Source organism: Chromohalobacter beijerinckii (assembly GCF_023061185.1).
GTDB lineage: Bacteria > Pseudomonadota > Gammaproteobacteria > Pseudomonadales > Halomonadaceae > Chromohalobacter > Chromohalobacter beijerinckii.
Genome location: NZ_JAKGAK010000023.1, coordinates 1 through 47,915, shown reverse-complemented (window position 1 = coordinate 47,915; position 47,915 = coordinate 1). Strand labels below are relative to the sequence as shown.

Below are 47,915 nucleotides of genomic sequence, written 5' to 3'. Positions count from 1 at the left end.
TATTTTGTGTGACATACCACTTCCAAATTTTAATGGTAGATTACGGGCCCGGGCACGCTACCGCCCCTACCCTGCAAGCCGTGATGTCCTTGCCATCCCATGCGGTAGTCCCAGCGTGATGTCGTTGTCGTTCTTTTACATGACCGTCTAAGTGGCCTTGGTGGATAAGAGTATGCAAGAGTGTTAATAGATGCAAAACGGCGGTCCGGTCGTAGAGGTGGGGGCTGGTATTAACGCATGGAGGGGAAAGACCCTCTCCGCCGGGGCGCGCCGTGCGTGGCGGTGACGGAGAGGGTGGGGAGGGGCGGTTTACGAGGTGGCGATGCCGGCCCCGGCGGCGCGCGCGGCGTGCAGCTTGCGGTAGCTTTCGATCAGGCGCTGGTGGCGGTCGATGCCTTCCAGCCCCATGCTGGTGGGCGTCAGCCCGGGGAAGCGTGTCTCGTCGTTCACCGCGCCGATCACCTGGCGCATGGTCTCTTCGCCGAACATCCGCGTGAGATTGCGGTGGTAGTCGTTGAAGTCGAGGTCGTCGTCCAGGGCGATCTCCAGCACCGCTTGCATGGCTTGATGGAACAGGCCGCGCTGCACGGTGTTGTCGTTGAACTGCAGGAACATCTGGACGTGCTCCAGCGCGGCTTCGTACTCGCCCAGAGCGATCTCAATCAGCAGCTTGAGCTCGAGGATGGTCAGCTCGCTCCACACGGTGTTGTCGTCGAACTCGATGCCGATCAGCGTGCCGACCTTGATGTGATCGTCGAGCTGGCTTTCTTCCAGACGTTCGAGCAGGTCGGCAAGGCGCTCATCCTCTAGTGTGTGCAGATTGAGAATGTCCGCGCGGTAGTCCAGCGCCATGTTGGTGTTGTCCCACACCAGGTCCTCGACCGGGTATACCTCGGAATACCCCGGCACCAGGATGCGGCACACCGGCGCGCCCAGGTCCTCGTGTTCCATCACGTAGGCTTCCAGGCCCTGATCGGCGAGCAGCCCGTAGAGGCGCTCGGCTTCTTCCGCGGTGGTGCCGGCGAAGTCCCATTCGTGGAAGTCGAGATCCGCGCGGTCGCTGAAGAAGCGCCAGGAGATCACCCCGGAGGAGTCGATGAAGTGCTCGACGAAGTTGTTGGGCTCGGAAACGGCCAGCGAGCTGAAGGTCGGCTGCGGCAGGTCGTTCAGGCCCTCGAAGCTGCGCCCCTGGAGCAGCTCGGTGAGGCTGCGCTCCAGCGCGACCTGGAAGCTCGGATGCGCGCCGAAGGAGGCGAACACCCCACCGGTGCGCGGGTTCATCAGGGTCACGCACATCACCGGGTAGCGGCCGCCGAGCGAGGCGTCCTTGACCAGCACCGGGAAGCCCTGGGCCTCGAGTGCAGCGATGCCTTCCTGAATGCCGGGGTACTTGGCCAGCACCTCTTCCGGCACGTCCGGCAGGACGATCTCTTGCTCGATGATTTCCTTCTTCACCGCGCGCTCGAAGATCTCGGAAAGGCACTGCACCTCGGCCTCGGCGAGCGTGTTGCCGGCGCTCATGCCGTTGCTGAGGTAGAGGTTCTCGATCAGGTTGGAGGGGAAGTACACCGTCTCGCCATCGGAGCGGCGCTTGAACGGCAACGCGACGATGCCACGATCCGTGCGCCCGGAGTTGGTGTCGATCAGGTGCGAGCCGCGCAGCTCGCCGTCCGGATCGAAGATCGCCCGACAATGTGCGTCGAGCAGCCCGGCGGGCAGGGCGTCGTCGTCTTCCAGCGGGAACCAGCGCTCGCTGGGATAGTGAACGAAGGCACTATCGGCGATCTCCTCGCCGAAGAACTGGTCGTTATAGAAGAAGTTGCAGGAGAGGCGCTCGATGAACTCACCCAGCGCCGAGCACAGCGCCGCTTCCTTGGTGGCGCCCTTGCCGTTGGTGAAGCACATCGGCGAGGCCGCGTCGCGCAGATGCAGCGACCAGACGTTGGGCACGATGTTGCGCCATGAGGCGATCTCGATCTTCATGCCCAGGTCCTCGAGGATCTGGGTCATATTGGCGATGGTGCGCTCCAGCGGCAGGTCCTTGCCCTCGATCCAGGTCTCGTCGCCTGCGTCGTCGTCCTTGGCATTCGTCCCCATCAACAGCGCCTGGGCGTCTTCGTCGATGTTCTCGACCGTCTCGATCTGGAACTCGGGCGCGTTCTGGATCACGCGCTTGACGCTGCAGCGCTCCGCCGCGCGCAGGATGCCAGTGCGGTCCTTTTCGGAAAGGTCCTCCGGCAGCTCTACCTGGATCTTGAATATCTGGTTGTAGCGGTTCTCCGGGTCGACGATGTTGTTCTGCGACAGCCGGATGTTCTCGGTGGGGATGTCCCGCGCGTTGCAGTACAAGCGTACGAAATAGGCCGCACACAACGCCGAGGAGGCCAGGAAGTAGTCGAACGGACTCGGCGCCGAGCCGTCGCCCTTGTAGCGAATGGGCTGGTCGGTCTCGACGGTGAAGTCGTCGAACTTGGCCGCCAGCCGCAGGTTTTCGAGAAAGTTGACCTTGATTTCCATGTACACGAACCGGGTTGGTGTCGGGTGCGCCCAGGGGGCGAATTGCCGGCCATTATCCGGGTTTCAAGCGGGTGTGTCTTGGGGGTGTCGTCGGAGAGCGGGAGAAAGGCAGGGGCACCGAAAGCGGGACCGTCCGGCGCCCGACAATGGCAGGGTCTCAATTAATAATTCTTTTCAATCGAGCAAGCGCTCGAGAACCTCTTCATGGACTCGGGCGTCCGCCTTCTGGAACAACACGAAGCGAATATGCTTGACCGAGGATAACTGGGGCAGCATTTCAAGTACCGTCTTGAACGCTACCTGCGTCGCGGCTTCCAGCGGATACCCGAAGGCACCGGTCGAGATTGCCGGGAAGGCGATGGAGCCAAGCTCGTTTTGCTCGGCCAGTTCGAGCGCATTGCGATAACAAGACGCCAGCAGCGGCTCGGCGGGCTCGTCCACGCCGTACACCGGACCCAGGCAATGCACCACCGAGCGGTTGGGCAAATTATGAGCGCCGGTGATCACCGCTTGCCCCGGCTGAATGGGTGCCAGCGGCTGGCATTCCCGCTCCAGCTCCGGCCCAGCGCCCCGATGAATCGCACCCGCCACGCCGCCGCCAATCCGCAGCTCCGCATTGGCCGCATTCACGATGGCGTCCATATCCGGCTGGCGCGCAATGTCACCTTGCACGCACTCGAGCGTGACGCCCTGAAGATGTCGTGTCGTCATGAACTCACCTCCATGGATAGCTAATCCGTTGTTTAGGTGAGGGGCTCGCTATCCTCTTCCAACCCCAACCGCTGGTGCCATTCGGCAAGGCTTTCTTGCGGATACACGGCAAAGCATTGATCGTTTTCCCGGGCGTCGACCTCGACCCAGTTAGCTTTGCTGTCGAGCATCAAGTGGACGCGCTCGGGCGGAATGGGCAGGGGCGTGTCGATGGCGGAAGCAAACGGGTGCACCAGACTCGGTCATTGAGGATCGAAGACCCACAGCGAGCTGGCGCAGTGTCGGCAGAAGCGGCGTTCGCCGGTGCTGGTTTCGCCATCGATGACAGCGCGGTAGACGTTGATATGCTCACGCCCCTGCACGTCGGGCGTCTCGGCGCGACCACTCAAGTTGATAGCGTAGCCACCACCTCCAGCGGTCTTGCGGCAGATGGAGCAATAACAGCGCTGATAGGGATAGGGGTCAGGGAATCGACACTGAAACGCACCGCGCCGCAATGGCAGGAACCGTCGAGTCGCATGCAGAGAACTCCCAAAGCGAATGTCACATATCAGTCTAGAAGCACAAAGCCTGGGTGCACATGGCGGATCTGGCTTCGCAGGTGCTGTAATGACCGAGCGGAGGAGCCCGCCTTCGATATCCGGCGCCTACGTTAGTCGTGAACGGTGAGGAGATAGTATCTATCTATAAACGTCTTCGAGCACGTTTCCAGAACTTCGCCAGTTCCGGGGCACGATGCCCTCGACGATCACGGCCACCCTGGCGGCCGTGATCGAAAGGCGAAACGCCCGCGCTACTCGAAAGGCACTTCCTTGGCAGTCGCCATCAGCGCATCGACATCCTCACTGAGCAAGAAGCCTTCCTGAACTAGTTTCCACGCTGCCTGGCGATAGGCCTCGAGATAGGCCTCACGCGTCCCGTAGAGTCGTTTCAGCTTCTCGGTGCCGAACGGCTCGATTTCTGGGCATCCTTCCGACAGCGTAGCACGGCCCTCACCAAAAGAGGCCACTGGCACTTCCACCATGGGCAGGCGTAGACCACCTTGCGCGGTGTTGTTCTGATCGAAGGCGACCTGCCCCTCTGAGGTCAACTCGATGGGATCAGCCGAGGGTGGAGCCTTTCCATCTTCCACCCAATCGACCAAGTGTTCGTAGAGCGCTTTCTCGGCCATATAGAGCGGCACTTCCGGATTGGCTGGACTACAACTCCATGCGCTCCACTCTGCATCAGGCGAGAGAAGCCCAGCCTTGCGGAGGTCGTCATGATCAGCGTCGCCGTACAGATACTGGAAGCGCCAGCCATGATTGGCACCGGCAAGCTCCCAAGTCACGCTCCGGTCGTCGGCCGTATTGGCGTCAGGCTTCCGTTGACCACCCCGCACCGGAAAGAAGTCCCATTGCGAGTTGATCATGGCCAAGGGTGTACTGCGACCCGGAATCAGGTTTTGCGGATCGTCGGCTGGCAGCTGCGTCGCGCACTGCCGAATCGGCACTCCTGTCGGCGTAGTGGCCGCTTCGGTCAGGAAGCCGTCATATATCGGCACGCTCCCGCCATTTTGTTCTATCGTGGCATCAGGCTGGAAGAACTTGTAGTAAGTGATCGCATAGTTGCCGCTCTGAGACTCGCCGGTAAAGAATACCCGTTCGGCGGGAGCACCCAGCGGGTTCTTCGGATCGCCGCTTTTGAGCAGACCGCCAATTTGAGTAAACATGTCCCATGCCACGCCACTTTCCGTCTCCGAGGAAAGCCCCTTGTAGGCGAGCTCATCCTGCGGCAATTCACAGTTTCGATCACTTTCGAGATTCGCACTCGGCATGGCCATTCGGCCATAGCGATCGGCATCGAAGGCCACTAGACCGGGAATGACGTTCGGCTTGCCAGTGATCCCCACATAGACATCACCATTAGCCGTCACACGCTCCCAAAGGGCCGCCCACATGGCGGTCCAATCGTAATCAGCCGACATGTTGATGACCTCCATCACCACGCGGCCGCTGAAGTTCTCCATGTTCTCGGGCCGGCGGACGACCATGCGAGTGGTGTAAGTGCTCTTACCGACCGGGACGGCTTCATAGTCACCATTGGGCTCCCAGTCATAAACCTGAGCCTGCCCCGATACCAGAAACTCTTCTTCGGTGTAATTGAATGATGGCAGGTCGATGGGCTCGACCTGATGAGCAGCGCCATTGAAGGGGTACGATTCCTCAGTGATGGGTAGTGGTTCTACCTCTCGCGGAAACTGCTCCAACGGCTGGGCAAAGACTGCCCCACTGCTAAGGAGGGCCATCAAACTTGGCAAGACGATTCTGCGGTCGAATTTCATGTGTAACTCTGCACCTTTTTTCTTGGATCAACTCAGTGTACATGACATCCCCTCCATTTCATGGCGCTCAATGCGAAGGCGCCGGGATCGATCCCGAGGAGGTCACACGTACCATTCGCCCTTGTTGGAACTGCCGCCATCGGCCAGCGCCGCCGCCGTCTCGGTCAACTGACTGCTCACCTTTGCAGGCCGATCAGATCGTGCCTAGCGGCACACGGCGGGCAGCTCGCCGCGTTCGCCGGCAGCTTGGCGAATCATGATGCGCTTGAGGGGCATGAGCTTGTCTGTACTGGAGAGCCCGACGTTACGTATCAATCGTAATGCGGGGTGTTGGGTGCCGAACAGCAGGCGGAAGCCGTCCATTAGCGCCAACATGGCGGCGTTGTCGCCACGCCGACGACGGGCGTAACGCGCCAGCGTGCGGGCGTCGCCGAGCGCTACGCCACGCTGCCGTGCGTGGATGATTTCTTCCGCCAGCACCGCCGCATCCAGAAAGCCGAGGTTGACGCCCTGGCCGGCCAGCGGGTGAATGCTGTGTGCGGCGTCGCCGATCAGAGCCAGGCCCGGTGCGGTGTATTCGCGAGCATGGCGCTGGGTCAGCGGGAAGTGGTGCACCTCGTCGAGCACGTCGATCTCGCCTAGCCGGCCTTCCATGGCGGCGTTCAGGGCCTCGGCGAATGCCGTCGGGTCCAGCGCCAGCAGCCGCTCGGCATGCTCGGGGCGTGTCGACCAGACGATCGAGCAGTGGCGGTCATCTTCCTCGACGCGTAGCGGCAGGAAGGCCAGTGGCCCGTCGGGCAGGAAAACCTGACGCGCCACACCGCCATGGCCATGCTCGCAGCGCAGCGTGGTGACCAGCGCCACATGACCAGTCTCGCGCTCGCTGACGTCGATACCTGCCAGGCGGCGCAGCGGTGAGCGGGCACCGTCGGCGGCAACCACCAGCGGCGCCGTCCAGCGGTCGCCGTCGTCGAGGGTCAAGGTCTGCGCTTCGCCCTCACGCTCGATCCCCGAGACCCGCGCGCCGTACCGCTGGGTCACGCTCGGCAGGGCGGCGAGGCGTGCTTCGAGCCCCGCCAGGACGACGTCATTCTCGACGATATGGCCCAGCTCGCTCAGGCCGATATCCGCCGCCTCGAAGGCGATTTCACCGCTGCCTTCACCGTCCCAGACGCGCATACTCTGATAGGGCGACACGCGACGCTCGGCCATCCACGGCCAGGCCCCCAGATGCGTCAGCAAGCGCTGAGATACCGGCGTCAGGGCGCTGACCCGAGGAGCGGGCAGGCCGCGACCGACATCGTCGCTGGCCAGCGGCGCAGGGCGGGCGTCGAGTACCGTCACCGAGATGCCGGCCTCGCCGAGTAGCGCCGCCAGCGCGGCACCGACCATGCCGCCGCCGACGACGATCACCTCGTCGTGTGTCGTCTCATCTATGCTGATTTCCTCGTCGGCCTTCATCGCTCCAGCCCCATGGCGCGGCGCGCCAGGGTGCGTCGCAGCGGACTCACGATATTGAGCCCCACCAGCCCTGCGGCACGCAGGTGGGAAAACGCGGCATGCTCGATGCCGAACAGGCGAATCAAGCCATCGCTGAAGCGGATGACGTTACGCCGGTCGGCGGCGCGGCGGGCCTCGAAGTCGCCCAGCAGGCTCGCGCCACCGATGGCCTGGCCGCGCGCCAGTCCGACTTCCAACGCCGTGACCAAATCCATGACACCCCGCAAGGCAAGATTGAAACCCTGCCCGGCGACCGGGTGCAGCGAGTGGGCGGCGTTGCCCATGATCGCCAGATGCGGGCGCACCGGTTCGTTGGCGGTGACCAGCGACAGCGGATAGGCGTCACGATGCCCGATGCGCCGAAAGCGCCCCAGGCGGTCGCCGAAGGCCTCTTGCAGGCGTCTCAGGCACTCATCGTCGCTCCAGCCTAGCGTTTCCTCGCGTGGCACCTTGGCGTGGGTCCAGACCAGTGCCATGCGGCGCCCGGCCAAAGGTAGCAGCGCCATCGGGCCCTGGCTCGAGAAACGCTCATAGGCCACGCCGGCGTGGTCACGACCGATTTCGACGTTGGCGATCAAGGCATGCTGTTCATAGGACTGCGCTTGGCTATCAATGCCCAGGCGTTCCTTGAGTCCCGAGCGGCCGCCATCGGCAAGTACCGTCAAGCCGGCCTCGAGGCAGGCGCCGTCGCTGAGGGTCAGACGGTGGCCGTCGGCGATGGGCGTGATGTCGTCGACGCGCGCCGGGCAGTGCCAGGTCAGCGGTAACGATTCGAGGCCGGCATGCAGAACGCGCCCCATCCAGGCGTTGGGAATCACGTAACCCAGGGCGTCGAGATGAAACTCGTCGGCCGTCAGCCGCGTCGCCCCGAAACGCCCGCGTTCGCTGACGTGGATCTGGCGAATCGGTGTAGCGCGCTCGGCCATCGACGCCCACACCCCGAGCCGCTCGAAATGCCGGCGCGAGCCTTGCGCAATGGCACTGGCGCGGGCATCGAAACTGGGCTGATACGTCGTAGGCTGCGTCGCGTTCAACGGCGCGGCCTCGATCACCGCCACGCGCAGCCCGTGACGCTCGATCAGCGGCGCCAGCGCACATGCCAAGCTGGCGCCGACCAAGCCGCCTCCCACGATGGCGATATCGACCCGGTTGCGGGGCATCGCAAACTCTCCCTGTCGGCTTCGAAGGTCCTGTCATCAGCGATGGCAAGACACGCTGTTTTGTACCACGTTAAGTGCATGGACGGCAGTCGTGCGGGAGCTTACCCATAGGGGCTTTCCTACCACGGCAAGCCGACTTTACGTATTCATAACGTAATTACGTAAACAAATCCCATGCGCTCAAAAAGTGATCACCGATCATGCATGAGTGCTTCGATTTCCGCCACTTTCTTGGGCACGTCCGCCGTCAACACTTCATGCCCCGTAGCGGTCACCGCGACATCGTCCTCGATGCGAATACCGATGCCGCGGTAGGCCTCGGGAATGTCCTCGGCGTCGGGAATATAGAGACCGGGCTCGACGGTCAGTACCATGCCCGATGCCAGCACACGCGGCTCGCCGTCCAGCCGATAGGTACCGACGTCATGCACGTCGAGCCCCAGCCAGTGCGAGGTGGCGTGCAGGAAGAAACGCCGGTATCCGTGATCGTCGATACGTGTCTCGAGCAGGCCTTCGAGCAGTCCCAGGCGAATGAGGCCAGCGGTCAGGTCGTGCACGACGCCATCGTGAATCGCGCTCAAAGTCGTACCTGGTTCGACAGCAGCCACCGCGCGGCATTGCGCCTCGAGGACGACCTCGTAGAGCTCACGCTGCGCTGGCGTGAAACGGCCGTTGATCGGAAAGGTCCGCGTAATGTCGCCGGCATAAAGTTCGAACTCGCCACCAGCGTCGATCAACACCAGGTCGCCGTCGCGAAGCGCGGCACTGTTCTCAATATAGTGCAGCACACAGGCGTTTTTGCCGCCCCCAACAATCGTTGCATATGCCGGTGCGCGAGCGCCGTGCCAGACGAACTCGTGTTCGAGCTCTGCCTGTAGCTGGTACTCAAAAAGGCCCGGACACACGTTTTGCATCGCCCGGCGATGTGCCTGCGCCGAGATACGCGCGGCGTGGCGCATGAGGTCGAGCTCCGCCTCGCTCTTGAGCAAGCGTCGTTCGTGTATCACGGGCGCTACATCGGCGAAGGCACGCGGCGTGCGCACTCCCCGCCGGGCCTGGGGCGATAGTTCGGCGCGCAGAGATTCAACCAGGGCCAGCATCTCGCCATTATCGAGGGGCAGGTACAGCGTTTCACGGCCCTCGAGCAGCTCGGGTAGCAGGGCATCTCGGATGTCGTTCTCGTAGGCTTCATCGACGCCGTAATCCGTCACGGCGGCCTCGGCACCAATGCGTATCCCAGTCCAGACTTCCTGGGAAGGATCCTTATCTTGGCAGAACAGTACGGCTTCTCCGGCATCGCGACCGGGCAACAGCACCAGCAGAGCATCCGGCTCGGGAAAACCGCTCAAGTAATGAAAGTCGCTGTCCTGGCGAAAGGCGTATTCGCTGTCGCGGTTGCGCGTCACTAGCGAGGCCGCCGGGATCAATACGGCACTATGCGCGGGCAAGGCCGCCATCAACGCCTGGCGGCGGGCACGATATTCAGCGGAAGTAATCGCCGCCGGACGCGGCAGGGCAGTGCGAGGCATGGGCACTCCTCGGATGGCGGGAGGATGGAGAGGGGAATGGCCGGGCACACGCCCGACCAAAAAGGTTCATCAGTGTGTCTGTGACGGCGGCGTGGTGGCGTCGTCACCCTCGGGATTCTCGACGTGCTCGACCTGGGGCTGGCCGGGGTGCTGCTCGGTGTAGAGCAGCATGGCGGCCATGCGGGCATGCTCGGTCAAGGCGAAGAGGTCGTTTTCGTTCTCGGCGTTGTCCTCGAGCTCGATTTCCAGGTTGACGAGCGAACCAAGGTCTTCGAGCACTTCGCGCAAGGCCGACGACCAGTCGTCACTCTGACCGCCGGCCTCGACGATGGCTTCCAGGAAGCCCTGAGTCCACTCCTGGAGGCCGTGCGCGCGTTCGGCGAGGGAGAACAGGTCATCGGGCAGCAGCGGCTCGAAGTTGAGCTCCGGCGCGGCCAGGGCGTCCAACGCCTGCCGCCGCCAGGCGAGCAGGACTTCGCCATCTTCGCGGCTATTGGGTTGGTCGACGCCCAGGGTCGCGCAGACTTCCTCGAGCCAGGTATCGGCGCTGATGTCGGCCAACGCCAGGCGTGCACACAAGCGGCCGTCGAGAAACGCCGGAGACTGCATGCTGCCGTGGGCGAGAAAGGTGTCGGCGACACGTGAAAAATCGAGTTGTTCGTCGATTAGGGACATGATGCGGTCCTGTGCTGCAGGCCACCGGGCCGCGTTGACCGCGACCGGGCGGCTCTTTATAGTGATCAATGGCTTACATGGCGGCGAACGTAGGCTCGCGACGGGCAGGATGCCATGGTCGTCGAGGCCGTTCCCTCCACCGCGCATGACGCGGAAACTTGGTTCCATCTTACCGCATCGGGCCCGACCTTGGCCCGCTCTGGAGCGATCCATGAACGACGCCTCGCGGCAGACGACCGAGATCACGTTGCTGGGACGCCCCTACGTGATCGCTTGCCCGCCCGACCAGGAAGACGAGCTAAAGCGCGCGGCGCGCTATCTGGACCGCGCCATGAACGGCATCCATTCCCAGGGCAAGGTGCAAGGCGCCGAGAAGATCGCCATCATGGCGGCGCTGAACATCACGCATGAACTCCTCGAAGCGCTCGATACCCAGCGCGAGAGCGAGTCCAGCTTGTCACGCCTTAGCGAACGCCTGGAACGCGCCTTGACCGATGCGCCCGCCGCCGACGACAAATCCTCGAGCTAACGTTCAGGCCTGGTTCGACAAACGCTTAGGTTCGCTACGACTAGAAGCCATACAGGAAAAGGTTCTATACAAGAACCGGGGCTACACGAGAAAAGGCTCTAGACGGAAAGGGCCTGACGCTTTGGCCGCGCCCCGGTCTCTGCTAGGATAGAGGCGTTCCCTGAAGTGTTCGCCAGTCGTTATAGTCCCTCGAGCCTATGCGCATTACCAGGGGGCCAATTGCTAGACGGGTCTGTGTGCATGTCCGTGCGACGGAAAGCCTGATGACTCGTCTGCGGCCACCCACCTTGAACCTTTAGGTTCAGGGCCAGAACGACAGCGGCACTTTGGGGAACCTCACCGAACATGACGCACGATCCCCCTCTCGAACTATCCGATCGACGCCGCCTACGCCGCGAATTGCGCCGGCGTCGACGCCGACTTTCCGCGTCCCAGCGCCGTCAGGCCGCCTATGCACTATGCCGCCGCCTGCGCCAGTTGCCAGAGGTCAAACGCGCGCGCCGCGTTGCGCTCTATCTGCCCAACGACGGCGAGATCGACCCGACACCGCTGATCGCATGGTTCCGACGCCGCGGCGTCCGGCTATATCTCCCGGTGTTGCGCCCGCTGTCCGACAATCGCCTATGGTTCGTGCATTACCACGCGAAGACGCCCATGCGTACCAATCGCTTTTCCATCTCGGAGCCGAGCACGCGCCATGGCGCGCATCGCGCACGGCGCCTGCCCGCCTGGGCGCTGGATCTGGTACTCATGCCGCTGGTCGGGTTCGATACCCAAGGCAATCGACTGGGTATGGGCGGCGGCTTCTACGACCGCACCTTCGCCTTTCGTCGCCTGCGCCGCCCGCACCCGTGCCTGATCGGCCTTGCCCACGACTGTCAGTACGTCGAGCAACTGCCCATCGCGGACTGGGACGTGCCCCTCGACGCCATCGTCAGCGACGCCCGCACCGTACGCCCGTAACGCAAGCGGCCGACGATGGAGAACCATCGTCGGCCGCTCGGCGGGCTATGCAAGCACTCGGACGTTCAGAGGGGTTTACAAAAGGACTGCGCTCGACAATCCGGCGTTAAAATCGGCCTCAAAATACTCATTTACCCCACGTAAACTCCGTGTTTTCACCCGATTTTGCCTTGTCTTGACTTCGCTCGCCTGTTTTGTACACACCCTCTTCAAGACGACCGACGGATACGTCCAGATACCGGGGCGTACATCAAGTGCCCATCAATGTCTGTGCGTAACCCGTCGCCACGACACCCAAGCCAAACAACATTACTAAAGCCATGACTAGATCAGGCTTGCGTTTCATTTCCTGCTCCGTAAAGGACTGTTTTTTATAGCACCCCAAATAACGCTTACGACTATAGGCCCAGCTATCGGGGTTGACAACGGGCCTCGGGCACAAGAATGAAACGTTTGGTTAACGAACGATGTTTTTATTTGACACTCGTGATATTACTGTCATGAGAACCTATGGGAATACAGATTCTCATAACCAGAGCCTATGAAGGCGCCATGGCATGGCGCCGGACGGTTCACGCCATGAACAGGCGATAAGCGGGATTGTCGGATTCTTTCCAGTAGCGATAACCGATCCGCTCGAAGTGTTCCTCGACATGTGCACGGTCGCCGTTGGGAATCTGCATGCCCACCAGGACCCGGCCATACGCCGCACCGTGATTGCGATAGTGAAACAGCGAGATGTTCCAATCGGCGGGCAAATGGGTCAGGAAGTTCATCAACGCACCGGGGCGCTCGGGAAACTCGAAGCGATAGACTTCCTCGCTGAAGTGTTCCTTGGGACGTCCGCCGCCGAGATGGCGAATGTGCAGTTTGGCCAGCTCGTTATCGGTGAGATCCTCCACCGGGTAATCGGCCTCGCGCAGCTTGTCGATCACCGCCTGGCGATCATCGCCGCCCGGCTTGACCTGCACCCCGACGAAGATATGCGCCTGCTCGGGATCGGCGTAGCGATAGTTGAACTCGGTGACCATGCGCTTGCCGATGGTCTTGCAGAACTTCTTGAAGCTGCCGGGGCGCTCGGGGATCGTCACCGCGAGGATCGCCTCGCGCTGTTCGCCCAGCTCAGTGCGCTCGGCGATGTGCTGCAAGCGGTCGAAATTGGTATTGGCGCCCGAGTTGATGCACAGCAGCGTCTGGCCATCGACGCGCTCTTGCTGGATATACTTCTTGAGCCCGGCCAGTGACAACGCGCCGGAGGTCTCGGCAACAGCGCGCGTGTCCTCGAAGATATCCTTGACTGCCGCGCATATCTCGTCGGTAGTGACCGTGACCACACCGTCGATCCAGTGGCGCAGGATCTCGAACGGTGCCTCGCCAATCTGCGCCACGGCGACGCCCTCGGCGAACACGCCGACCTGGTCGAGGGTAACGCGCTCGTTGGCTTCCATGGCCGCCTTGAGGCAGGCCGAGTCTTCCGCCTCGACCCCGTAAACCTTGATTTCGGGGCGCAGGTACTTGATATAGGCCACCACGCCGGCGAGCAGGCCGCCACCGCCGACGGGGACGAAGATCGCATCCAACTGCCCGCTATGCTGACGCAGGATTTCCATGCCCACCGTTCCCTGGCCGGCGATCACATCGTTGTCGTCGAACGGTGGAATGTAGGTATAGCCATGCGCGTCGATCAGTTCGCGTGCATGCGCCAATGCCTCGCCGAAGGCATCGCCCTTGAGCACGACCTTGGCCCCTCGGGCGCGTACCGCCTGAACCTTGATCTCCGGTGTGATGCGCGGCATGACGATGATCGCCTTGACGCCCATCTGCTTGGCGGCCATGGCCAGGCCCTGGGCATGGTTGCCGGCGGAGGCAGCGATCACGCCCTTGGCCTTTTGCTCTTCGCTGAGCTGGGCCATCTTGTTGTAGGCGCCGCGAATCTTGAAGGAGTAGACCGGCTGCAGGTCCTCACGCTTGATCAAAATCGTGTTGTTGAGACGGCGGGAAAGGAGGGGAGCAGGGGATATCGGTGTTTCCCGGGCCGCTTCGTATACGCGTGCCTGGAGGATTTTCTTGACGGTCTCTTCTAGCATTCTGGTGTGTCCTGCGAAATCGCGCGTCTCATTGTGAAACCGGCGCCATGGGGCGGCCAACCGGTAGCAAACTTCCATTGTTAGCAGAGGGCGCGGTATAGCGTCCAGTCCCGCGCGTGCCGTCATGTCTCTTATGCGGCGCGGATAAGCTCTATAATGGGCACGGATTTCGCCGATACTCTTTTACAAGAGCGTTTATACGAATTTACAAGAGCGTTTCTACGAACGCTGATATGAACGTTTACACAGACGTCTTACGACGCGATACGAACGCCCATACGGACGCACCATGACCCAAGACGAACTCAAGCGCGCGGTGGCTGCCGCCGCCATCGAGGATATCAAGCCCTTGCTCGGCCGCGACACCATCATCGGCGTGGGCACCGGCTCCACCGCCAATTTCTTCGTCGACCTGCTGGCCGAGCACAAGCACGACTTCCAAGGCGCAGTGGCAAGCTCGGACGCCACGGCCGAACGTCTGCGAGGCCACGGCATCGATGTCTTCGAACTCAACCACGTGGGCACGGTGCCGGTTTATGTCGACGGCGCCGACGAGATCGATGCGCACTTCAATATGATCAAGGGCGGCGGCGCGGCGCTGACGCGCGAGAAGATCGTCGCGGCCTGCGCCGAGCGTTTCGTGTGCATCGCCGACGCCTCCAAGCACGTCGACGTACTCGGCGGCTTCCCGCTGCCCATCGAGGTGATTCCCATGGCGCGCTCCTATGTGGCGCGGGAGATGGTCAAGCTGGGCATCACACCGGTCTACCGCGACGGTGTGGTCACCGACAACGGCAACCAGATCCTCGACGGATACGAATGCCTGTTCGAGGACCCCAAGGCCATGGAGCAGCGCCTCAACAATATCGTCGGCGTAGTCACCAACGGGCTCTTCGCCCAGCGCGGCGCCGATGTGCTGCTGTTGGGAACGAATGAGGGTGTCGAGCGCTATACGCCCTGAGCGTGTACATCCGCCGGCAGACGCGCCGCGATACCTTCCAGCGTCTTTTCCAAGGCGCCGCGATTGGCGGCCAACACCGCTTCGCCGGCGGCGCCTAGCCGGCGGCGCTGCTCGGGGTCGTCGGCGAGGGTCGCCAGGGCGTCGCCCAAGGCCTCGGCAGCGTCGATCTCGCACAGTGCCTGGGCCTCGCGCAGGGTCTCGGCGATGTCCTGAAAGTTTTCCAGATGCGGCCCGGTGAGTACCGGCACGCCGAGCGCGGCGGGCTCGAGCAGGTTGTGCCCCCCGATGGGCACCAGGCTGCCACCCACGAAGGCGGCGTCCGCCGCGGCGTAAAAGCGCATCAGCTCGCCCATGGTGTCGCCCAGCAGGACGCTCGTCTCGGCGCTGGGCGTTTCACCTTGCGAACGCCGTGCGAGGCACTCGCCGCGTGCCTCGCAGAGTTCGGCCACCGCCGAGAAGCGCTGCGGATGGCGCGGCACCAACACCAGCAAGGCTTGGGGATGCGTGCGTCGCAGGCGGGCATGCGCGGCCAGTACTTGCTCGTCTTCGCCCTCATGGGTCGAGCCTGCCACCCATACGAACCGCGCCCCCCACTGGGTATGTAATCGCTCACCCTCATCGCGCAATTCGGCATTGATGGGTAGATCGAACTTGATCGAGCCGACGACGTCGCCACGCTCACCGGCCAATCCCAGTGCCGTGAAGCGTTCGAGATCCGCCGATGACTTGGCCGCCAGCCAACTCACCGCGCCCAGTGCGCCACGCAGCAATGGCGCCACCTTGCGATAGCCCTTGAAAGCCTTATCCGAGAGCCGAGCGTTGGCGACCACCACGGGCACGTGCTGCCGTTCGCACGCTGCCAGCAGGTTGGGCCACAGCTCGGTCTCGACGATGATCGCCAGACGCGGTCGCAAGCGCTTCACGAAACGCCGCGCCGCGCCCGGGAAGTCCAGCGGCAGGAAGTAATGCGTCAGCGCATAGCGCTCGACGGGAAACAGCGCCCGTACGCGCTCGGCACCGGTCGCGGTCATGGTGGTGACCACCAGACGGTGGTCGGCATGACGCCGCGCCAGAGCCTCGATCAAGGGCCGTGCCGCCAGCACCTCGCCGACCGAAGCGGCATGCAGCCAGATCGTCGGCGTGCCGTCCGTCGCGTCGGCGATTAGCCCCAACCGTTCCGCACGCTTGTTAGTGAGCGCATGCTCACGCCATACCCGCCACCAGATCAGCGGTGAGAGCAGATACAACAGCGCGCTGTAAAGGCCGCGCGCGAGACGGGGCGTGAGCATCGCGCCTTAGCCTTCCCGGTCGAGAATGGTGCCGATCATGGCGGTGGTGGAGACGCCATCCTCGAAGTTGAGCACCCGAACCTCGCCGCCATCGGCGATGACCGCCTCGCCGCCGGCGATGTCTTCGGGGCGATAGTCGCCGCCCTTGACCAGCACATCGGGCAGTACCTCGGCGATCAGGCGTGCCGGGGTTTCCTCGGCGAAAGGCACCACCCAATCTACCGCGCTCAAGCCCGCCAGCACCTGCATGCGGCGCTCGAGGGCGTTGATCGGCCGCTTGGGGCCCTTGAGGCGCGCCACGGAGGCGTCATCGTTGACGGCCACGATCAGCCGGTCGCCCAGGCGTTTGGCCTGCTCGAGATACGCCACGTGGCCGGCATGCAGGATGTCGAAGCAGCCGTTGGTCATCACCACGCGCTCGCCACGCAGCTTGGCCGCACGCACAGCGTCGACCAATGCGCTTTCTTCGATGGGGCCGAATTCGGCTAGCTTGTCGCCATGCAGCGCCGTGTAAAGCTCGGCGATGGACAGCGTCGCGGTACCCGGCTTGGCCACCACCAGCCCCGCCGCCAGGTTGGCAAGCATGATCGCTTCGGGATAGCCGTGCCCCGCCGCCAACGCCAATCCGAGTACGCCGATGACGGTATCCCCGGCGCCGGTGACATCGAAGACCTCGCGCGCATGCGTCGGCAGATGCAGCGGCGCGTGGCCCTCGCGGATCAACGTCATGCCCTTCTCGCTGCGCGTGACCAGCAGCGCCTCGAGCTGCAAGTCGGCGCGTAGCTGCTCGCCCTTCTCGGCGAGCGTGGCATCGTCGGGGCATGGCCCCACCACCGCTTCGAACTCGCCCAGGTTGGGGGTGATGATGCTCGCCCCGCGGTACTTATCGAAAGCATGCCCCTTGGGGTCGACCAGCACGCGCTTACCTGCCTGACGCGCGATGGCGATCAACGCTTCGACGCGGTTGAGGCTGCCCTTGCCGTAGTCGGAGAGAATCACGACGTCGGCGTCGGGCAGCGCCGCCTCAACGCGCTCGGTCAGGCCCTGGGTGTCGATCTCCCACAGCGATTCCTCGAAGTCGAGACGCAGCAACTGCTGGTTGCGGCTCATCACACGTAGCTTGGTGATCGTTGGAATCTCGGGGCTATGATGAAAGTGAGTACTTACATCAGAAGCTTCAAGACTCGCCTTGAGCAAGGCGGCATTGTCATCCTCACCGACCACGCCCGCCAGCGCGGCGTGCGCGCCCAACGCGGCGATATTGAGCGCCACGTTGGCGGCGCCGCCGGGGCGGTCTTCCGATTCACCGACCTTGACCACCGGCACCGGCGCTTCCGGTGAGATACGTGAGGTGCCGCCATGCCAATAACGGTCGAGCATGACGTCGCCCACCACCAGCAGGCGGGCCTGTTCGAGAACGGTCAGATCAAGTTTCATGGTCGGGCTCCGAGCGGGGCGAAGCGGACGGCGTGGCATCCAGCAAGGCATCGAATTGGGCGATGACGTCGTCGGCACGGATCAGACTCATGGCGTCGGGGTGCCGCACGCGCGTGCCCCACGGGATGGCCTCCGGTGACTTGTGCAGATAACGACGCACGGCATCGGGATAACGGTCGACCACGAAACGCCGCCAGCAATAGGGCGCCGCGCGATCGGGATTGGTGGTGGCGAAAAGCCCCAGCGTAGGCGTGCGCAGGGCGTTGGCCATGTGCACCGGCCCGGAGTCGGGGGCGATCACCATGCGCGCGCGGTCGAGCATCGCCAGCAGCCCCTTGAGCGAAGTGCCGCCGATGGCATCGATGACCGCCCCTTCCGCGCACAGGGCGCGAATGCGCGCGCCCATTTCCTGCTCCTGGGCGCTGTTGCCCCCGGTCATCACCGTGCGCAGGCCGTGCTCTTCCCAGGCATGCGCGATCACTGCCGCATAGCCCTCGGCAGACCAGTTGCGGAAATTGCGCAGGCGCGGATTGGCGCAGGGGCTGATCACCACGTAAGGCGCCTCGCCGGTGACACGAGCGGCTTCCTGGTAGGCGCTGTCGGGGATCGCGAGGTCCCAGCGCAGTGGCTCGGCATCGACGCGTTCTTCGCCGCCCAGCAGGCGTGCGAAGTCGAGAAACGATTCAAGCACATGCGCGTGAGCATGCGGCGCCAGCTGACGGTGAGTGAACCAGTGCTGCCAATCCTTGGCCCGCGCCTTGTCGTACCCGATACGCAGGTCCGCTTTGAGGCCCAGAGAAAGCACACTGGCGCGCAGCGCCTGTTGCATGTGGAGCAGCACATCGAAGCGCGTGTCGCCCAACTGACGCCAGATCTCGCGCATGCCGGCCCAACCCGAGGCCTTGTCATAGACGATGAACTCGACCCCTGATAGACCGGCCAGTAGACTGTGCTCCCCCTTGCCGATGATCCAGGTGATGCGAGCATCGGGCCATAGGCGCTGCAGCACGCGAATGGTTGGGACGAGGTTGCAGACATCGCCCAGCGCGGACAGTCGTAGTACACAAATATGCGCGGGACGGACGGGCAGAGGATGCTTCATGCGGTTGGCAACATTCCAAACAGGACAGGCATTCATTCTATATGATGCCGACATTCTATGTGACGCCGGCCAAGAGCCACAAATCGACCCGCGCTGGCTAAGCCCGGACTTCTGGCGCGAGCGCGACGCCGTACTCGGCGAAGCACCGGGGCGTGGGGCGAGTCTTTTCCTCGCCTACGGCGAGGAGCGCTGGGCGCTGCGGCCCTACCGACGCGGTGGCCTGATCGCCCGGCTCAGCGACGCGCGCTATGTGTGGACCGGGCTCGAGCGCACCCGCGCCTTTCGCGAGATGCGCCTGACCGCCGAACTCAAGCAGCGTGGCCTACCCGTGCCCGCGCCGGTGGCCGCTGGCGTGTGGCGACACGGCCCCAGCTACACCGCCACGCTGATCACGCGGCTGATTCCCGATGTCACGGCTTTGGCCGAACGACTGCCGACGGCGACGCCCACCCTTCTGAAGCGGGTCGGCCATACCGTGCGCCGTTTTCACGACGCCGGGCTCGACCATGTCGACCTCAACGCCCGCAACCTGCTCGTCGACGCCGATGACTGCGTCTGGCTGATCGACTTCGACCGCTGCCGGTTGCGCGCCCCGGGGCGTTGGCAAGAGAGCAACCTGGCGCGCCTCAAGCGCTCGCTCGTTCGTTTTTCGCCCGCCAATGCGGAACACGCTTTTGCCGCTATTGTCGATGGTTATCGACACGCTCCCGGTGACTCACAATAAGGTGACCTGCATGCAAGATACGCTGAGGCGCCGTTGGCGCAATACCCTGATTTTTGCGCTGCTGCAACTCCCGCTCGTCTGGCTGATCGCCCTGCGTTATGTGCCCTACCTCGCGATCCCCGACGATGCCATGGGAGTGGCGTATCTGATCCTGACCTGGATCGGTCATTTCGGCATGCTGGTATTGATCGCCTGGTTGCCGCTGGGCCTGTTGTCGCTAGTGTTGAAGGCCCGCTGGCTATGGCTGCCAGCGGCGCTATTAGGCGCACTCGGGCTATGTGCGCTGTTACTGGATACCGTGGTCTACGCCCAGTACCGCTTCCACGTAAACTACTTCATGGTCTCGCTGTTTCTGAACGACAAGAATGGCGAAATTTTCAGTTTCACGACCTCGACCTGGTTGGTGGTGACCGGCTGTGTGCTGGTGGCGCTGGCATTGGAAGGCTGGCTCGCCCAGCGCGTGATCTCAGGGGGAAGAGGTCGCCGCCTGCCGGTCGGCGCGGCGTGCGGCGTGGTACTGCTGACTCTGGTAGGCAGCCATGCGCTGCATATCGTCGCCGACGCACGCTATATGCGTAGCGTGACCCAGCAGGTCGGCGTCTATCCACTGCTGTTTCCCACCACCGCCAAAGACTTCATGGCGGATCACGGCTGGCTCGATCCCCGCGCCGCCCGAGCCGCGAAAGCCAACATCGAGGCCCAGCAGGCACAAAATCTCGACTGGCCCAAGAACCCGCTCAGTTGCCAGCCCGATGACGCCGCCAATGTCATGGTGGTATTGATCGACTCGTGGCGCGCCGACGAATACGGGCCTCAAAACACGCCGAACCTCTATGCCGCATTGAACGAGAACGGACGCCGCTATCTGAATCATTACAGCGGCGGTAACGCGACCCGAAATGGCGCCATGAGCTTGTTCTACGGTCTCACTGGCAATTACTACGCTTATCTGGACGACACTCAGACGCCGCCCTTGCTGATCACCCAGCTACAGGAGCAGGACTACTCGCTAGGCATCTTCTCCTCGGCCAGCCTCAGCAGTGTCGGTTTCGATCGCACGATTTTCTCGTCGGTCGAGTCACTGCGGATGGATACGCAGGGGGACTCGCCCGCAACCCGGGACCGACAGATGACCGAGGATTGGATACACTGGCTCGACCGACAGGAACGGCAGGACGCCACGCCGTGGTTCGGCATGCTGTTCTACGACGCGCCCCACGGCTATGACGTCCCGGCCGACGCCGACCAGCCCTTCCAGCCGTCAGTGCAGGACATGGATTACCTCGAGCTAGGTCCCGATACCGATCCGATACTCTACTTCAATCGCCATCGCAATGCCGTGCACTACGATGACGAGCTGCTCGGTCGTGTGATCGACGACCTCAAGGCCAAAGGCGAATGGGACGAGACCCTGCTGGTGGTCACATCCGATCACGGCCAGTCGTTCAACGATTTCGACAAGAACTATTGGGGCCACAACGGCCACTTCGCCTCACCGCAGACCCGCGTACCGATGCTCGTCAACGGCCCCGGCGTCGCACCGGGCGAGGTCGCGGGCATGACCAGTCACCTCGACGTGGCACCCATGCTGATGCGCCACGCGTTGGGATGCAGCAATCCGCTCTCCGACTATGCCATGGGCAAGGATCTGCTGAAGCCCGGCATCGATCATCCCTGGGTGCAATCCAGCAGCTACATCGACTACGGCATCATCGAGCCGAATCGCATCACCGTGGTCGATGGCACCGGTCAGTGGGAGATCGTCGATCGCCAACTCGACCCGATCGAGGACGCCGAGTTCTCGCCGGCGGTGTTCGACGCGATGCAGTGGTTCCGTAAGTTCTATCGTTAGAGGTTCTGCCGTCTCGACTATGCGGCATCCGCGTAAATGTCGCACAGCCCGGACACATGTCGGGCCAGCGTGAAGCGTGCATTGACGAAGCGGCAGGCGTTGGCGCCAAGGCGTTCGCGCAGTGCGGGGGCATCGCGTAGCTCGCCGAGGGTCGCCGCCCAGGCCGCCGGGTCTTGCGGGTCAGCAAGCCGCCCGCCTTCACACCCTATCAGCTCGGGAATCGCACCGCTGTCGGCGCCCACCACCGCCTTGCCCGCCGCCATCGCCTCGATCACCGTGAGCCCGAAGGCCTCGTTGCGCGATGGCACGCAGACGATATCCATCACCTCGAAGAGTCGCGGGAGATCCCGCCGAAATCCAGTGAACGTGACACGCTCATCAAGGCCCTGTTCGCGAACTTGCTGTTGCAGGGAAGCGATGAAGGTGGGGTTGCCGCCCTCGTCCGCCTCCAGCCCCCCGATCAAGACCAGGTGGGATTGCGTATCGCCGGCGCCACACAGGCGGGTAAAGGCATCCAGCAGCACTTGCTGACCCTTGCCGGGGGTCAGGCGTCCGGGCAGAGCCATCGCCACCGCCTCGCGCGGAATGCCCAAGGCGTCACGTAGTGCCCGGCGCTCAGTAGCATCAAGCTGAGGAACAAACTCCGCTGTGTCGATGCCCAGATACAGTCGGGTGATCCGCGATGCGGGCAGTGGAAAGGCCTGGCGATTACGCAAAAGCGTTGCCTCGCTGATCGACAGCACACGATCGACATGCCGGTAAACCCAGCGGTGGTAAGGGTCATGCTTGGGCCGCGTGGCCCCCATGTGATCGGTGAAGATCAAGCGTAATTCTGGGCATAGACACTTGAGCAATGCCCCGAGACGTAGATCACTCGACTTGTGGCAATGCACGACGCGGATGTCACGGCGGCGCAGCCAGCGCACCAGCATCGGAAGTTGCCACAGCGCGCGCGTGGGTGAGCGCACACTACGCACTTCGAGCGCGCCACTCTCAGCCAGCGTGTGGGCCACTCGCGTTCCCTCGAGCGCCAGGGCGTAGGCATGCCACCCCTGACGGGCCAGCTCGGGTATAATGCGCGCAGGATACATTTCCAGCCCGCCCCAGCCGCGGGATAAACAGATATGCAAGACCTTGTGCTGCAAGGCAAGCTCCTCGGACAATGTTCGACTCACGCGTCGACGCCACCGGGCATAGGAGACTCGATGACCCAGTCGCGCCCAAAGCGCATCCTCGTGGTACGCAACGACAAGCTCGGCGACTTCATGCTCGCCTGGCCGGCTTTGGCCTGCCTGAAGAGTGCCCATCCCGGCAACCATGTTGCCGTGCTGGTGCCCACCTATACAGCGCCCTTGGCGCATGCCTGCCCGTGGGTCGATGAAGTGATTCTCGACCCGGGCGGCGTCGCGCCGCGCCACCAGCAGAAAGACTTGCTCAGGCAGCTTCGCGCCGGGAAGTTCGACGCCTTACTGACGCTATTCTCCACGCCACGCATCGGCTGGCTAGGGTGGCGTGCCGGTATTTCCTTACGCATGGCGCCCGCCACCAAGTGGGCTCAAATATTTTACAACTTCCGCATTAAACAGCGTAGGTCACGATCGCAAAAACCCGAATACATCTACAATCAGGACCTGGCCGCCGCTCTACTGCAGACCCTTGGTCAGGACGTGCCGACGCTGACGCCGCCTTACTGGCCGCTGCCCGATGCGACGCGCGATGCGCAGCGTCAACGTCTGAGCGACGAACTATCGCTTCCCTCGACACGCCCTTGGTGGTTTCTGCATCCCGGCAGTGGCGGCTCGGCGGTCAACCTCAGTGTGGCCCAATACGTGGACCTTGCGCAGGCTATCAGCGCCAAGCTGTCCACACAGCCGAAGTGGGTGGTTACTTACGGTCCTGGCGAAGAGCCCATTGCCCAGCACTTGGTGGAGACGCTCAACGCACGCGAGGTCGATGCAGTGCTCATGCCGCCACGCGCTAGTCTGACCGATTTCGCCGAGACCTTGGCCGTCGCCGATGTCTTCGTCGCCGGGTCGACTGGGCCCTTGCACATCGCCGGGGCACTCAACCGACCCACGATCGGCTTCTACCCTGCCAAGCGCTCGGCCACGCCGCTGCGTTGGCAAACCTGCAATGCCGAGACACGCCGCCTGGCCTTCAGCCCCCCTACCGATGATGCCGCCGCCAGCGATATGTCGCGTATCGACATCGCGGCGGTGGCACGCCAAATTGCCGACACTTGGCCAACGCCAACGGCCCCCGAGGAAACGCCATGCAACCGCTGACCGGAATCGTCATCACCCTCAACGAGCAAGCCAACATCGCCGACTGCGTGCGTTCGCTGTCGCGCGTCTGCGACGAGGTCATCGTCGTCGACTCGCTGAGCACCGACGACACCGTGGCCATCGCCGAGGCCGAGGGCGCTCGGGTGATCGCGCAGGCCTATCTCGGCGACGGACCACAAAAGGCGCATGGCGTGCCGTTTGCCAAGAACGACTGGATCCTGGCCGTGGATGCCGACGAGCGCCTCGACGACGACGCCGTGACCCTGATCGAATCGCTCGCTTTAGACGACCCACAGACTGCCTACAGCTTTCGACGCAAGAACTACGTGGCTCGGCATTGGATTCGCGCCGCCGGCTTCTATCCGGACTCGGTGGTGCGTCTTTACAACCGCACCACTGCCGGTTACCTACCCAAGAAGGCACACTCTTCGGTCGAGGCCCCCAAGGTCGAGGCCACCACGGCACATCTGCGACATTTCACTTACGAGGACATGTCGCACTGGATCCGGCGCATCGATGCGCTCTCCAGCCGCGATGCCTGGGCGATGAAAGAACGCGGTGTACGCCCCTCGCGACTGCGCCCGACGCTGCATGCCGTCAACGCGATGCTGCGCAAACTGGTCTTCAAGGGCGGCATGCTCCAGGGAATGGATGGCATGACGGTCGCGCTGACTACCGCATTTCATGCCTACATGAAGTACGCCAAGCTCAACGAGCTCTACGAACTCGAACAAACGCCGCAACGATGAGTCAGATCGGCTTCTTCGCTGTCATACTCTAGTCATAAAGATCTAGTCATAAAGACAAGGACGCGCTCTTATGATGAAGCTGCCCCCCACCGCTCTCCGCTGGAGCGTACTTACTTACCTCGGCTTATGCCTGGGGTATCTCTTCACCACGCTGACCGTCATCAGTCACTGGTTTTTGTTACCCGTCGCAGCGGTTTGGGTCGCCATCGCGTGGTTTTTTCGCTGGGGCCATCCCGCGCAGCGCACGAGCACGCGGCGCGTCTTGCCCTGGTCGTCGATCCCGCTGGCTCTATGGTGGGTTTACCTGTACCTGGACGATAGCTTCGGCAAGGTGGACCTGGGCGCGGTGATCTTCCATTTACAGGCGGGGATGACCGAGCATGGCGGTGAAGGCCGCGTCATCGCCGCGGTGATTTTCACCCTATGCGCCATCATCATGCTCATGGCCTTCACCTGGCTGGTGCGCACCGATCATCGATGGCGACTGTGGGAGCGTGTCGGCGCCATCTTTCTGCTGGCCTTCAATCCGCTGCTGTTCGGTCTCTCGCAACGCGGCGCTTCGGTGGTCACCGAAGGGGATTGGTTGCGCGATCACTACCGCGTCCCGAGCATTGCAAGCGAACCGCAAACGCGCCCCAACCTTATCTATCTCTACTTGGAAAGTACCGAGCGGACCTACGCCGACCGCGACACATTCGGCGACGCCTATGAGGACCTCGCCGCGCTCGGCAAACGCGGCACCGTCTTCGAGGGGCTCAAGCAGCTCGACAATACCGGCTGGACGACCGCGGGCATGGTCGCCACCCAGTGCGGCGTGCCGCTGATCCCCGCCGGGTTGAAACATGACAACCAGTTCGAGCCACTCGAGGAGGTACTCCCACATACCCAGTGTCTGGGCGACATCCTCGATGCCCAGGGATACGACCTCACCTACATGGGCGGGGCCAGTACGCGCTTTGCAGGCAAAAAGGTGTTCTACGAAGGACACGGCTTCGATCGGGCGCTGGGGCGCGACGAACTGGAAGACCAGGTCACGCCACCGGATTACCTCAACGATTGGGGCCTTTACGACGACACCCTACTCGACATGGCCACCAAGCGTATCCGCAAGCTTGCCGAGAATGATGAACGCCAGCCTTATGCCATGTTCGCCCTGACCCTGGCGGCTCATCCGCCGTTCGGCAACCCGGCTCAGGCATGCCTGGAGAACCAGGGCAAGTTCGACGGCGTCGATATCCTGTACTCGGTGAAATGCACGGGCTGGCTGGTACGCCGCTTCCTTCAGCGCCTCGACGAAGAAGGTCTGCTCGACAATACCCTGGTGGTGATCTCCAGCGACCACCTGAGCATGAAGAACTCTGAGTGGCCGCAGTTGGTCGATGCCGAGCGCGAAAACACCTTCATGATGCTTGGCGAGGGTGTCCCTGCCGGGAAGCGTATCCGGCGCCAGGGGTCGATGGTCGATGTTTACCCGACGGTACTCGAAGCCATGGGCTTCACACTGGACGCACGTGCCGCCGGGCTGGGACGCTCACTATTCGCCAAGGATCCCACGCTGGTCGAAGAATACGGCCTGGAGACCATCAACGGCCACATGGCGGAAGAAGACGCACTGCAAACCTATATGTGGAAAGGGGTCAACTGAGCGCCGCGTGCCGAATCGACGCCAACAGCCGTGCCGGCTCGAGATGACGCAGACAATTAGTGTGCCCCAACGGGCAGTCACGCGCGAAGCACGGCGAACATGACAGGTAGAGGTCGTGGATCTCGGCGTTTTCGGTCAGAGGCGGCGTGTAGGCCGGCGAGGAAGAGCCGTAAATGGCCTGCACGCGCGTGTCCACAGCCGCCGCCACGTGCATCAGCCCCGAGTCGTTGGTGACCACTTGCTGGCAGTCAGCGAGCAGGTCCACCACCTCGGTGAGCTTGGTACGCCCGCACAGGTTATGTACGCCATCCAGCCCTTGGCTGATCGTCTCACCGGCGTCAGCGTCCTTGGGACCACCCATCACCCGCACCTCGAAGCCCTCGGCCACCAGGCGTTCCGCCAAGGTGCGAAAATGCGCTAGCGGCCACTGCTTGGACGGACCAAACTCGGCGCCCGGCATCATGCCAATGGCGGGACGATTCGAGAGCTCTAGCGTCTCGTGCAGGCGGCGTTGTTCGTCGGCATTCACCTCGAGACGCGGCGTAGGGATCGTAAACTCCCCGGTTTGTGCCTCCTCTTCGGGCAAACCCAACGAGACGAAGCGCTTCACGGTTTGATTCAGCACGCTTTTATCGAGCTCACGGCGCGCATTGAGCACCACGTAGCGCTGCTCACCCTGGAACCCCAAGCGCTCAGGGATGCGGGCCAGGAACGGTACCAGCGCCGATTTCCAGGAGCGCGGCAACACGATCGCCCGGTCGAAGCGGCCCTTCAGCGTGCGCGCCACATCACGTCGCGTGGCCCAACCGAATTCACCGTGCTTGACGTCCAGCGCGACGGTCTCGTCGACCTCGGGCATGCGCGCCAGAATCGGCAACGACCAGCCCGGGGCCAGTACGCCGAGATAGGCCTCCGGATAGCGCGCTTTGAGCGTCATGAACAGGCTCTGCGCCATGACCATGTCGCCGACCCAGGACGGGCCGACGACGAGCAGGCGTGGGGCGGCGTCGGTTGCGTTGTCGTCAGCCATTCAACCAATCCAGGTAGGCGCTGACGCCTTCGCGCACGGTCTTGAATTCGGCCGGGTAGCCCGCCTCTCGCAGGCGCGAGATATCCGCACGGGTATAACTCTGATAGCGCCCCTTGAGCTCCTCAGGAAAGGCGATGTAGTCGATCTTGCCAGTCTGATAATAATCGATCACCGTCTCGGCGATGGCCTTGAACGGTTCGGCACGGCCGGTGCCCAGGTTGAAGATGCCCGACACCTCGGGGTTATCGAGACACCACAAGTTGACGTCCACCACGTCGCCAACATAAATGAAGTCACGGCTTTGCATGCCGGCTTCATAGCCTTCCCAGGCACCGAATAGCTTGGGATTCTCGCCGCGCTTCACCTGGCTGTGATGGTGATAGGCGACACTGGCCATCTTGCCCTTGTGCTGCTCGCGTGGACCATAGACATTGAAATAACGAAAGCCCACCACCTGAGCGTCGAACGACTCCCAGTGGACGCGCACGTACTGGTCGAACAGTAGCTTGGAGTAGCCGTAGACGTTGAGCGGCTTCTCATGCTCCGGCGCTTCCACGAACACTTCGCTGCCGCCATAGGTGGCCGCCGACGAGGCATACAGGAAGGGGATGCGTTTGTGCTGGCAAAAGTGCAGCAGCACCTTGGAATACTCGAAGTTGTTCTCGAGCATGAACTTGCCATCCCACTCGGTGGTATCCGAACAGGCCCCTTCGTGGAAGATGGCCTCGATCGGCGGCAAGGCGCTCGGCTCGCCGCGCAGCTCGGCCTTCACACGCGCCAGGAAATCATCCTTGTCGAGATAGTCGCCCAGCGTGCAGTCGGCGAGATTGACGAACTTGGTGCCGTCGGAGAGGTCGTCGACCACGAGCACATCCTCGTGGCCGCGTGCATTGAGAGCCTTCACTAGATTGGCGCCGATGAAACCGGCACCGCCCGTCACTACGATCATGTCGTCGATTCCTTCAAGTCGTGCACCCACGCGGGAAGCGTGCTTTTCGTCACGGTGCCTATAACCGATTAACCGCTAATTGTATACTTGGCAGTTCGTGAATTCATGGGCCAACGGTACTTCACCAATGACACAGTCGACGCCAGACGTGAAAACCTTCCAGGGCCTGATCCTTGCCCTGCAACAGTACTGGGCCGAACAGGGCTGCGTAATCATGCAACCCCTGGATATGGAAGTCGGAGCCGGCACCTTTCATCCCGCGACCTTCCTGCGCTCCATCGGCCCCGAGACCTGGAATGCCGCCTACGTGCAGCCATCGCGTCGTCCCACCGACGGGCGCTATGGCGAAAATCCCAATCGCTTGCAGCACTACTATCAGTTCCAGGTGGTGATGAAGCCCTCCCCCCTGGAGCTACAGGCGCTTTATCTGGGTTCGCTCGAGCGTCTCGGCATCGACCCGCAGGTCCACGACATTCGCTTCGTCGAAGACAACTGGGAGTCTCCTACCCTAGGTGCCTGGGGTCTCGGCTGGGAAGTCTGGCTCAACGGTATGGAAGTGACCCAGTTCACCTACTTCCAACAAGCCGGCGGCATCGAATGCTATCCGGTCACCGGCGAGCTGACCTACGGCCTGGAACGCATCGCCATGTACCTGCAAGACGTCGATAGCGTCTACGACCTAGTATGGACCTACGCCCCCGATGGTTCATCCGTCACCTACGGCGATGTCTATTTACAGAACGAACGCGAACAGTCGGCTTACAATTTCGAACACGCCGATGTCGACTATCAGTTCTCCGCTTTCGACCACAGCGAAGGCGAATGCCAGAAGCTGCTCGACGCGGGGTTGCCCCTGCCCGCCTACGAGCACGTGCTCAAGGCATCGCATACTTTCAACCTGCTCGACGCCCGACACGCTATCTCGGTCACCGAGCGTCAGCGTTACATCCTGCGTGTGCGCACCATGGCCCGTGACGTCGCCCACGCCTACTTTGAATCGCGTAAGGCAGCCGGGTTCCCCATGGCATCCGAGAGCATCCGCCAGGAACTGCTGAGCCGAGAAAGCAACGAGGGAGACGCGTAAGAATGGCATCCAACACCCTACTGGTCGAACTCGGCGTCGAGGAGCTTCCGCCAGGCGCCATCGAGCCCCTCGCCAATGCCCTGCGCGACGGTCTCGCAAATGGCCTTGCCGACGCTGAGGTCCCCTTCGAAGCAGCTCACGCCCACGCCACGCCACGCCGCTTGGCGGTCAGCATCGTGGCACTTGGCGACAAGCAGCCGGATCGCGAGATCGAGCGTCGCGGCCCGGCCCTGGCCGCCGCCTTCAAGGATGGCGAGCCCACCAAGGCCGCAGAAGGCTTCGCGCGTTCCTGCGGCGTCGAGGTCGCGGACCTGATCCACCTGGAAACCGACAAGGGGACCTGGCTCGGCTATCGCTATCAGGAGCCGGGCGAAGCCACCACGGCGCTGTTACCGGCCATACTCAGGCGTGCCGTCAACGCCCTGCCGGTGCCCAAGAACATGCGCTGGGGTGCCTCTCGGCTCGAATTTTCGCGCCCCGCGCATTGGTTGGTCATGCTCTACGGCCAGGATGTGGTGCCCGCCGAGGTACTCGGCCTCGAGGCCGGCCGTACCACCCGTGGGCATCGTTTCCATGCTCCGCAGGCCATCGAGCTGGCACACGCCGATGACTATCTGGACGTGCTCGAAAACGCCTTCGTACTGGCCGATAACGATCGCCGGCGTGAGCGTATCCGCGAGCAGGTACTGGCCGAAGCCGAGGTCAACGACGCCACGGCCGTCATCGACGACGACCTCCTCGACGAAGTCAACGGCCTGGTCGAATGGCCGGTGGCGCTGACCGGCAGCTTCGACGAGCGTTTCCTCGAAGTCCCCGCCGAGTGCTTGATCTCGTCGATGAAGGCCAATCAGAAATACTTCCACCTGCTCGACGCCGAGGGCCAACTCAAGCCGGCCTTCATCACCGTCTCCAACATCGAAAGCCGCGATCCGCAGCAGGTCATCGAGGGCAACGAGAAAGTGATCCGCCCGCGTCTGGCCGATGCCGCTTTCTTCTACGATACCGACCGCAAGCAGACATTGGCCTCGCGGCGCGACGCGCTGGATAACGTGGTCTTCCAGCAGTCGCTGGGCACGCTGGGTGACAAGGCGCGACGCATGGAAACCATCGGCGCGTTCATCGCCAGCCGGATCGGTGGTGACGTCAACCATGCCCAACGTGCCGCACAGCTTGCCAAGTGCGATCTGGTCACCGAAATGGTGCTGGAGTTCCCCGAACTCCAGGGCATCATGGGCACCTACTACGCCCGCCAGGACGGCGAACCGGAAGAGGTCGCGCAAGCACTTCACGAGCAGTACCTGCCGCGTTTCGCCAGCGACGACGTACCCAAGACGCAGACCGGCTTGGCCCTGGCATTGGCTGACCGCCTGGATACGCTGACCGGCATCTTTGGTATCGGCCAGCGCCCCACGGGCACCAAGGACCCCTTCGCCCTGCGTCGCGCCGCCATCGGCGTTCTCAACATCCTGATCAAGGGCGAGCTCGATCTCGACTTGCGCGAGCTGCTCGAACTCGCCGCCGCTCAGCATGGCGAGCTGCCCAAGGCTGACGGCCTGGTCGACGATGTGCTCGACTACATGCTCGATCGCTTCCGCGCCTGGACCCAGGACGAGGGCATTGCCGCCGAGATCTATCTGGCGGTGCGCTCTCGCCCGGTCACGCGGCCACTCGATTTCGCGCGCCGGATTCGAGCCGTGCATGCTTTCAGCCAGCGGGAAGAAGCAGCAGCGCTAGCGGCAGCCAATAAGCGTGTCTCGAACATCCTCACCAAACAGCAGCACGACGGTTCTACCGCCGTGGATGCTTCGCTTCTGCAAGCCGCAGCCGAGTCGACACTGAGCGAGGCGCTAGAGCAGTGCCATCAGGCGGTGCGTCCGTTGATCGATGCTGCGCATTACAGCGAGGCACTGGACGTGCTGGCACGCTTACGGGGCCCTGTCGACGCGTTCTTCGATGACGTCATGGTCATGGCCGAGGACGATGCCGTACGTCGCAATCGCCTTGCTTTGTTGGCCAGCCTCCAGGCCCTATTCCTGGAAGTCGCGGATATCGCTCAACTGCAGCAATAACCCACACACGCGTTGCAACTGAAAAGGGTGGCCTAACCGGCCACCCTTTTTTTGTTTCACGTGGAACATAATCGCTACCGGTATTTTGGCTTCCTCACTAGACTCGCCAGATCTTCCCTGCGTACCAACCAGAGATGTTTCACGTGAAACACAGCGATCCAATTCATCAGCGCCGCGGGGCTTCTTCCCTCTTCCCTCTTCCCTCTTCCCTCTTCCCTCTTCCCTCTTCCCTCGTAGCTCGTAGCTCGTAGCTCGTAGCTCGTAGCTCGTAGCTCGTAGCTCGTAGCTCGTAGCACAAGGATTGTTTCACGTGGAACACGAGGGTGTTTTGCAGCCAGCGTATTTAGCCGCGATAATTGGCGTCCGTTTTTCTGCTAGCCGAGACCCCATGACTCAACTCGTCATCCTGGATCGAGACGGTGTCATCAACCGGGATTCCGATGACTACGTGAAATCGCTCGATGAATTTCTTCCCTACCCTCAGGCCATCGAGGCCATCGCGCGGCTATCGCAAGCCGGCTGGACAGTGGCTGTTGCCACCAATCAATCGGGCATCGCTCGTGGTTATTACGATGTAGACACCCTCGAGGCGATGCACGCCAAGATACAAGAACTGGTGAACGCTGCTGGCGGCAAAATCGACCATATCGTCTATTGTCCGCATGGGCCAGACGATGGCTGCTCTTGCCGCAAGCCTTTGCCAGGATTGCTGGAGCGTATACGCGATGCGCTCGGACTAGAAACGCTTGAAGGTAGCTGGATGGTGGGCGATAGCCTGCGCGACCTACAGGCCGGCGATGCCGTGGGTTGTCAAAGCGCTCTGGTACGTACAGGCAAAGGCAAGCGCACCGAACTAAAGGGCACAGGCCTCGATCACGCGCGCATTTTTGACGACCTTGCTGCCTTTACCGATTGGCTTCTCTCGTGTGAGAAAACGGCTTCTGGCCGTTTACCCTGACACACTTGCACTCACCCGCTCCCTGCCCCACCAAAAAAAACTGGCAACGTCGTGTGACGTTGCCAGCCTTTCGTAGCCTACTCACCGCAATCTAGGCAGGACACTTCATGGTGAATGTTTCACGTGAAACATCGCCTGCCTAGTACCTCTGTTAGATATCCAGATTGGCGACCAGCGCATTGCGCTCGATGAAGTCACGACGCGGCTCGACCTCATCGCCCATCAAGGTATTGAACATCATGTCGGAAGCCACGGCATCCTCGATGGACACACGCAGCATCCGGCGAGAATTGGGATCCATGGTGGTTTCCCACAACTGCTCGGGGTTCATCTCGCCCAAGCCCTTGTAGCGCTGCACGCTCAAACCACGCTGAGCTTCGCTCATCAACCACTCAAGCGCTTCGTAGAAAGTATCTACCGAACGCTGACGCTCACCGCGCGCTACGTAGGAGCCCTCTTCGAGCAGTCCGTCCAGCGTCTCGCCCAATGCGGTCATGGCGCGGTAGTCGGCGCTGCGGAAGAAATCGACGCCCCACACGTAGTCGGTCGTTACCCCATGCGCCGTCAGCGCCACACAGGGTAGATAAACACCGCGCTCGGCGTCTTCCTGGAGATGGAAGGTGTAACGGGGGCCGCCCTCGTAGGCGATGAGATCGTCCATTTCGCGCTGCAGATGGTCGATCCAATGCTGCATGGTCTCGCGGTCCTTGAGACTTTCACTTTCGAGCCTTGCGGTATGCACGATCTTGCGCAGCACGAGATTGGGATAAACGCGCGAGAGGCGGTCGATACGCCGCATGACATCGCGATATTCGCTCACCAAGGTCTCGAGCTGCTCGTTGGCGATACCGGGTGCGTCGGCATTGACATAAAGGCGAGCGCCATCCAGCGCCGTCGTAGTCAAATAATCCGTCAGCGCCTGTTCATCCTTGAGATAGGTTTCCTGCTTGCCGCGCTTGATCTTATAAAGTGGCGGCTGAGCGATGAACACATGGCCACGCTCGATCAGTTCCGGCATCTGCCGGAAGAAGAACGTCAACAACAGCGTGCGGATGTGAGACCCATCAACGTCGGCATCGGTCATGATGATGATCGAGTGGTAGCGCAACTTATCGGGATTGAATTCCTCGCGCCCGATGCCACACCCCAATGCCGTGATCAGCGTACCTACTTCCGCCGAAGACAACATCTTGTCGAAGCGCGCCTTCTCGACGTTCAAGATCTTGCCCTTGAGCGGCAGGATCGCCTGGGTGCGTCGATCGCGCCCTTGCTTGGCGCTGCCGCCGGCCGAGTCACCCTCGACCAGATAAAGCTCCGACAGGCTCGGGTCTTTTTCCTGACAATCAGCCAGTTTGCCCGGTAGCCCGGCGATATCCAATGCGCCCTTACGGCGCGTCATATCACGCGCCTTACGCGCTGCCTCGCGAGCACGCGCAGCGTCGAGCATCTTGTTAACGATGGCCTTGGCCTCGTTCGGCCGCTCCACCAGATAATCGCCCAGCTGACGCCCCATCTCCTGCTCGACCGCTGTCTTGACCTCGGACGACACCAGCTTTTCCTTGGTCTGCGACGAGAACTTGGGATCGGGCACCTTGACCGACACGATCGCCGTCAACCCTTCCCTTGCATCGTCACCAGCCGTGTTGACCTTGGCCTTTTTCAGCAGCCCTTCGGTTTCGATGTAGTGATTGAGCGTACGTGTCAGGGCTGCACGGAAACCGGCCAAGTGCGTGCCGCCATCGCTCTGAGGAATGTTGTTGGTGTAGCAGAAAATATTCTCGGAGAAGGTATCATTCCACTGCAGCGCCATTTCAACGCCGATGCCATCTTCGCGTTGCGTTTCGAAATGGAATACGGGGTTCAACGTCGCCTTGTTGGTGTTCAAGTGATCGACGAAGGCCCGCAGCCCACCTTCATAGTGAAACAGTTCTTCAGCGCCCGAGCGCTCGTCGAGCAAGCGGATCGCGACACCGGAGTTCAGGAACGACAGCTCACGCAAGCGCTTGGCCAGAATATCGTAGTGGAATTCGATATTGGCGAAGGTTTCGGTCGATGGCTTGAAGTTGACCTGGGTACCGCTCTTTTCGGTCTTTCCCACCACGTCCAAGGGTGAGTCGGGCACGCCATGATGATAGATCTGCTCATAAACCTGACCAGCGCGCCACACCGTGAGCTTGAGCTCTTCGGAGAGCGCATTGACGACGGAAACGCCAACACCGTGGAGACCACCCGAGACCTTATAGGAATTGTCATCGAACTTGCCGCCGGCATGCAGGACCGTCATGATGACTTCTGCCGCCGAGACGTTTTCCTCCGAATGGAGATCGGTCGGAATGCCACGCCCATTGTCACTGACGGTGACGGACTCATCGGGGTGGATCACCACGCGAATCTCGCTGCAATGTCCCGCGAGCGCTTCGTCGATGGAGTTATCCACCAGCTCGAAAACCATATGATGCAGGCCCGTGCCGTCATCGGTATCGCCGATGTACATGCCGGGGCGCTTGCGTACCGCATCCAGGCCCTTGAGAACCTTGATGCTCGATGAGTCGTAAGCTTGTTCGCTCATTGCCTACTCCGTCGTGAAGTCATTCCGTGAGCAGTCGCCCGTGTTCCACGTGAAACATCGCGACATCCGTTTCCGACTGCCATGCATTCTCGAGCGCACCGCGCTCGACTCCGGTAATAAAGACCTGGCAGTTCAAGCGCGCCAGCCAATGACAAAAGATCCGCCGATGCGAAACATCAAGCTCGGCAGCCAGGTCATCGATCAGGTAAACGCAGGTACGCCCCGTCAGTTCTTCCAGCAAGCGCCCTTGGGCTAATTTCAGCGCACTCACTACCAACTTTTGCTGCCCGCGCGATAGTTCTTCCACGGCAGCGCGCTTGCCAATGCGCAAGCGCAAGTCGGCGCGTTGCGGCCCCTGCTGGGTAAAGCCCATTTGCCGATCAGTGTCTCGACCGTTTTCGAGCACATCCAGCAACCCACGTTGTTTATCCCATCCGCGATAATAACGAAGAGACAAGCCGGAAAGCGGCAACAACTCATTCAATGTCGCTTCGAATGTCTTGGCGAATTGCGCCATGTAGTCGCTGCGCAAGAGGTCGAGTTGCTCACTCCAATGCGCCAACTCTTGCTCCCAGACACGCATCGATCTTAAGTCGATTCTATCATGTCTGAGCAGGGCATTCCGATGTTTCAGGGCGCGCCGCACCCGCCGCCATGCCTCGAAGAACTCATGTTTCACGTGAAACACACCCCAATCCAGGAACTCACGCCGAGCCGCAGGTGCACCTTCCAATAGACGGAAGGCATCGGGGTTGATCAGCTGCAGGGGGAGCGTTTCCGCCAAGCGCGCCACACGGATACCGCGTTCGCCATCGAGACGAATTTCTAGCTCGGCGGCACCGCGTGACCGACGAACGCCCAACGACACCGGCGGATCACCCGCCAGGCGACCGTGCAAGGTGACGGCATCGGCGTCGTGGGTGATCGCATGCTTGAGCTTCTGGGTGCGGAACGAGCGCGCCATCCCCAGCATGTGCACGCCTTCCAGCAAACTGGTTTTGCCGCTGCCATTGGCACCGGTCACCAGATTGATCCCCGGCGCGGGTCGCATATCGAGTGCTGCCAGGTTACGCAAACCTAGGAAATTGAGACGTTCGAGGGGCATAAGGGATCGGAGGCAGCATGCCGCCTCGGGCGCAGTTAGCGACGGCGTGAACCGACTGCGCTCGAGACGTGCATGAGTGAAAGAGCAGCGCAGGCGATCAGAGGCGCATCGGCATGACCACGTACATGGCATCGCCACCACCCGGTTCTTCCAGCAGTGCGCTGCTGTTGGGATCGGAAAGCGTCATTTGTACGCGGTCGGCATCGAGCACACCGAGCACGTCCACGAGATAGCCGACATTGAACCCCACTTCCAAGGTGTCGCCCTCATACTCGACGGCCACGTTTTCCTCGGCTTCTTCCTGCTCAGGGTTGTTGGCCGTCACACGCAGGTTGTGCTCTTCGAGATTGAGACGGACCCCACGATATTTCTCGTTGGAAAGAATCGCGGTACGCGACAACACCTGACGCAACTCGCCACGCTCTGCGATGACGACCTTATCGCCGCCCCGCGGGACCACTCGCTCGTAATCGGGGAACTTGCCGTCGACCAGCTTGGAAGTAAAGGTGAAATCCCCGGTCTGCGCGCGCAGATGGGTACCACCGATGGTGAGTTCCACCGGCTCATCGCTGCCGTCCAGCAAACGCGCCAATTCGAGAATGCCCTTGCGCGGTACGATAAGCTTCTGCGACGGCTCCACTTCGACCTCGGCGCTACGCGCGCACACTGCCAAGCGGTGACCGTCAGTCGCCACCGTACGCACCAGGTGATGACCGAACTCGAGCAGCATACCGTTCAGGTAGTAACGCACATCCTGCTGCGCCATGGCGAAAGAGGTCGCATCGATCAAGTGCTTGAGTGTGCCACGTGTCAAGGTCAAGGTCGTATCGCTTTGACTTCCCTCGATATTCGGGAATTCCGCCACCGGCAACGTTGACAAGGTGAAGCGTGAACGCCCGGCACGTAGCACCGCACGCCCCTCTTCGAGCGTAAAGGTGATATCGGTGCGTTCAGGCAACGACTTGCAGATATCCATTAGCTTGCGCGCCGGCACCGTCGCCGAGCCCGGCTCGTCGACCTGATGCGGGGTCGTGCGACCGATCAGCTCGACTTCGAGGTCCGTACCGGTCAGTGCCAGTTGCGTATCGCGTACCTCGAGCAGCACGTTGGACAGCACCGGCAGGGTCTGGCGACGTTCGACGACGCCAGCAACCAGCGACAGCGGACGCAAAAGGTCTTCGCGGGTGATGGTAAATCTCATGGGCTCCACTCTCGTCCTGGGGTCCAAGGGAATATTCTGGCCGCCATGCTCAACTGGTCAGCAGCCGCAACAAGTTCTTGTAGTCCTCGCGGATATCCGCGCTTTCTTCCTTGAGTGTCTGCACCTTTCGGCAGGCATGCAGCACCGTGGTGTGATCGCGCCCCCCGAAAGCATCGCCGATCTCGGGCAAGCTATGGTTGGTCAATTCCTTCGCCAAGGCCATGGCAACCTGGCGCGGACGCGCGACCGAACGCGAACGGCGCTTGGAGAGAAGATCCGCTAGCTTGATCTTATAATACTCCGCCACCGTGCGCTGAATGTTGTCGACACCGACCTGCTTGTCCTGCAGAGCCAGCAGGTCCTTGAGCGACTCGCGGATGAAATCCTGGGTGATCGGCTTGCCCATGAAGTGCGAGTCGGCGATGACCTTTTTCAATGCCCCTTCCAGCTCGCGCACGTTGGAGCGAATCTTCTGTGCGATGAAGAACGCTGCATCGTGCGGCAGGTCGACCTTGGCCTGATCGGCTTTTTTCATCAGGATCGCCACGCGGGTTTCCAGCTCGGGCGGCTCGATGGCCACCGTCAGCCCCCAGCCGAAGCGCGACTTGAGGCGTTCTTCCACTCCGCTGATTTCCTTGGGGTAGCGATCCGAGGTAAGGATCATCTGCTGGCCACCCTCAAGCAACGCATTGAACGTATGGAAGAATTCTTCCTGCGAGCGCTCCTTGCCAGCGAAAAACTGGATGTCGTCGATCAGCAGTGCATCCACGCTGCGGTAGAAACGCTTGAAATCGTTGATGGCATTGAGCTGCAGCGCCTTGACCATGTCAGCCACGAAACGCTCTGAGTGCAGGTAAACCACCTTGGCGTTTTCCCGCTGGCCAGCCAGGTGATTGCCTACCGCATGCATGAGGTGCGTCTTACCCAAGCCGACACCACCGTACAGGAACAGCGGATTGTAGGCACCACCGGGGTTTTCCGACACCTGGCGCGAAGCAGCACGCGCGAGCTGGTTCGACTTACCCTCGACGAAGGTCTCGAAGGTGAAATTGGGATTGAGGCCACTCTGGTGCTTGAGGCTCCCTTCCACCTGTACCTGACGCTCACCGCCCCCCCGGCGCGAGGAATCCTCACGCTCACGCATGCGATCGATTTCCTGCTCATCCGCATAATCGCCCCGGGCTCGCGGTGCATGCACGGCGGGCGGTGTCTCGGGGGGGCGCGAAGTATTCATTGCCGCCGCCGATACAGGTGACCCTAGATCACGCGGCGACGACATGGCCACGTTGCGGCGGCTGCCAACCGTCAGCTGCACCTTGGGCGGCTTGCTGGATGCAAGCTCCCTCAGCAACTCATTGATACGCTTCAGGTATTTATCATTGACCCAGTCACGCACGAAGCGATTGGGCGCCAGCAGACACAGCTCGTTGGCGTCACCGTCCTCCGCCTGCAAGGGGCGAATCCAGGTGTTGAACTGCTGAGAGCTCAGCTCATCCTGAAGAAAGTTGAGGCATTGCTGCCAGAGAGCGACCGACACACGACCTCACCTAGCGTTGATGAATGGCCGACTATTGTATCGTTCGGCGCCCGGGTTATCCACATGGATGCCGAGTCTCTTTTCCTGTGGAAAACCCCATCCATAACTCAGCGCACAACGTGTCCGTGAAACGTGGAGATGTCGCAGGGTGTGGAGAAATTGCCACTTACCCACAATGCTACTGACAGCTTACCCACCGATTACTCGCCTTTTTCCCACATATTCAGGAACATGATAAATCTCTGTTAATAAGGGTAAAAAATAGGTTATCCACAGATAATGCCCCCACCATTAATAACAACATCAGTTAGTACAACTTTAATAATGATAATAGTTGTATCGGTTCGTTCAGGGTCGAGCCGACAAGCGGCGAGCGTCCAAACGGGCATTCGACCGGTCTGACCGCCTCGACACATGCCGAGCCCTTGCCGCCGTAACAAAACAGGTGTGGATAAAAACGCCGGAAAAATTGCACCTGCCCCAGGGATTCACTAGAATTGCCGGTCTTGAGCCGAATACCGCCTGGTGCAAGCGCACCGGGTTCTTCAGTTTCAAATCGTTTCCAAACAACCACGTGAGAATTCGCAGCTATGAAGCGCACTTTTCAACCGAGCGTCCTAAAGCGCAAGCGCGTGCACGGCTTCCGTGCTCGCATGGCCACCCAGAACGGCCGCCAGGTGCTGGCGCGTCGTCGTGCCAAAGGTCGCAAGCGTCTGAGCGCCTGACTGGACAACGAATGTCCGATCAGGGCTTTCCCCGGCGGCGGCGACTGCTAACCGCCGGGGACTATCAGCACGTCTTCGCTCATGCGTCCTTCAAGGTGCACGGTAAGGGCCTTTTGATGCTTGCGCGCCCCAATGCTCTCGGTGAACCTCGAGTGGGGCTCGTATTTAGCAAGAAGAACGTACGTCGTGCTGTCGACCGTAACCGTCTGAAACGCCTCGTCCGTGAATCCTTTCGTCTCCAGCAACACCGTCTACCCGCCGTGGATATCATCGTTCTCGCTCGGCGTGGGGCTCATGAGCTGGATAACGATACCTTGCATCGCCAATTGCACGGCATGTGGCGACGCCTGGAAAAAGACGTACGCAAGCAGTCGGTCTCGTCCACGCCATCCCCTTGATCGGCATTTCTCCGCCACGTTTCACCGTGGCCGCAGTGCCGGTCGGGACGTGACGTCAGAATGTATCACCGGGCAGAATCCTTATGGACGTAAAACGACTCCTACTCGTCATCCCGCTCGCGGTACTCGCCTATCTACTGGTCATTCAGTGGAACGCGGATTATGGGCAAAACAGCGTCGAACAACGCGCACCTGAAAGCGTTACCCAGGATACGTCCGATAGTGACGCCGACAGCCTCTCGGTTCCCACGTCCAACAACGGTAACAGTGCCTCATCGCAAGAGGCCGCCGATATGCCTGGTGCGGACGGGCAAACCGATTCAGACGGCTTGATCGAGGTACGCACCGACGCGCTGGATATTCGCATCGATCCGCGTGGCGGCGATGTCGTCTATGCCGCGCTACCCAAGCACAAAGAGTCCTTGAATAGCGAGCAACCCTTCGTTCTCCTCAGCGACAACAACGTGCGCAGCTACGTTGCCAAGTCGGGGCTGCAATTGGAGGGCCATGATGGGCGCATCGATTTCTCTTCCGAGCAAATGCAATATTCGCTCGGCGATGATCAAGACAGCCTAAGCGTCGACCTCACAGCCGAGGTCAATGGCGTGGACATCATCAAACGTTTTACCTTCGACCGCGACAGTTACGCAGTCAATGTCGAGTACCGACTCGATAACCAGAGTGAAACGCCCATCTCCGCGCGTTTCGTTGGCCAGCTTGCTCGCGACAATAGCGCTGACCCCAGTCAGGGCGGCGGCCCTATGAGCATGAAGTCGTTCCTCGGCGCGACCTTCTCCACGCAAGAAAGCAATTACGAGAAGATCGACTTCGATGACATTCGTGAAGGCAACTTCCAAAATGTCAATTCCGAGGGCGGCTGGGTCGCCATGATCCAGCACTACTTCACGTCCGCGTGGGTCCCGGTGCAGAGCCAAGAGAATCTTTATTACGCTAATATCGATTCCCGCGATCGCAATGTCGCCGCATTTGCCGGCCCCTCCCAGCAACTCCAGCCCGGCAGTGAAACCACTCTGGCCGCGACGCTCTACATGGGCCCCAAGATTCAGGACCGCTTGGAATCTATCGCGCCGCACCTGGAGCTGACCGTCGACTTCGGGTGGTTATGGTTCATCGCCAATCCACTGTTCTGGCTGCTGGCGAAGATTCATGGCCTGATCGGCAACTGGGGCTGGTCGATCGTGTTGCTCACGGTCGTCGTGAAGCTCGTGCTCTTCCCGCTCTCCGCCAAGGCGTACAAGTCGATGGCGAAGATGCGCAAGATGGGCCCGGAGATGAAGCGCATCAAGGAGCAGTACGGCGACGACCGACAGAAGATGTCGCAGGAGATGATGAAGTTCTACCAGAAGGAGAAGATCAATCCTCTGGGGGGCTGTCTGCCCATCGTCGTGCAGATGCCGGTCTTCATCGCCTTGTACTGGATGTTGCTGGAATCCGTGGAATTGCGGCATGCGCCCTTCATGTTGTGGATAAATGACCTCTCGGCCCAGGATCCCTACTTCATCCTGCCGATCATCATGGGTGCCTCGATGTTCGTTCAGCAGTTGCTGAATCCGACACCGCCGGATCCCATGCAGGCCAAGATCATGAAGATGCTGCCTGTGGTCTTCACGTTCTTCTTCCTGTGGTTCCCGGCCGGCCTAGTGATCTACTGGATCTGCAACAACGTCATTTCGATCCTTCAGCAGTGGGTTATCACGCGTAAGATCGACAGTGACGGCGAAACGGGAAAAGTCAGTAAAGCCAAGAGCTGACGGCGCTTTCCGATTTCCACCCGATCAGACCCCCGCCTCGGCGGGGGTCTGGCGTTTTGGGCCTGCCACCGGGACAATACCGGTAACGAGTCGGAGAAAAACATGACCGCCACGCCTCTCTATCGCCAGGACACCATCGCCGCCATCGCCACGCCCCCCGGACGTGGCGGGGTCGGCATCGTACGCATCTCGGGTCCCGCCAGCCGCACCCTGGCCGAGGGTATCCTCGGCCATTGCCCGGCGCCGCGCCACGCGCAGTACGGTCCATTTCGCAACGCCGACGACGGTGTCATCGACGAAGGCATCGCAATTTTCTTCCCCGGCCCCCACTCCTTTACCGGTGAGGACGTTCTTGAACTGCAAGGGCATGGCGGGCCGGTGATCATGGACCTGCTCCTCGAGCGCTGTGTCACGCTAGGTGCCCGCCTGGCGCGTCCCGGCGAGTTCTCCGAACGCGCCTTCCTCAACGACAAGCTCGACCTGGCCCAGGCCGAGGCTATTGCCGATCTGATCGATGCCAGTTCCCGTGCCGCCGCCGAGAACGCCCTGCGCTCGCTGCAGGGAGAATTCTCGACGCGCGTCGCAACGCTAGTCGACAAGCTGATCGAGTTGCGCATGTTCGTCGAAGCCGCCATCGACTTTCCCGAGGAAGAGATCGACTTTCTCGCCGACGGCAAGGTAGCGGCGATGCTTAACGACGTGCACACCATGCTCGGCGAAGTACGTGCCGCTGCCGGTCAGGGGGCACTGATGCGCGAAGGCATGAACGTGGTCATCGCCGGACGTCCCAATGCCGGCAAATCGAGCCTGCTCAACGCGCTGACGGAACGCGACAGCGCCATCGTCACCGATATCGAAGGCACTACCCGCGACGTACTGCGCGAATACATTCATCTGGATGGCATGCCACTACACGTCATCGACACCGCTGGGTTGCGCGACACGCCGGATGCCATCGAGAAAATCGGGGTCGCCCGCGCTTGGGAAGAAATCGAGAAGGCTGATCGCGTGCTGCTATTGGTCGACGCAGCGACCACGACTCAAACCGATCCCATGCAACTCTGGCCCGAATTCGTCGCACGCCTCCCTCATCCCGAGCGCTTGACGCTGGTGCGCAACAAGATCGATGAAAGCGGCGAGGATGCTGTGAGCGATTTATCCACAACCCCACCACTGGTGCGCATGTCCGCCATCACCGGAGTGGGTGTGGATAACCTGAAGGATCATCTCAAGACGGTGATGGGCTTCGATGCCACCACCGAGGGGCGTTTTTCGGCGCGTCGGCGTCACCTCGACGCCCTCGACCGCGCCGGTCAGGCACTCGACAACGGCATCGCCCAGCTACAGGGGCACGGTGCCGGTGAACTCCTCGCCGAGGATCTTCGTGAAGCGCAGCATGCGCTCGCCGAAATCACCGGCGAATTCACCGCCGACGACCTGCTCGGCGAAATCTTCGGCAGCTTCTGCATCGGGAAGTAAGGCCGCATGCCCCTGTCTGGCGATCGTCACCGCGCGGCTATCGCCAGGAACCTCTTCCATCAGTGAAGACGAATTGATTTAGGAATTGGCTTGCCACGACCTTGGGGCAGGCGTAACCTACCGATAACAACGAATCTCATTCTCTTTCGAGATCGTATCCTCTTATCCCGCTTCACCAGGACACCAACGTGCTTGTCCCTTTTCTCATCATGCTACGCGAGGGGCTCGAGGCCGCCCTGATCGTCGGCATCATCGCCAGCTATCTTCGCCAGACCGGGCGTGGCGCCTGGATGCCCGCCGTATGGATCGGCGTTTTCCTGGCTGTCGCCCTGGCCCTGAGTGTCGGCGCAGGCCTACAGTTCGCCAGCGCCGAGTTCCCCCAACGTCAGCAGGAGCTGTTCGAGGCACTCGTCGGATTGATCGCCGTGGGTGTGTTGACCTGGATGGTGTTCTGGATGCGCCGTGCCGCCCATAGTGTACGCCGTTCGCTGACCGGTGCCCTCGAAGACGCCTTCGAAAGCGGTCATCGCCAGACCCTGGCGCTGATCGGCATGGTATTCCTGGCGGTGGCCCGCGAGGGGCTGGAATCGGTTTTCTTCCTGCTCGCGGTATTCCAGCAAAGCACCGACCAGGCCGCTCCATTAGGGGCTTTGCTGGGTATTCTCGCCGCTCTCTTGGTGGGCCTGGCTCTCTATCGCGGTAGCCTGCGCCTCAATCTCGCGCATTTCTTCCGTCTGACCGGGCTCTTCATCCTGCTGGTGGCCGCTGGCCTGCTGGCCGGCTCAGTGCGTGCCTTGCATGAAGCCGGCGTCTGGAACCATGCTCAGCAGGTCCTTTTCAACCTCGGCGACCGGTTGCCGCTGGATTCACCGCTCGGTGCCGTGTTCGCCGGTGTGCTCGGCTACCAGCCGGCCCCGACCGTGAGCGAGGCGGTGGTGTATGTCGGCTATCTACTGGCGACGCTACTGCTGTTCTTTCGCCCCGCTCGCACCGCGCGATCGGCCGTCCCACACACCCACGCTCGCTGATCGGAGAGAGTTCCATGCCCCCGTCTTCCCCTCCCTCCGCACGGCTGCTCAAGCTCGGCGTATTGGCATCGGCCGTGCTGATGCTCGCCGCCTTGGGCCTGTTCGCACTATCGCTGAACGACCGCGATCATGGCGACGGCGACGTCCGGCTCGTGGTCACCGCTCAGGGCTGCGAACCCCGTGAACTCAGCGTGCCCGCCGGTGAGACGCGCTTCAGCATCGTCAACGACTCTCAGCGAGCCATCGAATGGGAGATTCTGGACGGCGTGATGGTGCTCGAAGAGCGCGAGAACATCGCCCCCGGCCTGCACCAGCCGCTGACCGCGACTCTGGCGAAGGGCGACTACGCCATGACCTGCGGGTTATTGAGCAACCCCCATGGCACTCTCCACGTGACGGCCAACGACGATGCACCGGCAGTCGCCTTGTCGCGCCAGGATTTCATCGCTCCGCTGGCCGAATACAAGGTCTACCTGACCCTACAGACGCGTCGCCTGATCGAAGCCACCGAGGCCTTGCACCAGGCCATTACTGCCGGAGAACTGGACACGGCACGCATGGCCTACCGCGAAGCACGCCTCATCGATCAACGCTTGGCGATGGCCACCGGGCTCTATAGCGATCTCGACGAACGCCTCAATGCCCGCGCCGACTACTTCGCCGAGCGCGAGCAGGATCCGGAATTCGTCGGCTTTCATCGTCTGGCCCTGGGCTTGTTCGAGACTGGGAGCACCGACGGCCTGACGCCGATCGCAACGCAACTGCTCGAGGATACTCGGACACTCGGCGAACGCCTCAGACACCAGGCGATTCCGCCGGCTCAACTGGCTAACGGCAGCGCCCGGGTACTCAAGGCTTGGTACGCCCACGCCATCGACAGCAAGACACTGAACGCACATGAACTGCTCGACCTACAAGGCCTGACCGCAGGCGCCGAGAAGATCGTCACGCTACTCGCGCCGCTACTCGAACGTCAGGCACCGGACGCCCTGGAAGGCCTGCAGACTCAGCTCGCCAGACTCCAGCAGCGCTTGCCGGAGAAGAGCAACACAGCGCCGGGAGCGAAGCTCAGCAGCGATGTCGATCGTGAAGCCTTGCTGACCGACACCCAAGCCCTGGCCGACACCCTGGACAGTCTCGACCGCACGTTGGCCCTGAACGGCTGATCATCGTCCCTCTTGGCATCAACGGTTTATCGACATGAGTGATCTATCCGACAACACCCCACGCTGCCCCTTCACATTGGATCGCCGGCGCTTTCTACAAGGGCTGGGGGCGGCTGGTGCCGCCGCCGGGCTGGGCGGTTCGGCCTGGGCCGAATCGCGCACCGATGCCACCAGTTCCCACGACGTCACCGGCGCACCGGTCAGTACCACCACCCAGCAGTCTCATCCCTTTCACGGCCGTCACCAGCAGGGCATTCTCACCCCGCGCCCGGCAACCGGCATGGTCGTTGTCTGCGACGTGCTGGCCCGTGACCGTGCCGGACTGGAACGGTTATTGCGTATCCTCACCGAACGTATCGCCTTCCTGACCCAAGGCGGTACCTATCCTAAACGCGACCCCAGTTATCCACCGGCGGATTCCGGCATCCTCGGGCCGACCATCGCCCCGGACGCGCTGACCGTCACCGTCTCGCTGGGCGCCTCGGTGTTCGACGAGCGCTTCGGCCTGGCGGACGCCAAGCCAAAGCATCTGCAACGCATGACGGGTTTCCCCAATGACGCCCTGGAGCCGACACGTTGCCACGGCGACCTATCGTTGCAGATCTGTGCCAATACGCACGATACGACCATTCACGCCCTGCGCGACATCATCAAGCAAACGCCCGGCCTTCTCATGGTGCGCTGGAAACAAGAAGGTACGGTGCCGGTGATGCCTCCTAGCCCCGATACCCCTACGCCCAGCGCACGCAACTACCTGGGCTTTCGCGACGGTACCGCCAATCCGAACACCGACGACGACGCCTTGATGGACTCGCTTATCTGGACCGGCGACGATCCCGACGAACCCAACTGGGCCCGTGGAGGCAGTTACCAAGTGGTACGCATCATTCGCAACTTCGTCGAACGCTGGGATCGCGCGCAGTTGGCCGAACAAGAAGCGATCTTCGGGCGGCGCAAGGAAAGCGGCGCTCCACTGTCCGGCGGCAGCGAATACGACAAGCCCAACTACAACGACGACGCGGATGGCAAGATCACCCCACTGGACGCGCATATTCGGCTGGCCAACCCGCGTACCCCAGGCTTCGAGAAGCACCGTATCCTGCGTCGGCCGTTCAACTATTCCAACGGCGTCGAGGCCAACGGCCAGCTCGACATGGGGCTGCTATTCATCGTCTACCAAGCCGATCTCGAGGCCGGTTTCATCACCGTTCAGAAACGCCTCAACGGTGAGCCACTGGAGGAGTACATCAAACCGGTAGGCGGCGGATACTTCTTCACGCTACCGGGCGCCATCGATGAACACGACTTTCTTGGCCGCACCCTACTGGAAGCGACCGAAACCGATGTTTGATCACAACGACAGGCGCTCCAAGGTGCCGATATTCACGACCGAACTGGCCCCACGAACAACTCGATCCCAATCAAGGAGTCATCGCATGTCACATCGTTCACTGTTTTTTGCTGCCAGTGTCTTCGGCCTCATGGTCCTGCAGACCCCAGCCCAAGCGGACGTCGATCCCGAAACGCTGGTCGAACCGATAGCCGAGTACAAACTTTACGTGCTCGATAATCTCGATCAATTCGTCAGCCATACCGAGAAATTTACCCAGGCCATCGAGGCCGGCGATCTGGAACGCGCCCAAGCGCTCTACGCCCCGACACGGGTCTACTACGAACGCATCGAGCCGATCGCCGAGCTGTTCGCCGATCTAGATGCCAGCATAGACGCCAGAGAGGACGACTACGAAAACGGGGTCGAGGATCCCGACTTCACCGGTTTCCATCGTCTCGAATACGGCCTCTTCAAGGAACAGACCACCCAAGGGTTCACGCCCTACGCCAAACAGTTGATGACGGACGTCAATGACCTCGAATCACGCGTACAGGATTTGACCTTTCCGCCCGCACAGGTCGTTGGCGGCGCTGCAGCACTGATGGAAGAAGTCGCCGCAACCAAGGTCAGCGGTGAGGAAGACCGCTATAGCCACACCGACCTGTGGGATTTCCAGGGTAATGTCGACGGCTCGCAGAAGATCTTCGAGCTTTTCAAGCCGCTAGTCGCCGAGGAAGACCCGGCCTTCGTCGACCGTGTCGAGAAAAACTTCGCCGCCGTTGAAGACACACTCGCCCACTACCGGCACGAAACCAACAATCCCGAGGCCGGTTTCGTCAGCTACGAAAAGGTCAGCGAGACGGACCGGCGCGCCTTCGTCGGACCGGTCACCGTGCTCGCCGAGGATCTCGCGACCCTGCGCGGCAAGCTAGGTCTATAAAGCCCCGGTGCGGTCATGCAACGGCATCAGCGATCCCAGCTGGTGCCATTAGCGTTTTGTCGTCTCACTCCGGCACCCACCACTGTGAGGTATGCGTGGCCGTGCCACCCAGACAGCGTACGACACGCGCCAAGCTGTCATCGAGTTGCGTATCCACGCCCCAGGGCGGGTTGAAGATCAGCATGCCGCTACCGTACATGCCATGCGTGGCATCGCCGGGCGGATGCAGCAGCAGCTCACTGCGCCAGACCTTGCGCACTCCGCTACGCTGCACGGCATCCAGTAAGTCGTGATGACGCCCACTGGGCAGTAGCGGATACCAGATCAAGACGATGGCGTGACGCACCTTTGCGGACACGGCCTGCAACGTCGTCGCAACGTCGACATATTCCTGCTTGATCTCGTAACTGGGGTCGATGAGCACACAAAGGCGGGGCGTCGTAGGCGGCAAAGAGGCACGCAGGCCGGCCAACCCGTCCGCGTAGAAGCGTCGTGTCTGATCGGGCAATGCTTGGGCCTCGAGATGGCTCGCCT

At 61.6% G+C, this 47,915-nt stretch carries 38 protein-coding genes, 1 other RNA gene and 1 pseudogene; 20 read left to right on the top strand and 20 right to left on the bottom strand.

The window, feature by feature from the left end:
* Positions 1-309: 309 nt before the first annotated feature.
* The 8 genes and pseudogenes from L1075_RS14230 to L1075_RS14195 all read right to left on the bottom strand — a co-directional run bounded on the left by L1075_RS14230 (position 310) and on the right by L1075_RS14195 (position 10,415).
* Entirely contained in the window at positions 310-2,517 is a 2,208-nt protein-coding gene (locus L1075_RS14230) for an OsmC domain/YcaO domain-containing protein (protein WP_246942455.1), read from the bottom strand.
* Between the two features lie 174 nt (positions 2,518-2,691).
* Positions 2,692-3,228, bottom strand: a complete 537-nt coding sequence (locus L1075_RS14225) for a macro domain-containing protein (RefSeq protein ID WP_075368528.1) — start codon at positions 3,226-3,228, stop codon at positions 2,692-2,694.
* A 32-nt stretch (positions 3,229-3,260) separates the two neighbouring features.
* Positions 3,261-3,748, bottom strand: a pseudogene (locus L1075_RS14220) (GFA family protein).
* A gap of 273 nt (positions 3,749-4,021) precedes the next feature.
* A complete protein-coding gene (locus tag L1075_RS14215; protein WP_246942453.1) occupies positions 4,022-5,551 on the bottom strand; it encodes an alpha/beta hydrolase domain-containing protein in 1,530 nt (509 codons plus the stop codon).
* A 204-nt stretch (positions 5,552-5,755) separates the two neighbouring features.
* Entirely contained in the window at positions 5,756-7,012 is a 1,257-nt protein-coding gene (locus tag L1075_RS14210) for a UbiH/UbiF/VisC/COQ6 family ubiquinone biosynthesis hydroxylase (protein ID WP_246942450.1), read from the bottom strand.
* A complete protein-coding gene (ubiH, locus tag L1075_RS14205) occupies positions 7,009-8,211 on the bottom strand; it encodes a 2-octaprenyl-6-methoxyphenyl hydroxylase (RefSeq protein WP_246942448.1) in 1,203 nt (400 codons plus the stop codon). The genes L1075_RS14210 and ubiH overlap by 4 nt, the downstream gene beginning before the upstream one ends.
* Positions 8,212-8,402: 191 nt before the next feature.
* Positions 8,403-9,740, bottom strand: a complete 1,338-nt coding sequence (gene pepP / locus L1075_RS14200) for a Xaa-Pro aminopeptidase (protein ID WP_246942447.1) — start codon at positions 9,738-9,740, stop codon at positions 8,403-8,405.
* 69 nt (positions 9,741-9,809) lie between these two features.
* Positions 9,810-10,415, bottom strand: a complete 606-nt coding sequence (locus L1075_RS14195; RefSeq protein ID WP_040240167.1) for a UPF0149 family protein — start codon at positions 10,413-10,415, stop codon at positions 9,810-9,812.
* A gap of 211 nt (positions 10,416-10,626) precedes the next feature.
* On the opposite strand from L1075_RS14195, the gene L1075_RS14190 reads away from it, so the two are divergent.
* The 3 genes from L1075_RS14190 (at position 10,627) to L1075_RS14180 (ending at position 11,907) form a co-directional block, all read left to right on the top strand.
* Positions 10,627-10,944: a cell division protein ZapA gene (locus L1075_RS14190; protein WP_040240168.1), complete on the top strand. Its 318-nt coding sequence runs from the start codon at positions 10,627-10,629 to the stop codon at positions 10,942-10,944.
* Between the two features lie 154 nt (positions 10,945-11,098).
* A non-coding RNA gene (gene ssrS, locus L1075_RS14185) (6S RNA) lies at positions 11,099-11,281 on the top strand.
* Positions 11,282-11,289: 8 nt separating this feature from the next.
* A complete protein-coding gene (locus L1075_RS14180) occupies positions 11,290-11,907 on the top strand; it encodes a 5-formyltetrahydrofolate cyclo-ligase (protein WP_040240169.1) in 618 nt (205 codons plus the stop codon).
* Positions 11,908-12,479: 572 nt separating this feature from the next.
* On the opposite strand, the gene ilvA is transcribed toward L1075_RS14180, so the two are convergent.
* Positions 12,480-14,072: a threonine ammonia-lyase, biosynthetic gene (gene ilvA / locus L1075_RS14175; RefSeq protein WP_261505792.1), complete on the bottom strand. Its 1,593-nt coding sequence runs from the start codon at positions 14,070-14,072 to the stop codon at positions 12,480-12,482.
* Between the two features lie 211 nt (positions 14,073-14,283).
* Between ilvA and rpiA the strand changes: the two genes are divergently transcribed.
* A complete protein-coding gene (gene rpiA, locus L1075_RS14170) occupies positions 14,284-14,955 on the top strand; it encodes a ribose-5-phosphate isomerase RpiA (RefSeq protein ID WP_178998845.1) in 672 nt (223 codons plus the stop codon).
* Here rpiA and waaA read toward each other — a convergent pair.
* The 3 genes from waaA to L1075_RS14155 are packed head-to-tail and all read right to left on the bottom strand — an operon-like array spanning position 14,943 to position 18,783.
* Positions 14,943-16,244, bottom strand: coding sequence for a lipid IV(A) 3-deoxy-D-manno-octulosonic acid transferase (gene waaA / locus L1075_RS14165; protein WP_246942443.1), 1,302 nt, complete (start codon positions 16,242-16,244; stop codon positions 14,943-14,945). The two genes, rpiA and waaA, sit on opposite strands and share 13 nt — an antisense overlap.
* A gap of 6 nt (positions 16,245-16,250) precedes the next feature.
* Positions 16,251-17,681, bottom strand: coding sequence for a bifunctional D-glycero-beta-D-manno-heptose-7-phosphate kinase/D-glycero-beta-D-manno-heptose 1-phosphate adenylyltransferase HldE (gene hldE, locus L1075_RS14160; RefSeq protein ID WP_040240176.1), 1,431 nt, complete (start codon positions 17,679-17,681; stop codon positions 16,251-16,253).
* Entirely contained in the window at positions 17,671-18,783 is a 1,113-nt protein-coding gene (locus L1075_RS14155; protein WP_040240177.1) for a glycosyltransferase family 9 protein, read from the bottom strand. Before L1075_RS14155 ends, hldE begins: the two co-directional genes overlap by 11 nt.
* Here L1075_RS14155 and L1075_RS14150 point away from each other — a divergent pair.
* Together L1075_RS14150 and L1075_RS14145 are read left to right on the top strand one after the other, a co-directional pair.
* Entirely contained in the window at positions 18,782-19,507 is a 726-nt protein-coding gene (locus L1075_RS14150) for a 3-deoxy-D-manno-octulosonic acid kinase (RefSeq protein WP_178998849.1), read from the top strand. The genes L1075_RS14155 and L1075_RS14150 overlap by 2 nt on opposite strands.
* A gap of 10 nt (positions 19,508-19,517) precedes the next feature.
* On the top strand, positions 19,518-21,359 hold the full coding sequence (locus L1075_RS14145) for a DUF3413 domain-containing protein (protein ID WP_246894714.1): 1,842 nt from the start codon (positions 19,518-19,520) through the stop codon (positions 21,357-21,359).
* Between the two features lie 17 nt (positions 21,360-21,376).
* On the opposite strand, the gene L1075_RS14140 is transcribed toward L1075_RS14145, so the two are convergent.
* The gene (locus L1075_RS14140; protein ID WP_246894715.1) at positions 21,377-22,534 is read right to left on the bottom strand and encodes a glycosyltransferase family 4 protein; all 1,158 of its coding nucleotides are present in this window, start codon (positions 22,532-22,534) and stop codon (positions 21,377-21,379) included.
* Positions 22,535-22,564: 30 nt separating this feature from the next.
* Between L1075_RS14140 and L1075_RS14135 the strand changes: the two genes are divergently transcribed.
* The 3 genes from L1075_RS14135 (at position 22,565) to L1075_RS14125 (ending at position 26,038) form a co-directional block, all read left to right on the top strand.
* Positions 22,565-23,644 carry a glycosyltransferase family 9 protein gene (locus L1075_RS14135; protein ID WP_246942441.1) on the top strand — a complete coding sequence of 360 codons (1,080 nt, stop codon included), beginning with the start codon at positions 22,565-22,567 and terminating at the stop codon, positions 23,642-23,644.
* The gene (locus tag L1075_RS14130) at positions 23,632-24,393 is read left to right on the top strand and encodes a glycosyltransferase family 2 protein (protein ID WP_040240183.1); all 762 of its coding nucleotides are present in this window, start codon (positions 23,632-23,634) and stop codon (positions 24,391-24,393) included. Before L1075_RS14135 ends, L1075_RS14130 begins: the two co-directional genes overlap by 13 nt.
* A 70-nt stretch (positions 24,394-24,463) precedes the next feature.
* Positions 24,464-26,038 carry a sulfatase-like hydrolase/transferase gene (locus L1075_RS14125; protein ID WP_246942439.1) on the top strand — a complete coding sequence of 525 codons (1,575 nt, stop codon included), beginning with the start codon at positions 24,464-24,466 and terminating at the stop codon, positions 26,036-26,038.
* On the opposite strand, the gene waaF is transcribed toward L1075_RS14125, so the two are convergent.
* Together waaF and rfaD are read right to left on the bottom strand one after the other, a co-directional pair.
* Positions 26,031-27,068: a lipopolysaccharide heptosyltransferase II gene (gene waaF, locus L1075_RS14120; RefSeq protein WP_040240186.1), complete on the bottom strand. Its 1,038-nt coding sequence runs from the start codon at positions 27,066-27,068 to the stop codon at positions 26,031-26,033. The two genes, L1075_RS14125 and waaF, sit on opposite strands and share 8 nt — an antisense overlap.
* A complete protein-coding gene (gene rfaD / locus L1075_RS14115; protein ID WP_075368512.1) occupies positions 27,061-28,017 on the bottom strand; it encodes an ADP-glyceromanno-heptose 6-epimerase in 957 nt (318 codons plus the stop codon). The genes waaF and rfaD overlap by 8 nt, the downstream gene beginning before the upstream one ends.
* 127 nt (positions 28,018-28,144) lie before the next feature.
* On the opposite strand from rfaD, the gene glyQ reads away from it, so the two are divergent.
* The 3 genes from glyQ (at position 28,145) to gmhB (ending at position 32,128) form a co-directional block, all read left to right on the top strand.
* Positions 28,145-29,101: a glycine--tRNA ligase subunit alpha gene (glyQ, locus tag L1075_RS14110; protein WP_040240191.1), complete on the top strand. Its 957-nt coding sequence runs from the start codon at positions 28,145-28,147 to the stop codon at positions 29,099-29,101.
* Between the two features lie 2 nt (positions 29,102-29,103).
* On the top strand, positions 29,104-31,170 hold the full coding sequence (gene glyS / locus L1075_RS14105; RefSeq protein WP_040240194.1) for a glycine--tRNA ligase subunit beta: 2,067 nt from the start codon (positions 29,104-29,106) through the stop codon (positions 31,168-31,170).
* Between the two features lie 388 nt (positions 31,171-31,558).
* Positions 31,559-32,128 (top strand): D-glycero-beta-D-manno-heptose 1,7-bisphosphate 7-phosphatase, encoded by a 570-nt coding sequence (gene gmhB / locus L1075_RS14100; RefSeq protein WP_040240195.1) that lies wholly within the window; start codon positions 31,559-31,561, stop codon positions 32,126-32,128.
* Positions 32,129-32,279: 151 nt separating this feature from the next.
* Here gmhB and gyrB read toward each other — a convergent pair whose 3' ends face one another.
* The 4 genes from gyrB to dnaA form a co-directional block, all read right to left on the bottom strand.
* A complete protein-coding gene (gene gyrB, locus L1075_RS14095; protein ID WP_075368510.1) occupies positions 32,280-34,697 on the bottom strand; it encodes a DNA topoisomerase (ATP-hydrolyzing) subunit B in 2,418 nt (805 codons plus the stop codon).
* Positions 34,698-34,716: 19 nt separating this feature from the next.
* On the bottom strand, positions 34,717-35,802 hold the full coding sequence (gene recF / locus L1075_RS14090) for a DNA replication/repair protein RecF (protein ID WP_075368509.1): 1,086 nt from the start codon (positions 35,800-35,802) through the stop codon (positions 34,717-34,719).
* A 97-nt stretch (positions 35,803-35,899) separates the two neighbouring features.
* Positions 35,900-37,003 carry a DNA polymerase III subunit beta gene (dnaN, locus tag L1075_RS14085; RefSeq protein WP_097021516.1) on the bottom strand — a complete coding sequence of 368 codons (1,104 nt, stop codon included), beginning with the start codon at positions 37,001-37,003 and terminating at the stop codon, positions 35,900-35,902.
* A gap of 49 nt (positions 37,004-37,052) precedes the next feature.
* Positions 37,053-38,540, bottom strand: a complete 1,488-nt coding sequence (dnaA, locus tag L1075_RS14080) for a chromosomal replication initiator protein DnaA (RefSeq protein ID WP_246942437.1) — start codon at positions 38,538-38,540, stop codon at positions 37,053-37,055.
* Positions 38,541-39,130: 590 nt separating this feature from the next.
* On the opposite strand from dnaA, the gene rpmH reads away from it, so the two are divergent.
* From rpmH to efeO (L1075_RS14040), 8 genes are all read left to right on the top strand, one after another.
* Positions 39,131-39,265 carry a 50S ribosomal protein L34 gene (gene rpmH / locus L1075_RS14075; RefSeq protein ID WP_040240205.1) on the top strand — a complete coding sequence of 45 codons (135 nt, stop codon included), beginning with the start codon at positions 39,131-39,133 and terminating at the stop codon, positions 39,263-39,265.
* 11 nt (positions 39,266-39,276) lie between these two features.
* A complete protein-coding gene (gene rnpA, locus L1075_RS14070; protein ID WP_178998863.1) occupies positions 39,277-39,663 on the top strand; it encodes a ribonuclease P protein component in 387 nt (128 codons plus the stop codon).
* An 83-nt stretch (positions 39,664-39,746) separates the two neighbouring features.
* Complete coding sequence (yidC, locus tag L1075_RS14065) at positions 39,747-41,435, top strand: membrane protein insertase YidC (protein WP_246942436.1); 1,689 nt, start codon at positions 39,747-39,749, stop codon at positions 41,433-41,435.
* 102 nt (positions 41,436-41,537) lie between these two features.
* Entirely contained in the window at positions 41,538-42,914 is a 1,377-nt protein-coding gene (mnmE, locus tag L1075_RS14060; RefSeq protein WP_246942434.1) for a tRNA uridine-5-carboxymethylaminomethyl(34) synthesis GTPase MnmE, read from the top strand.
* 188 nt (positions 42,915-43,102) lie between these two features.
* Positions 43,103-43,942 carry an iron uptake transporter permease EfeU gene (gene efeU / locus L1075_RS14055; protein WP_246942432.1) on the top strand — a complete coding sequence of 280 codons (840 nt, stop codon included), beginning with the start codon at positions 43,103-43,105 and terminating at the stop codon, positions 43,940-43,942.
* Positions 43,943-43,956: 14 nt separating this feature from the next.
* Positions 43,957-45,108, top strand: a complete 1,152-nt coding sequence (gene efeO, locus L1075_RS14050; protein ID WP_246942430.1) for an iron uptake system protein EfeO — start codon at positions 43,957-43,959, stop codon at positions 45,106-45,108.
* Between the two features lie 34 nt (positions 45,109-45,142).
* Positions 45,143-46,459 (top strand): iron uptake transporter deferrochelatase/peroxidase subunit, encoded by a 1,317-nt coding sequence (gene efeB, locus L1075_RS14045; RefSeq protein ID WP_246942428.1) that lies wholly within the window; start codon positions 45,143-45,145, stop codon positions 46,457-46,459.
* 85 nt (positions 46,460-46,544) lie between these two features.
* Complete coding sequence (efeO, locus tag L1075_RS14040; protein WP_075368498.1) at positions 46,545-47,381, top strand: iron uptake system protein EfeO; 837 nt, start codon at positions 46,545-46,547, stop codon at positions 47,379-47,381.
* A gap of 64 nt (positions 47,382-47,445) precedes the next feature.
* On the opposite strand, the gene rlmJ is transcribed toward efeO (L1075_RS14040), so the two are convergent.
* A partial coding sequence (gene rlmJ, locus L1075_RS14035; protein ID WP_246942426.1) for a 23S rRNA (adenine(2030)-N(6))-methyltransferase RlmJ occupies positions 47,446-47,915 on the bottom strand: 470 nt, incomplete at its 5' end.

What these genes read in the sequence shown, in the direction of transcription:
- L1075_RS14215 (WP_246942453.1), bottom strand. Translation starts at nt 5,551, where the DNA reads ATGAAATTCGACCGCAGAATCGTCTTGCCAAGTTTGATGGCCCTCCTT.
- L1075_RS14225 (WP_075368528.1), bottom strand. Translation starts at nt 3,228, where the DNA reads ATGACGACACGACATCTTCAGGGCGTCACGCTCGAGTGCGTGCAAGGT.
- glyQ (WP_040240191.1), top strand. Translation starts at nt 28,145, where the DNA reads ATGACACAGTCGACGCCAGACGTGAAAACCTTCCAGGGCCTGATCCTT.
- efeB (WP_246942428.1), top strand. Translation starts at nt 45,143, where the DNA reads ATGAGTGATCTATCCGACAACACCCCACGCTGCCCCTTCACATTGGAT.
- dnaN (WP_097021516.1), bottom strand. Translation starts at nt 37,003, where the DNA reads ATGAGATTTACCATCACCCGCGAAGACCTTTTGCGTCCGCTGTCGCTG.
- waaF (WP_040240186.1), bottom strand. Translation starts at nt 27,068, where the DNA reads ATGGCTGACGACAACGCAACCGACGCCGCCCCACGCCTGCTCGTCGTC.
- rpmH (WP_040240205.1), top strand. Translation starts at nt 39,131, where the DNA reads ATGAAGCGCACTTTTCAACCGAGCGTCCTAAAGCGCAAGCGCGTGCAC.
- L1075_RS14145 (WP_246894714.1), top strand. Translation starts at nt 19,518, where the DNA reads ATGCAAGATACGCTGAGGCGCCGTTGGCGCAATACCCTGATTTTTGCG.
- L1075_RS14150 (WP_178998849.1), top strand. Translation starts at nt 18,782, where the DNA reads ATGCGGTTGGCAACATTCCAAACAGGACAGGCATTCATTCTATATGAT.
- gyrB (WP_075368510.1), bottom strand. Translation starts at nt 34,697, where the DNA reads ATGAGCGAACAAGCTTACGACTCATCGAGCATCAAGGTTCTCAAGGGC.
- hldE (WP_040240176.1), bottom strand. Translation starts at nt 17,681, where the DNA reads ATGAAACTTGATCTGACCGTTCTCGAACAGGCCCGCCTGCTGGTGGTG.
- L1075_RS14155 (WP_040240177.1), bottom strand. Translation starts at nt 18,783, where the DNA reads ATGAAGCATCCTCTGCCCGTCCGTCCCGCGCATATTTGTGTACTACGA.
- efeO (WP_075368498.1), top strand. Translation starts at nt 46,545, where the DNA reads ATGTCACATCGTTCACTGTTTTTTGCTGCCAGTGTCTTCGGCCTCATG.
- rnpA (WP_178998863.1), top strand. Translation starts at nt 39,277, where the DNA reads ATGTCCGATCAGGGCTTTCCCCGGCGGCGGCGACTGCTAACCGCCGGG.
- yidC (WP_246942436.1), top strand. Translation starts at nt 39,747, where the DNA reads ATGGACGTAAAACGACTCCTACTCGTCATCCCGCTCGCGGTACTCGCC.
- rpiA (WP_178998845.1), top strand. Translation starts at nt 14,284, where the DNA reads ATGACCCAAGACGAACTCAAGCGCGCGGTGGCTGCCGCCGCCATCGAG.
- pepP (WP_246942447.1), bottom strand. Translation starts at nt 9,740, where the DNA reads ATGCCTCGCACTGCCCTGCCGCGTCCGGCGGCGATTACTTCCGCTGAA.
- L1075_RS14135 (WP_246942441.1), top strand. Translation starts at nt 22,565, where the DNA reads ATGACCCAGTCGCGCCCAAAGCGCATCCTCGTGGTACGCAACGACAAG.
- ilvA (WP_261505792.1), bottom strand. Translation starts at nt 14,072, where the DNA reads ATGGAAGTTTGCTACCGGTTGGCCGCCCCATGGCGCCGGTTTCACAAT.
- gmhB (WP_040240195.1), top strand. Translation starts at nt 31,559, where the DNA reads ATGACTCAACTCGTCATCCTGGATCGAGACGGTGTCATCAACCGGGAT.
- L1075_RS14125 (WP_246942439.1), top strand. Translation starts at nt 24,464, where the DNA reads ATGATGAAGCTGCCCCCCACCGCTCTCCGCTGGAGCGTACTTACTTAC.
- waaA (WP_246942443.1), bottom strand. Translation starts at nt 16,244, where the DNA reads ATGCTCACGCCCCGTCTCGCGCGCGGCCTTTACAGCGCGCTGTTGTAT.
- recF (WP_075368509.1), bottom strand. Translation starts at nt 35,802, where the DNA reads ATGCCCCTCGAACGTCTCAATTTCCTAGGTTTGCGTAACCTGGCAGCA.
- L1075_RS14230 (WP_246942455.1), bottom strand. Translation starts at nt 2,517, where the DNA reads ATGGAAATCAAGGTCAACTTTCTCGAAAACCTGCGGCTGGCGGCCAAG.
- glyS (WP_040240194.1), top strand. Translation starts at nt 29,104, where the DNA reads ATGGCATCCAACACCCTACTGGTCGAACTCGGCGTCGAGGAGCTTCCG.
- L1075_RS14210 (WP_246942450.1), bottom strand. Translation starts at nt 7,012, where the DNA reads ATGAAGGCCGACGAGGAAATCAGCATAGATGAGACGACACACGACGAG.
- mnmE (WP_246942434.1), top strand. Translation starts at nt 41,538, where the DNA reads ATGACCGCCACGCCTCTCTATCGCCAGGACACCATCGCCGCCATCGCC.
- L1075_RS14190 (WP_040240168.1), top strand. Translation starts at nt 10,627, where the DNA reads ATGAACGACGCCTCGCGGCAGACGACCGAGATCACGTTGCTGGGACGC.
- efeO (WP_246942430.1), top strand. Translation starts at nt 43,957, where the DNA reads ATGCCCCCGTCTTCCCCTCCCTCCGCACGGCTGCTCAAGCTCGGCGTA.
- L1075_RS14180 (WP_040240169.1), top strand. Translation starts at nt 11,290, where the DNA reads ATGACGCACGATCCCCCTCTCGAACTATCCGATCGACGCCGCCTACGC.
- L1075_RS14195 (WP_040240167.1), bottom strand. Translation starts at nt 10,415, where the DNA reads ATGTCCCTAATCGACGAACAACTCGATTTTTCACGTGTCGCCGACACC.
- rfaD (WP_075368512.1), bottom strand. Translation starts at nt 28,017, where the DNA reads ATGATCGTAGTGACGGGCGGTGCCGGTTTCATCGGCGCCAATCTAGTG.
- L1075_RS14130 (WP_040240183.1), top strand. Translation starts at nt 23,632, where the DNA reads ATGCAACCGCTGACCGGAATCGTCATCACCCTCAACGAGCAAGCCAAC.
- ubiH (WP_246942448.1), bottom strand. Translation starts at nt 8,211, where the DNA reads ATGCCCCGCAACCGGGTCGATATCGCCATCGTGGGAGGCGGCTTGGTC.